The organism is Anabaena sp. AL09, from assembly GCF_001672255.1.
Lineage (GTDB): Bacteria > Cyanobacteriota > Cyanobacteriia > Cyanobacteriales > Nostocaceae > Dolichospermum > Dolichospermum lemmermannii.
Genome location: NZ_LJOQ01000087.1, coordinates 1 through 50,522 on the forward strand (window position 1 = coordinate 1; position 50,522 = coordinate 50,522).

A 50,522-nucleotide genomic window follows, 5' to 3' on the forward strand; every position below is an offset into this window, starting at 1 on the left:
ATCGCTTATTAATTTAGATTAAACCCATGTACACCAATGGTTTTGGATATATTAAAAGGATGTTTGATCATAAGGGGAACGGTAGAACCGGAATAATTGATAATTAGTAATTTTTCTATTACCAATTACCAGATTATTTATTATTTTGCCAAACTATTTCCTTAACCTTGACTTCTTTAGGAATCAATTTGATCTTATAGAAAGCATCAGCAACTTCTTGTTGTTTCCTAATTATTTCATCTGTTAGGGGTAATACACCATACTCACGCCGCTTTTCGGCTATTTCTAAAACAGCCGCATCTATACCTAATATAGGTGATAGTAACTTAGCAACTTCAGGTGGATTATTTTTTGTCCAGTCGCTTACTTTCTTGACTTCATCAATAACCGTTTTCAGAGTATCCAAATTGCTATCAGCAAAAGATTTAGCAGCCAGATAATAACCACGATTAGGTGCTAATCCAGTTGCATCTGTTAAGGTGCGTACACTTATTGCTTTCTCTGCTGCCGCTAAGTAAGGGTCCCAAATAGCCCAAGCATCAACCTTTTTACTTTCAAAAGCAGCGCGAGCATCTGCTGGTTTAAGACCCATAGGTTCGATATCTTTATATTGTAATCCTGCTTTTTCCAATGCTTTTACTACTAAATAGTTAGTATTAGAGCCTTTGGCAAAAGCGACTTTTTTACCTTTGAGATCAGCCACACTTTTAATAGGTGAATCTTGACGAACAATAATCGCTTCTGCTTTGGTACTCAAGGGATCATAAGCAACATAAACAAACGGTGTACCTCCTGATTGAGCAAATACAGGGGGTGCTTCTCCTGTGTAACCAAAGTCAATACTTCCCGCATTTAAAGCTTCTAACATGGGTGAACCTGCGGGAAATTCAGTCCAACTGACAGAAGCACCAGAGGCTTTTAAAACTTTTTCTAATTCTCCTTTGGCTTTTAATGCGTAGAGGACAGTTGCAGCTTTTTGATAGCCAATACGAACGACTATACTGTTAGAGTTTGGACTTGAATTAGTAGTTTCAGTTGTTTGTGCTGTCTGATTTGTCCCAGTATTGTCCCTTGTGTTGGGAGAGCAAGCGGAAATAACAAAAGTTAAACTCAGTCCAACTGCAAATAGTAAGGAAAGAGTGTGGATGTTCTGCTTTTGATATTTTTGTTGCTTTTTCTGGTGAACTGTGAGATTCTTGATTTTAAATCAACACTATCTTTATCAAGATTACGAAAAAAATATTGCTTTCTGTTTAACCCAAAAGTATCAAATCACAATCTAGAAACAGATTGAAAAGAGAAATTAAATTGCGATCGCCTATCTTAAACCTGACTTTTCCCGTTATCTTTCTAATTGAGCGATCGCCCACTATAACCCCCTCCCCAAAGTCCTATTTTCTCGTTGATTATTCTCATTAAACGTCGCTTGTTGAGAATTAGGCTATGGTCTAAAACCCTTGTTAATTGGGAGTTTCACGACTTAACGGGAAAAGTCAGATCTTAAACCCTGTTTAAACAGGGTTTACAATACTATCAAAACAGGGAATACCAGAGTGCGATTCCTAAACGATGACAAAGATCAATCAATCAATTATATAGGTGTTATAGATGACCCAATCTGCTGGTGACTCTCGCAAGCGTGCGGAACGCTGCCTCCCCGCGTTCGCGCAGCGGCGGTTGGACTCGCACTACATCGATCACGTCCAACATCTCTGGGGTGGTGACCACCTGCTACATGGTGCCACCCCCTCCGCCGATGCCCTGTTGCTGATGAGTAATGACTACCTCGACCTTCTGTCCGTGCAGTCGCTGCGGCGTGAACAGGCCCGGTGCTTGAGTGAATGCAGTCAAGAGTTGCTGATGTCCGCTGTCTTTCTGTACGAGGACTCAGCCCATCAGGACTTCGAGCGCCGCTTGGCACAATTCATGTCAGCCGAGGACGGCGTATTGTGCCAGTCCGGGTGGGCTGCAAACGTCGGACTGATTCAGACGCTGGCCGACGCTGAGGTACCTGTCTACTTAGACATGGCTGCCCACGCCTCACTTTGGGAGGGCGCTCAGTCGGCCGGCGCGAAAGCCGTACGTTTCGCGCACAACAACGCCGCACACGCCCGAACCCAAATCAATCGGCACGGACCAGGCATTATCGCGGTGGACGCGGTTTATAGCACTGACGGCAGCACCGCCCCGCTTACCACCTTCGCCCAACTGGCTGAGGAGACTGGGTGCATCTTGATCGTGGACGAGTCGCACTCTCTGGGAACACACGGTCCGGCGGGTGCTGGCATGGTTTGCGAGATGGGCTTGGCGGAGCGGGTTCACTTCCGCACTGCCTCACTGGCCAAGACGTTCGCTGGCAGGGCAGGGTTCGTCTCCTGCTCCACGGAATTCAAGGGGTTCTTCAGGGTCAAGTCGCGGTCCGCTATCTTCAGATCAGGGCTACTAGCCCACGAGATTGCGTGGTTCGATGCAGCTTTGACGTTTATTGCATCCGCAGATAACCGACGTGAGCGGTTACACAAGATAGCCCGCCACGTGCGTGACGAACTAACCACGCTCGGGTACAACGTCTCCGACGGCACCGAGCAGATCATCGCCCTAGAAGCCGGCTCCGAACCGCAGACGATGGTGCTGCGTAACGCCCTGCAGCGGCGCGGCATTTTCGGGGCGGTGTTCTGTCACCCGGCGACCCCCAAGAACCGTTCGCTGGTGCGGCTGACACTCAACGCCAGCCACACTGACAGTGATATCGCCCGCCTTATTGCAGCGTGTGCGGATATGCGGGGAGAAGTAGATTTGGCTTCCTGGTCGTCAATGCGGCGACAGCGTCACAGTCCGAACTAGGGGTATAGCCGGGATACCTGCAATTTGGGACACGTTGTAAAGTTATGTAAAACTAACGTTTGAAACCCTTGATTTTACGTTGTTCAAATGCCGGATCGAGCGTGTCCTCTGCTATGAAAACATCCCCAAAAAGGGTCATTTATGGGAGACTGAATAGCCTGAAGAGTTGATTTTAGTGTTCAAAAAAAGAATATCCCTATACCATTTTTGGGCAAGTTAGTAAATTACTAAATTAGTTTTGCAACATTTCTTTACAATGTGTCCCAAATTGCAGGTATCCCGGCTGTACCTAGTGTGTTAATTCTGTGCCTTCTAAGAGGGTAAAAATTCATGCAAAATCCCTGGTATCTATTTGGGGCAAAAGCCTATTTTACATGGACTCTGCGTTCACATGGACACAAAATTTGCATGAACGAAAAACGGAGAAATTTCATCAAAATTAACACACTAGGCTGTACCCCATAGTGTTGCTAAAAATATCAGTTAAATTAGTGAGGTTGTAAAGTTGAATCTAGATTTACTTTTTAAGCCTTCAGCTAGAAGGCTAATTCAGATGGTGTTCATTTCTATTTTAGGAATTGGTCTTATAAAAATTTACCAATTTTCACACACCCAAGCATCTGATTCTCAACTACAGATGGCAAAGATTAAAAGTCAAAAAAATCAGGCTAGGTCAGTTACAGCACTAGGTCGTGTGGAACCTAAAGGAGAAGTAATTACAATTGGAGGTAGTCTTCAAGAACGCATTGATAAGTTGTTAGTCCAAGAAAATCAGCAGGTCAAAGTAGGTGATGTCTTAGCCTATTTAGATAGTTATCGAGAAAGGTTAGCAGAGAAAAATATTGCGGCTACTCAGTTGGAAGAAGCTCGTAATCGTTTGAAAGCTGAGAGTATATTTGGTAAAGCTCAAATTGAAGAAGCAGAATCTCGAGTTGAGCAGATAAAAATGCCTCAGATGTCAGAAGTTAAAGCTCAAAAAGCAACAATCCGAGGAATAGCGGTAGATCTACAAGTTAAACAAAAAGACTTAGAACGCTTTTCTTATTTGCAAATGCAAGGTGCTATTTCCCAACAATCTTTGGATGAAAAAGTATTAGCAGTTAGTAATAAACAAAATGAACTAAATAATGCTCAAGCTACGCTCGCTAAATTAGAACAAGGACGAAGTAACGCTCTCCTCAATGCATATGCACAAGTTCGGTCAGCAAAAGCTAGTTTACAGCTATCAGAAAGTAAAATTCAAGTAGAATCGGCAAATAGTAATCTGAAGTTAGCGATCGCTCGCTTAGAACGAACAATAATTCGTGCCCCTCAGTCTGGTAAGATTCTAAAAATTCTTGCTCATTCAGGAGAAGCAATTTCTAATCAGGGCATTCTGGAAATTGGTAATACTCAACAAATGTATGTCGTTGCAGAAGTTTATGAAACAGATGTAAGTAGAGTAAAAGTTTCTCAAACAGCCATTATTTATAGCAGTGCTTTCTCTAAAAATATTATTGGTATAGTTGAACAAGTTGGTTTAAAAGTTGGAAAAAAGGATGTTTTAAATACTGATCCAGCAGCCAAGATTGATGCTAGAGTGGTCGAAGTCAAAATCCGTTTAACAGACAGTAAACTTGTTGCCGGAATGACTAATTTAGAAGTTAATGTAGTAATTAAACCTTAATACAGGTTACTCACTATGAAGTTTCCATTTATTATAGCTTGGCTACAACTGACTCATAAAAGAACTCGGTTATTAATTGCGTTAGCAGGTATTGCTTTTGCTGTAATTCTGATGTTTATGCAATTAGGGTTTAGCGATGGTCTATATGATAGTAATATACGTGTACATACCAAGTTGAAGAGTGACATTTTTTTAATTAACTCTACAAGCGTTGCATTGAATACCTTAAAAACTTTTTCCCAAAGACGTTTATACCAAGCACAAAGTTTTGATGGTGTGGAATCAGTAAATTCTTTATATCTAGATTTTGGTTTTTGGACTAATCCGCAGAACTATACTAGTCGTCAAATTTTCATTATAGGAATTAATCCTGATGAAGATGTTTTAGACTTACCAGAAGTACAGGAAAACGCAGACAGAATCAAGATTCCAGACGTTGTTTTATTTGATCGAAATTCTCGACCAGAATTTGGGCTAATAGCTAGTGAATTTGAGAAAAGAACAACAATTTCTACAGAAGTAAATAATCGGCAAATTACTGTAGGAGCTTTATTTGAGCTAGGAACATCTTTTGCAGCAAATGGTACTTTAATTACTAGTGATTTAAATTTCCTACGTATATTTAGCAATAAACGCCAAAAAGGACTTATTGATATCGGAATAATTCGATTAAAACCAGGTGTGAATGCTGAAAATTTAGTCCAAATTATGAAAAAAGAATTACCTCAAGATGTTAGATTTTTATCAAAACAAGAATTTATTCAGCTAGAAAAAGATTATTGGAGAAGTAGTACACCTATTGGATTTATTTTTACGGTAGGTACTATTATGGGATTCATGGTTGGAGCCGTAATTGTTTATCAAATTCTATATTCAAATGTATCAGAACACTTGGCAGAATATGCCACCCTCAAAGCGATGGGATATAAAAGTTCATTCTTGTACGGTATTGTGTTTCAAGAAGCTATCATCCTATCAATTCTAGGGTATATTCCTGGTTTTGCATTGAGCCTGGGATTGTATGATATGACACACAATGCTACTCTGCTGCCAATTTATATGACTTTTAGCCGAGCCTCAACTGTTGGAATTTTAACAATTTTGATGTGTGCTATATCGGGAGCGATCGCAATACGTAAAGTTCAATCGGCAGACCCTGCTGATATCTTTTGAAGAGATTGTGAACTTAGGTTATAGGGGTACAGCCGGAATACCTGCAATTTGGGACACATTGTAAAGAAATGTTGCAAAAACTAATTTAGTTATGATCATGTTGAAACATAGCAAAAGTTTTGATAATGTTGGGTTTCCTTGCGTCAACCCAACCTACAATTAAACAGTTACCAGTTCTTGCGTTTTTGTATCCTGGATAGGTGTAGCTTTCACCCAAACTTGATCCAAACCACCACTAATTAAATGATGTTGTTGATTAGTATCCTGTTCTGGATAATCTAAATGTCTGTGCATACCTCTTGTTTCTCTGCGTTCCAAGGCACTGCTATACATCCATCTAGCTGTTGCTACCATTCCCGCAGATTCCCTTGTGCGGAGAATATTACTATTATCTGCAACTTGGCTATTGCGAATTTCATCCCACAGAGAATGTAATCTTTGCAATGATTCCGTTAAAGTTTGTTCATTACGGAAATAATTGCGATTGTATGGAAAAACTTCCGCTTGAGTGGCTTTGATGATGTCTTCACTGTGAATTTGTTTTTCACTACCAGAAATAAATCCTACAGTACCTACAGATTGAACTGGTCTTTGGTTGGCTTGCACACCTAAATTGTGGGAGTATGTAGCCGCAGACTGTCCTGCCCAATACCCTGAAGATAGCGCCCAAGCGGCATTATGACTACCACCACCAGTAAAACCACCACAAATTAATTCCCTTGTGGCTGCATCACCAGCAGCATAGAGTCCACGTACTGAAGTAGCACAAGTATAATCGGTAATTCTAATGCCACCTGTACCCCTGACAGTCCCCTCTAAGCGCAGAGTTACAGGGAAGCGTTGAGTAAAGGGATTAATACCTGCACGATCAAAGGGTAGGAAGAAATTGGGTTGAGACAAACGCATTGTTACCTGCATTTCTTCCGAGGCTTTGTCTATGATGCAATAAACTGGTTGAGTTATCAAAGTTTCGGCAATCACAGAACGCCCTTTTTGTGAACCAGCGCCGGGGATAGGTGTCCCATCTTCGTAGGTGAAAGTTGCCCAATTATAGAATAAGGTTTTGGTGACAGAAGAAAAAGCAGGTGCGATACCATAGGCGTTGGAAAACTCCATTCCCGACATATCTGCACCCGCTTCGGCTGCCATGAGATATCCATCACCTGTTAGCACATTGCAACCCAAGGCTTTACTCAAGAAAGCACAGCCTCCGGTAGCAATGATCACTGAATGCGCTCGCACAACCCACTTTTCACCAGTCTGACGGTTAACCCCCGTCGCTCCAGCTACAGCACCTTCTGCATCTACCAACAACTGCAAAGCCGGACTGTGATCTAAAATTTTCACCCCTGCCCGTTTTATTTGTTGCCGCATCAAACGCATATATTCTGGCCCTTGCAGACTGCGCCGATATGGTTTACCTTCTTCATCTGTAGGGAAAGGATAACCCCAATCAGCTAGTTGGTTGACGTTCGTATAGGTTTGATCTAGGACTCGTTGCATCCAATCTCGGCTAGATAAAAATCCTCCTAGAGCCTCTCTAGAAGCCATTGCAGCCTCTCGACTGTCTGGTTCTGGTGCAACATACCATACACCGTTACCTGATGCGGCGGCACAGCCACTTGTACCACAATAGCCTTTATCTACTAAAACCACTTTAGCACCAGCATTAGCAGCACTCCACGCTGACCAAGTACCAGCAGGTCCACCACCAATTACTAATACATCAGCTAATAAGGTTTGATCAACATCGCTATCTTGGGAAAATAATTGTTTCTGAGTCATGAAAATTCCTCTTTTTTGTAACATTAATTGACGAAAGGAAACCCAACAAAATTTTGAAAATGTTGGGTTGCGCTGTCGCTTAACCCAACCTACTCAATAACTTAAACTCCTGGTGTACTTCCACCATCAACTTGAATTTCTGCACCAGTTATAGAAGCAGCTAAATCAGAAACTAAAAATAAAGCTAAAGCTGCAATTTCTTCAGGTTTAACGATCTTTCCTAAAGGAATTGATTTCACTGCTTGGGCTTTATATTCATCTACCGTAATACCTAAACTTTGGGCATTTTGTACGGCTAATGTTTTCGCTCTTTCTGTGTCCGTTAAACCAGGAGAAATGGCATTAATTCTAATATTATCTAGGGCTAATTCTTTAGAAATGCCTCTTGTAAAGTTGAGTAGAGCCGCATTGGATGTTCCTCCTGGTAGGAAGTTGGGGCGGGGTGTGCGTCCAGCACCACCAATAATGTTAACAATACGCCCATCACCTTGATTTTTCAAATAGGGTACAACGGCTCTAACTAATCGAATGTAACCCAAAAGTTTTAAATTCCAAGCATCTAAAAATGCTTCATCACTCAATTCTAAAAACGAACCCGCACGGGCTGAACCAGCATTATTAATCAAAATGTCAACTTTACCAAATTGTTCAATTGTTGTAGAGACAAGCTTCTCAACATCTTCTGCTTTGGTTAAGTCAGCACTAACACCAATAACTTTAGCCTCTGCATTAGGTAAAAATTGAATATCAACTACTGCTTTATAAAGTTTTTCTTGATTGCGAGCAGCAATAACTACATTCACACCTTCACTATATAAAGCTTTAGCTGTAGCTAACCCAATTCCTGCACTACCACCTGTAACAATTGCTGTTTTACCTGATAGATTTAGTTCTAAACTCATAAAAAATTGTACCTTTGATAAATTTACAAACAAAATAATCACAGAAAACCTAAATTTGCTTAACTGCAAAATTTTCTACGAGAAATTGCTTGAGATGTGGCTGTTCTAAATTAATGCTCAATTCATTAGCTTTTTGAGCAATTTGTTCATAAGTAAAACCTGATTGAATTGCTTCTGCAATTAAGGCTATTCCTCCGGCTCTTGCACCACCAGCACAGTGAATTAAAATTGGTTTGGGTAAATGATCAATTTCTAGAATTGCTTCTGCTGTTAATTCTTGATTTGGTGCTTGAGAATTTAAAGGAATGTTTGTATATTCCAATCCTACAATTTGTGCTTCTTGCTTTTCATCATGGAAAAAACCATTTTCATCAGGATCACGTAAATTCAAAACTGATTTAAAACCCTCAATTGCTAATTTTCTTAATTCCTCAGCAGAAATTTGTCCAGCGATACTCAAATCATCATTAACCTTTTTAAAATCAGTCATTTTAATTCCTCTTTGGATGAAATGGAATCAATAAATAGATGCCAAAACCTTATCTGCTGCGGCTCGTAATGCAGTTGCAGCACCAGCACTCATATCTCGTGGCGCACAAATCCTATTTCTCACATAAGCCAGTGTAATAGCCCCTGTAGCCGCGATAATGGGATCTATACTTTCTTTACCTCCAGTTCTTCCTCCTGGTAATAGTTTACCATTACCATTAATGAGATAATCAGCTAATAATCTCAAATGAAAATCAACGGCTTCTTTGACTGTGGAAATATCACCATCTGCGGCTAAAGATTGCACTCCAGAATTTTTCAAAATATCACCAATAGCAGTTTCTCGATTATCACTCAATCTTTCTGCCGCTTCTGCCCGATATTCAATAAATTCAGCATCAGCTAAGTCTAAAGGTGAGGGATTACCAATAGGTTCTACGCCAAATCTGCGCCGTAAAAGTAAATTATTAGTAATATTGTCTGATTTAACTCTGTTGTAAGCAGGACGTTTTTTAAGTGCTGCAAACCAAACATTGATGAGAGGAAAACGAAGATTTCCTTTGATGTGATATCCTCTATATACTGGTAAATTAGCCGCCAATCTATCTAAATGGGGACTATACATAATGTCTACCAGACTAAATGTTGATAAAAAATAGGGTTTTGGATATCTACCTAAAGTTTTTTCAATTTCATCTAATTTAGCTTCAAATTCTGCTTCTAAATTTGCTAGTTCTTTGGCATCTTCTGGAGGTTCTCTCAAGAATTTATAGGCAAGATCCCGAAAACCATTAGTTTCTGCATCTTCAACCCATTCTCTAGCGATCGCATTTTCTTCTGGATTTTCAGGTAACAACGTTTCTCCAAAGTGTTCTTCTAATTCTAAAAGAATGTCTTTAGATTCATAAACGAATTTGCCTTCAATATTTGCTGCGGGGACAAGGGTTGTTGGGACTAAATCTGTGTACCATTTCGGTTTATTACTCAGATCAATAAATTCTGTTTCAAAGGGAATTTGTTTTTCTTCTAAGGCAAACCAAACTCGTTCACAAAAAGGACACCAAGAGTTACTATCACGATATAATAATACTGGTGGTTTTTCATCGGTCGAAAGTTTATCTAAACTACTAGGAATAGGAGCAGTAGAAGGTGCTTGTCCTGGTCTTTTAACTCGACGAGCGGGGGTATTTTGTCGAGCAGTTTCTAATAATTGATCCCAATGGGATATGGTAGTGCTTACAATATATTCCTGCACGATTTCTACCCGTTGCTGTAATTTGGGTTCAGTGTTGTAAAGATCGTGCCATTCTAACCAATCTTTTGGCATAAAAGAAGATTCCCGATTGCTAAAAATTCAGATTCTCAACAGTGTCTTTCATCACTATAACATAAAAATACGGTATGTCTATCAAAAAACCGTAGATTAAATATAAACACAGACTACCATATCAATTTGGGGAAAATCAAGTAGTTAGATAATTATTTATCTAGTAATGCAAAAGATGATTAAGTTGTTTCAATTGACTAACTTGCAATAAGTCTACATTTCCACCACTGATAATTACGCCAATTCTCGCACCCGGCGCTTTAACTACACCTTCTAATAATGCTGTTGCGGCTATAACTCCAGTGGGTTCAACAACGATTTTTAAGCGTTCCCAAATAAAAAACATGGTGCGAATTATACCTGCTTCCGATACAGTCACCATATCATCTACGTATTCTAGGACAAGGGGAAAGGTGATTTTACCTAAACTGGGAGTTCTGACACCATCAGCAATGGTCTGGGGATTGTGGACAGTTTGCAGGGTTTTGGTATAAAAGGAACGAGTAGCATCATCGGCTAATTCCGGTTCTACACCGATTATTTGACAATTAGGTAAAACTGCTTTTGTCGTAACTGCACAACCAGAAATTAATCCACCACCACCACAACATACTAATAAGTAGTCTAGTTGTCCAACTTCCTGAATTAGTTCTAATGCAGTTGTACCTTGTCCAGCAATTACATGAGGATGATCATAGGGGGGAATTAAAGTTAATTCGTGTTCTGCTGCGAGACTTTTGGTTAATCTTTCCCGGTTAGTTGTGTCAGGGCTGTACAAAATGACTTCTACACCATAACCGCGAGTAGCAGTTTGTTTGACTGCGGGTGCATTATCAGGCATAACTACAACTGTGGGAATATTGAGTAATTTGCCAGCAAGAGCGATCGCTTGTCCATGATTTCCTGAAGAATAGGTAATCACCCCTTTTATTTTCTGCTTTACTGATAATTGAACTAAGGCATTATAAGCGCCACGAAACTTAAATGCTCCTGTCCGTTGAAAATTTTCGCATTTAAAAAATACTTGGCTTTTAGTCAGTTTATTGAAAGTATTAGAAGTAATTACTGGTGTTTGATGGGCAATACCCAAAAGCCGTTTTTGCGCTGCTTCTACATCAGTAATAGTAACAGAATCAGATAATAACATTTTTTTTCATAAAGTAACTCTCACTATCATTAATAAGTAAGTGGGCGTTAAAAAATATAATACAAACCTAACCCCCCACCCCCCTTCCCTACCAGGGAAGGGGGAGTCAAAGTCTCTCCAGTATCAAGATTTATTCCTTTTCCCTCTCCTTGTAGGAGAGGGTTAGGGAGAGGTTTTATATTTAATTGTGTCAAGCTACTTATTAAGTGAGGTGAGAATCTCGCTTTGTATTTTTTACAAAATCTGGTTAAGGTGCTGGATTAGGATAACGAGTATGAATTGCATCTATTTCTGCGAAAATCTCTTGATCTAAAACCACATTTACACTATCTATATTTTCCTGCAATTGTGCCAAAGTTGTTGCGCCAATAATTGTGCTTTTCACAAACCAACGACTTTTGACAAATGCGATCGCTAATTGAGCAGGTGACAGATTATACTTCTTAGCAATCTCCACATAAGCCTTCACCGCTTCTTGGACATTGGGTTTTAAATACCGTTGTCCAAAACCTGAAAATAGAGTTATTCTCGTATTTTCTAATTGTTGATTTTCGATATACTTACCAGTCAAAAACCCAAAACCCAAGGGACTATAAGCCAATAAACCCACATCTGTATAACGGTAAACCTCAGCTAAACCTGATTCAAAATTACGATTTAATAAATTGTAAGCATTTTGAGTTGTCACAACTTTAGGTAATCCCAAATCATTAGCAATGCGAACAAACTCGCTCACCCCCCAAGGCGTTTCATTACTTAAACCCAAATAGCGAATCTTCCCAGCTTTAATCACATCAGCAAAAGCTTGTAACTGTTCCGCAATAGGCACAGATTCTCTTTCTAATTCGGGATTATAACTTGTCTGTCCAAATGTAGGAACATAACGATCAGGCCAATGAATTTGATACAAATCTACATAATCAGTTTGTAATCTCTGCAAACTATCATTTACTGCCTGTGTAATATTATCACGGTCAACTTTATTATTTCCACCCCTCAACCAAGAAAAAGGACGACCCGGACCAGCAATCTTAGTAGCTACAATTAATTTATCTCGTTGTTGTTTCTTCAACCATTCACCAATATAAGCCTCAGTTTTCCCTTGGGTTTCACCACGAGGAGGGACCGGATACATTTCTGCCGCATCTAGGAAATTTATCCCTTGGGTAACAGCATAGTCAAGCTGCTCATGTGCATCCTCAATAGTATTTTGATGCCCATAGGTCATAGTTCCCAAGCAAATTTCTGAAACATTGAGGTCGCTTGCACCAAGTTGGTTGTATTTCATAATGTTTTAATGATTCTCCTGATTCTATTTTGCTACAAAAACTAAAAATATCACTATTTCATCAAACTACACTAAATCTACTGATTTAACGGAGTTAATACCTGAAAAAGCATACTATCATACAAATTTTAGATATACAACCCTTTGTAACAATTAATTTAAAATTATCAAAAATGTATCCACCAATACTCAAATTCTAGATTTTTTGTGAAATACTGCTATCTATAACAGATTAACTACAGTAACTTGACCAAATTACCGGATTATATAACATAGGGTAATTTAGTTGCTACTATAGGCTTTCGTGTCAGTAAGAATACAAAATCAGTCTCAGTAGACCTATTACCGAAAATTTCTATCTGAGAAGTTCCTTGATCTTTCCTATGGTAAGTCCGAAATTATTGATGATTTCGGACTGCCTTAAATTTTGTGTGTGTGAGGTTATCAAAATGAAAAAAACTGCTTGTAATTTATTGCTGACTTTGCCCATGTCTGTATTCCTATTAGTCTTAGCAGCTAGTACAAAAACTTCTGCTAGTGAAATAAGAGGAGAAAATGAAACAACAAACAAAGAGACTTTATCACCAGTCAACATCAATACTCCTGACTTTAACAAAATTACTCAAATAATTGCCCAAAAAGAACCTTCCTCTTTATCAGATGAATCACAAGTTACATCTGTATCCCAGCTTTCAGATGTCCAACCCTCTGACTGGGCTTATGAGTCCTTAAAATCTCTTATAGAACGTTATGATTGCTTAGTGGGTTCTGATACTAAATATCGTGGTAATCGAGCCTTAACTCGCTATGAATTTGCCGCAGGGTTAAATGCTTGTTTAGATCAAGTCAATAAACTTATTGCCGCATCTACATCTGATTTAGCTCTAAAAGCAGATTTGGAAAGCATACAACGACTAACTGAAGAATTTAATACCGAACTTACTGTATTACGCGGAAGATTACAGACAATAGAAGCACGAACCACAGAATTAGAAGGTAATCAATTTTCAACAACAACTAAGCTACAAGGTGAAGTGCAGTTTGTAGTTGGTGGAGTTTTAGCCGGGAATAACGTCGTTACCAAACAACCCGCACCCAGCACCATTACATTTTCCCAGCGGACTCGCTTAATATTAAGTAGTAGTTTTACTGGTAAAGATCAACTACGATTAACACTTTCCGGTGGAAATATTAACTCATTAGGTGGAGTACCTAATCCTAGAGGAACTGGAACAGGACTTAGCACAAATAATCCCACTGGCGGAATATTTGGTACATTTGACAGTAGAACTGCCGATAATGCCAGTCCTAGTTTTGGCGCAAATCAGATTTCTGTTGGTGGTATCCGTTATCGGTTTCCAGTTGGTAAAAAGACCCAATTTAACATTTTTGCCCAATCTGATGGAGCAAACGAGATTGGTTTAAGTGGTCCAACAAACCCATTTGAAGGGTCAGCTTCTAACGGGATTTCTCGATTTTCCCGGCGGAATATGGTCTATAACTATGGAGATACAGGCCCTGGAATTGCCATACTTCACGACCTAAGTAAACAGTGGCAATTAGGGGCATCATACAGTGCGCCTAATGGTGATAATCCCGCACCTAATAATGGCTTACTTACAGGTAAATATGTAGCATTTGGACAGGTAACATACTTTAGCCCCAAAAAGAATTTCCGACTAGGTTTAAGTTATGCTAACACCTATAGTCCAGCGGGTACTTTAGGTCAAGGTGGAACAAACTTTGGTCCTGCGGCTGGAAGTAACCTAGCAAACAGCACTATTTCAACTAACCCAGCCAACGCAGCTAGGGGCATTGTTGATAAAGGAACAGTAGGAAATCTTTATGGACTTGGGGCATTATATAAACTTAATCCCCGACTAGCAATCAATAGTTTTATTGGTTATTCAGCCCATCGTTATTTGGGACAAGGAGATGGTCAAGTTTGGAACTGGGGAGTAGGACTCACATCTCCCGATTTAGGGAAAAAAGGTAGTTTAGGGGCTATTTTTGTGGGTCAAGCACCAACACTAACTGGACTGAGTAAAAATGTAGATTTGGGAGCGGGTAAGGGTCAAGCCGACAAAGATACCTCTCTGCACGTTGAGGGATGGTATCAATATAAACTCACTGACAATATTGAAGTTACACCTGGATTTATTTGGGTAACAGCACCAAATTCCGATACTACCAATCCTGGTAGTGTAGTTGGTTGGCTACGTACCACCTTCAGATTTTAACGCATAAATCAGGATTTGAAGATTTGCAGGATTTCGTATTTATTAAAAGTCTTTAATCCTGTTAATCCTTTAATCCTGGACATTCTGATTCTGACATTTTCATCCTGTTAATCCTTTAATCCTGGACATCCTGATTCAGACAGTTTCATCCTGTTAATCCTTTAATTCTGGACATCCTGATTCAGACAGTTTAATAATTTTTTTCTGTAAGTTATGACTAACCCAACCGAATTACTTAATCATCGCTATGGTCATAATAACTTCAATCCAGATATTCCCTGGAGTGACACCTTAGCAACTCTGTTATCCCATCGTTCAATTCGTGCTTATTTACCTGATGCTTTACCCCCAGGAACTTTAGAAGTTTTGATCGCTGCTGCTCAATCTGCTTCTACTTCCTCCAATCTCCAAACCTGGAGTGTAGTAGCAGTTGAAGATGTAAATCGCAAAGAAGAATTATCAAAACTAACTAATAATCAAGCACATATTCGCCAATCTCCTTTATTTTTAGTGTGGTTAGCAGATTTAGCTAGACTCACAAACATTGCCGAAAATCGCGGACTACCTCATGAAGGTTTAGATTATTTGGAAATGTTTTTAATGGCAGCTATAGATGCCGCATTAGCAGCACAAAATGCGGTAGTCGCAGCAGAATCTATCGGGTTGGGAACTGTGTATATCGGTGCATTGCGAAATAAACCAGAAGAGGTAGCGCAGATATTGAATTTACCTCCTCATGTAGTTGCTGTTTTTGGTTTGTGTGTGGGCTATGCTGATCCCATTGTCAAGGTGGCAATTAAACCACGTTTATCTCAATCAGTGGTGTTACATCGAGAAACATATCAACTTGCCCAACAAGAGCAAGGCATATCAGAATATAACCAAATCATGGAGAAATTCTACAATTCACAACACATGAATATTCCTGGTGATTGGTCGGAACATTCTAGTAAAAGGGTAGCATCGGCTGAATCTTTATCTGGTCGGCATAGATTAAAGGAAATTCTAAATAATTTGGGTTTTAAATTACAATAATTAAGTTTTTTAACAAGAATATAAATCACAAGAATTTGTTAACTAATAGTCAAAAATAAATTTTTCTTATTGTTTGATGTCAGCAATTAATATATTAATTGCCAAATTTTCTGTGAAATAAATCCTCATAAACAAGTGGGGATTTTTTTTATGGATATTTTTCATAAAATTCTTCTCAAAGATACTTGCATTTTTTATCTAGTTATGCCACACTAAATTAAAGCTACTGTATTCCGACCAATTTACAGTAGATTATACCTGGGAAAAACAGATTGGCAAAACAAGCATATTGGTAGTCATGCCAGATGCTTGTTTACTAAAACCTTCTGTCCAGAAAGATTCAGGTAAATAAAAGCGAATAATTTCTGTCAATCTTAAAATTTCCTCAAGCCGGAAAATAAATATATAAATTTTCTCATGATTTCGGCTCAGAAAAATCCTACACAAGCATTGTCTATTTTTATTTGACAGATTTACTCCAAATAACCAATCAAACATCCACAACTAAGAGGTTTTGATCATGACTAATCAAGTAAAAGGAATGCAATTAAATCTTGAAGGACTAAGAAAGTCCTTTGGAAATAAAACTGTTTTACAAGGAATTGATTTAGAAATTCAACCAGGAGAATTTGTGGCTATTGTTGGTCGCAGTGGCTGCGGTAAAAGTACAATGTTGCGTCTAGTTGCTGGGTTAGATGCTCCCAGTGGCGGTGATGTTTTGTTAAATGGCAAATATTCTGATAAACCCATTAATCCCGCTATCCGCATGATGTTTCAAGATGCTCGTTTGTTACCTTGGCAACGAGTATTGGCAAATGTAGAGTTAGGCTTAATAGGTAGTAATTCCAAAGTTTATGCCAAACAAACAGCTTTACAAGTGCTGCGTGAAGTAGGATTAGAAGACCGCGCTCATGAATGGCCTTCCGTCCTTTCTGGTGGACAAAGACAACGGGTAGCTTTAGCCAGAGCCTTGGCCAGTAAACCTTCTTTATTACTACTAGATGAACCATTGGGAGCGTTGGATGCTTTAACTAGAATTGAAATGCAGCAATTATTAGAACGTTTGTGGCAAGAACAAGGATTTACATCACTATTAATTACCCATGATGTGGAAGAAGCTGTGGTATTAGCAGACAGAGTAATTTTGATTGAAAATGGTCAAATTAGTCTGAATGTGAAAATTGATCTGCCCCGTCCACGGGCTAGAGGAGATGCAAAGTTTGCGAAGCTCGTAGAAAGAATTTTAGATAGAGTTATGGGTAAACAAGAATCATCACAAACAGAATTGATATCTGGATCTTCATTTTCTTATTTATTGAGTTCTGTGTCTGCCTAAATGCCATTACTAGAAACTATTTGGAGCAAAAATTATGACTTTTTCTCATGCCGTGTTGAGGTAGATTATTTTTTCTACCTCACTTTCTTAAATATTTAACAAAACTAGAAAATGTTCACAAAAAATGGGAATTCAATCATGCTGAATTGGGAAACTAAATTGAAATCATGGAAAAACAAACGGATCACTCGTCGTTCTGCTTTATCCGCTTTTAGCTCCAGCTTACTCTTATCTGCCACAGTATTTATTTGGAATACACCTCAAAATAGCGCTCAACAGCAAGCAATTTCATCTACTGGCAGTACAACTAACACAAATAGTAAACTAATTGCCAGTAATGACAAAAAAGTAGTCCGAATTGTTCGTTCTAAACAACTTACAGCCTTAGCAGTTTTAGAGAAAAAAGGCACTTTAGAAAAACGATTAGGAGCTTTAGGATATAAAGTTGAATGGCCTGAATTTGCTGCTGGACCACAACAGTTAGAAGCTTTAAATGCAAATGGACTTGATATTGCGTCTACAGCCGAATCACCTCCAGTTTTCTCTCAAGCAGCCGGAGTTCCTCTCGTATATTTAGCAGCTAACTCCTCTGATGGTAGAGCAGTTTCACTTCTAGTTCCCCCCAATTCACCTGTTAAAAGGTTCAAGGATTTGAAAGGCAAAAAAGTTGCTTTCCAAAAAGCATCTATTGGACATTACCTCACAGTTAGAGCCGCAGAAAAAGAAGGTTTAAAACTCGCTGATGTAACTTCAGTTTTTTTAGCACCTCCAGATGCTAACGCCGCCTTTAGCCAAGGTAAAGTAGATGCTTGGTTTATTTGGGAGCCATTTGTCACCAGAAATGTACAAAATAAAGTGGGTCGCGTTTTATTAGATGGTGGTAATGGTTTAAGAGATACTAATAACTTTTATTCTACCAATCGTAAATTCTATCAAGAAAATCCTCAAGTAATTAAAATCTTTTTTGAAGAATTACAAAAAGCACAAAATTGGTCTAAAAATAACCGTAAAGAAATTGCTCAGTTACTAGCTGCTACAACTCAGCTTGATGCCCCAACTTTGCAGAAAATGCACGACAAATATGATTTTGCATTAGTACCAATTAATGAAAAAGTGATCAAAAAACAACAAGAAGTTGCAGATAAGTGGTATAGCTTGGGGCTTATACCTAAAAAAGTAAATGTTAGAGATGGGTTTTTAACACCCCAACAATATGCTGCATTTACTCCGAAGGAAGTGCTTGCTAAGAAATAGAAATTTATAATAGTTTTATTTCTCTTTATTTTTGGAAGAAAGTAAAAAGAAGTAAAACTTAAGTTGATTTTTGACAAAACTATGAAACTTGAATGAATTTGATTTTTAACCATGCCGACACTTACTTTAACTAATTTCCAAATTACTCCTCTTAATGCACCATTAGGAGCAGTTATTAATGAACTAGATGCTAGTAAAAAAGTTCTACCTGAAGTTATTTTAGAATTAAAACAAGCACTTAGAGATTATCATATTCTCATTTTTAAAAATCAACATCTTAATGATGAGGAATTTTTAAACTTTAGCTTTAATTTTGGTTCATTATTTGTGCCACCAGATAATGTTCCAGTTCTCGCTTCTCAACCAGGAGTAACACCAGTTATAATTCCCGTTTCTAATGTTGATGGTGGTTACACAGGTACAGGTGAATTAGCGTTTCATTCTGATCATAAATGGACACCCTATCCTTCTAGTGGTTCTCTACTTTATGCTTTAGAAGTGCCATCTGAGGGTGGGGATACTGCATGGTTAAATCTCAATTTGGCTTATGAAACTTTGGATGAATCAACCAAACAACGAATTGCAGATTTGCGGTTGATTACTTATAATCCATTTTTAAATAAGCCAGGAGAACCTCGCCAAAAATATCGTGAGAATAAGAATATTCCTCTCATTAGTCCTGTCTTTCCCCACCCGTTGGTGAGAACACATCCGGAGAGTGGTAAGAAGATTTTGTATTTAGATTACACCACAGAAGTTGAAGTTGTCGGTTTAGAACCCCAAGAAGGTAAGGAATTAATTGAACAGTTGAGAAATCATCTGCATCAACCTCAATTTTATTATCAACATCAATGGTCTGTCGGCGATATTGTCTACTGGGATAATCAATCTACTTTACATTATCGCCAAGCTTTTGATCCTAATCAACGTCGAGTTTTAAAACGGATTAGTTTAGCGGGTAGTCGCCCATTTTAGGTTCTGGAATAAAACAATTTGAATTCAAATTAAGTGAGGAGACATAATTATGAACTTTAACTTACCACGACGCACAGTTTTACAGAAAATTATTCAATATTCAGCATTAGCTTTGGTTTTCCTTTCTGTTCCAATTGCTAGTAATATAGTCGAAGCCCAAAATACAACTAATAAAGCAGGAATTAAAACAAAAGTAGTCCGACTTGCTTATCAAACATCTGGTGATATTGTCAAAATCAAAGGAGTGGTAGATAAGCGTCTTGAACCTTTAGGTATCAAGGTAGAATGGTCTCCGTTTCCTGCTGGACCACAACTAATGGAAGCCATGAATGCAAACAAAGTTGATATTGGTTCTGTGGGAGAAACTCCACCGATTTTTGCTCAAGCTGCTGGCGCTCAATTAGCTTATATTGCTGGACGTAAACCTAGTAGTGGTGAAGGTAGTGCTATTGTTGTTCAAAAAGATTCTCCTATTAAGACAGTTAAGGATCTTAAAGGGAAAAAAGTTGTTTTTCAAAAAGGATCAGCATCACATTATTTACTCCTAAGAGCATTAGCTGAAGCTGGTTTGAAATATAGCGATATCCAAGCAGTTAGTTTAACTCCAGCAGAAGCCCGTGATGCTTTTATTCAAAAGAAAATTGATGCTTGGGTTGCTTGGGACCCATTTGTTGCATTTGTCCAAAAAAATGCTAATGCTCGTGTTTTAAGAAATGCTTCCAGAATTGCCACTCAAGGCGGATTTTATATGGCTAGACGGAGTTTTGCTGTGGAAAATCCAGAAGTTGTGCGGATAGTTTTAGAGGAGGTAGATAAATTAGGAGAATGGGCAGAATCTAATCCTGATGAAGTTGTAAAAATTCTTGCACCTGAACTAAAACTTGATCCTGCACTTTTAGCTGTGGTAGTTCGGAGACGTACATTCCGTATCCGCCCAATTAACTCATCTCTTGTTGCTGAACAACAACGCATTGCAGATTTGTTTTATAAAGAAGGTGTTATTCCTAAACAAATTGCCATTAAAGAATCAGTTTTAAGTTCTCAACAATATGCAGCTATTACACCCCAAAGAATTAGTAAAAAATAACCTGTAGTTATTCTGATTTTTACCACGGCGGTTAAATCCCGCCATAATTATTTTCCTCATCACTTAATAAATTATTATGAAAGTTTCCTCTCCTGCTACTGATTTTTCCTCAAAGTATGGAACTAAAAAAAATAAGTTTTCTTTGAAGTTGATAAAAAATCCTTATTTTCAATCATTTATACCTTGGCTTGTGCCAATTACAATAATTCTATTGTGGCAGTTTTTGTCTTCTATTGGTGTTATTCCCACCAGAATATTACCCGCACCTTTAGCAGTTATTACTGCTGCTATTAAATTAACTCAAAGCGGTGAACTTCCCAAAAATATTGGTATTAGCTCTCTAAGAGCAGTATCTGGATTTTTACTTGGAGGAAGTATTGGATTTAGTTTAGGTTTACTTAATGGTATTTCTCCTATTGCAGAAAAGTTACTAGATACATCTATGCAAATGCTGCGGAATATTCCCAACTTAGCATTAATTCCATTGGTGATTTTATGGTTTGGAATTGGTGATGAGGCGAGATTATTCCTAGTATCTTTGGGTGTAATGTTTCCCATTTATTTAAATACTTTTCATGGTATTCGTAGTGTTGATCACGGATTGATTGAAATGGGTAAGATATACGGTTTAAATACTTGGGGTTTATTCTGGCGAATTATTCTCCCAGGGGCAATGTCTTCAATTTTAGTTGGTGTGCGGTTTTCTTTAGGGATTATGTGGTTAACACTGATTGTCGCAGAAACAATTGCTGCTGACTCCGGCATTGGCTATATGGCAACAAATGCTAGAGAATTCATGCAAACTGATGTTGTAGTTTTAAGTATTGTAATCTATGCCTTGTTCGGTAAACTGGCTGATATAATTGCTAAAGCTTTGGAAAACTACTGGTTGCAATGGAATCCCAGTTATTTAAAGGGTTAATCTACTAATACTCGATAGGATTAAAGTTGATTTTGGTAAAAGTATTGTTTTCTTAGTCCATTTATGTAATACTCTTAGTCATTACTCAAATAATACGGTTTACCGATAGACTTATCGTAGTTATTGATTGAAAAATTTTACACTTAAATATCATGCAAGTTCTTTGGTTTATTCCCACACATGGTGATGGACGCTATCTAGGGACTGCTATAGGTGGTCGTTCAGTGAATTTTGATTATTGGCGACAAATTGCCCAAGCGGTTGATCAATTAGGGTTTACAGGGGCTTTATTACCCACTGGTCGTTCCTGTGAGGATGCCTGGATTTTGGCTTCAACTTTGGTAACATACACTAAAAAAATGCGGTTTTTAGTAGCAATCCGTCCGGGGTTGATGTCACCAGGAGTAGCGGCGAGAATGGCAGCAACTTTTGATAGAATTTCTGGCGGAAGATTATTAATTAATGTCGTGACTGGTGGTGATCCTGTTGAATTAGCTGGTGATGGTTTGCATCTTAGTCATGATGAGCGCTATCAATTAACTGATGAATTTTTAACAGTTTGGCGAGAAATTGCTGGCGGTGAAATTTCTAATTTTGAAGGTGACTATCTCAATATTAAAGAAGGAAAAATCCTATTTCCTAATATCCAAAAACCTCATCCACCTTTGTGGTTTGGTGGTTCTTCTCCGATTGCTCAAGTAATTGCTGCCAAGCACGTTGATGTTTATTTAACTTGGGGTGAACCACCTCAACAAGTAGCAGAAAAAATTGCTGCTGTGAGACGTTTAGCTCAAGCACAAGGGAGAAAGTTAAGCTTTGGTATTCGTCTTCATGTCATTGTCAGAGAAACTGAAAGTCAAGCTTGGGATGCTGCTAATGATTTAATTCGTTATGTAGATGATGCAGCTATTCATAAAGCTCAACAAGCCTATTCTCGCATGGATTCAGTTGGATAACAGCGGATGAAGGAATTACATAATGGTAGTCGGGAAGCATTAGAAATTAGCCCTAATTTGTGGGCAGGAATTGGTTTGGTTCGGGGTGGTGCGGGAACTGCATTAGTAGGTGATCCCGATACTGTTGCTAGAAGAATGCAGGAATATGCAGACGTAGGAATTGATACTTTTATTTTCTCTGGTTATCCCCATTTAGAGGAAGCTTATCGGGTAGCAGAATTGCTTTTTCCTCGTTTACCTTTGGATAATTTACCAACAATAGAACCACAATTATTAAGTCCTTTTGGTGAAATTGTTGCTAACCGGGAATTTCCTCAACAGCTTCAAGAACAACTTAGAGAAACAACAGTAGCAACTGTAGATTAGTTAAAAATTAATTAAATCAAGAGGTTTTTGTCAGATGGCTTATATTTTAGCGATCGCTGGTAGTCCTTCTCATCCTTCTAGAACCTATGGAATTTTGGAATATGCAACTCAAATTCTTTCTGAACAAGGCTTAGAAACAAATATTATTTCTGTGCGAGATTTACCTGCTGAAGATTTAGTTTATGGACGTTATAACAGTCCAGCTTTAGAAAAACCAAAAGCATTATTAGAACAAGCAAGTGGTGTAATTATTGCCACCCCAATTTATAAAGCTGCATATACTGGGTTACTCAAATCTTTTTTAGATTTATTACCTCAAAAAGCTTTGAATGGTAAGGTTTTATTACCATTAGCTACTGGTGGTACAATCGCTCATTTATTATCAATAGAATATGCTTTGAAACCAGTTTTAGGTGAATTAGGTGCAAGGCATATTTTAAGTACAGTTTACGCAGTAGATAAGCAAATTCAAATTCAAGCTGATGGTAGTTTGCAATTGGATGAAGAAATTGATCAACGTCTCAAAGAAGTTTTAACCGAATTTATCCAAGCTGTTAATAAATCCCAACCTGATGTCAAGGAATTAGCATATAGTAACTAAAGGTATTTATGAATCAATACTCTAATTTGCTAATTGATAAATATCTTCGTTGGTGGGATTATAAAATGGTTTTAAACCGATGGTAATTGTTTAATTAGCGGTAACTAGTTGGTTGAAAATAGCAATAACAGTTTGCGGTTGATGTGGATTTTTGGCTAGGGTAATACCTAGCCTTTTTTTGTCCATTTGTTTCTCCAAAACCAATACTGTTTTTTTTGATCAAATTCAATATTTTCTACACCGTCTATTTGTGGAAACAACCTGTTGTCATTGCCAATTAGCCAGAGATTCTGGTAAGTTCTATCTAACTGCATAAAATTCTAGCTCACTAATCAAAATTCTCTTAGTTATGGAAATTAGGGATGAAAAAATATAATCCGCTAAATAATGCTGGTAAATTGACTGCTTTACTATGTTTGCTTACCATTTTGCTCACACCTTGTGTGAGTTAATGCTAGTGAACGTGGTGTATTAATGAAATTTGGTCAAATCCAAGAACAAATATTAGGAGAAGGAATTCATTTAATTATTCCTATAGTCAATGATGTTGGTCATAAAACTACACTAATTCTATCGTCTTAGTGTAGTTTAACTTAGAAACCGAGAAAATGTCCAACATTGAGAAATAGTCACGAGTTGTGGAAAATATTAGTAATATGCGCCAACCAGGCTATAAGTTAGACTAGTAAGCACTAATAATGTAATGACGACATAGATAAAATTTCGCTGTAAAAGAAAAGTGCATAAAGAAATGATTACGCGCAAAATGGGGATAGCAATGAGTATTAACAGCCCTAATTGAATGATTCCCCGGCGGCTACCTGCGAAAACAGCATTTACTACACCTATGGGGGAATGAAACTCAGATGGTGTGCCTATAAATATTTGATATTCCGCCGGCTCAGAGCCATGATGAATTAAATATAGTATACCCCCAAATAATACTATAGAACTAGCGATTAAAACTCCATACATTAGCAGGTTACTGAGTAGATATTCTAATTGTTTTTCATTTGCTGATTTTGTAAGTTTTTGATTACTTAAATTTTCATCATCATGATTTTTAAGACGCTGTTCTTCTAACTGTTGAATATCAGAATCTTGCTCCTCTAATTCAAAAGTGAAAGTTCCAACTTTTCTTTCTACCTGTGTTGTGCAAGTCCAGCGAAAACCAGAATTTAATTTATACATAATTACAGCCCTCCTATTAGACTGTTATAGACCATTTTTAACGCCATTACTACCAATACAAAACTGAAGATAATTCTTAAAATTTGGGTTTTAGCACCAATTAAAATTCTCGCTCCTAAAAAAGCACCTGGTAACACTCCCAACATAACGGGCATAGATAAACCTGGATCTATGTATCCCTGGGTTAAATAAACACCTGCTGAGGCTGCGGCTGTGACACCAATCATAAAATTGCTGGTGGTCGTAGAAACTTTAAAAGGGAGACGCATGGCTTGGTCCATGGCCAATACCTTGAATGCTCCCGAACCAATTCCTAATAAACCAGAAAGCACTCCTGCTACCAGCATAATACTAAAACCAGCAGGCAAGGCATGAACTTGATAAGGAATTACACCGTCACTAGTAGGGTAAGTACCATTAAGCTGGAGATATTCTGCTAAGGGGTCTGGTGCAGAAATTTCTGTTTGTTCTGGTCTGGGGCGTTGAGATAAGTATGCTGAATAAATTAGCACAATTGCCAAAATCAATGAAAGTATTTTTACGGTTACATGAGTGGCAATGAGAGCGCCAATCAAAGCGCCAATGGTGGTGGCTACCTCCAGAAACATCCCCAAGCGCAGATTAGCGTAGCCTTTTTTAATATATGTAGAAGCTGAACCTAATGATGTCGCAATCACTGATACTAATGATGCCCCAACCGCATAGCGAATATCAACACCAAAGACGGAAGTTAATAACGGAACTATGACGACTCCACCACCTAACCCAGTTAATGCTCCGACTAAGCCGGCACTAAATGATCCCAACCAAACCAGTAAAGAAAATGCTAATATACTCAATTTGAATTCCCCTTTTGTTTAATCTATATACAAAATGTCAGTGCAGGATAAATCCTGTAACTAGCCTTCATCCCGCAGCTGTTGCACAGGTGTGTCCTCCTGAGTCGGACACGCCTTCAAGGGTTTTCGGCATTCTCTTTATAATTCGGGGTAAATCGTTCAATGACAAGCCTCAAATGGCGCAAAATCGTTCCCGAATAGGTAGTCCGTCCCGTTCTGTGATGAAAAAAGATTCAAAGTGGTTAAAACCGCCCGTGTCGCTTTCCTCTCAGGGAGCCAAGCCACGCTCGTTTCCCACTTACCGGATATCCTTATGAGCTTTTGCTTTACCCCTACCTATGGAATCAAATGATTAAGCCCCAGACAAGAGAAATAATTGGCTGCGGAGTGGTAAAAATCAGAAGATATTCACTAAAAGAACTTTATAGATACTGGTACTAGACATTTTATTATTTATGAGTTTATAATACAGTAAATTGATAGAGATGCCGTAGTTTTGTGAAAAATTGCCAAAATCAGGGTTAGCTTTAAACACTAAGTATAAACAATTACTCTTCAGAGGTAATAAAAGTCTATTTAGCAAGATTTATAAATAGTCATTCTGAACAAACTTAGACGGCAATTTTTTGTATTCATAAAATTAGGTCTATCCAAGCTTATCTTCTTTCTCAAATAACTTACACTAACACTAGTATGGACTACTTATTACTACCGGGTTTCAGCTTTTTTATTGGTATCATTGTGGGCTTAACAGGAATAGGTGGTGCATCTTTGATCACTCCTATGTTGATTTTTGTGTTTCAAGTACCACCTTCTATTGCTATTAGTTCTGATGTGGTTGCGGCCACATTAATGAAAGTGGTCGGTGGAGTTAAACACTGGCAACAAAAAACCCTTGATTTAGAAATAGTTAAATGGTTGTCAATGGGTAGTGTTTCTGGTTCGCTGTTGGGTGTAGGAGTTTTACATCAACTTAGACAAACTGGAGAACACAACCTAGATAACCTCTTGCTGCGGTTACTAGGAGTAATGATTCTGATAGTTACATTTACAGCATTAATCCAAATGTTGTTGATGACATTTTTTCCCAAAATCAACTTACCCGAATTGCCAAAATTAAATTTAAAAACCAATCAAGGACGTTTTCTAACTTTACTCATTGGCGCAATTTTAGGCTTTTCTGTGGGAATGACAAGTGTTTCATCAGGCTCTATGTTTGCCTTAGCTATCATAGCATTTTTTCGATTAGATGCCCAAAAATTGGTGGGTACAGATATTACTCAAGCCGCCATTTTACTAATATTTACGTCCCTGGGACATCTAACTTTAGGAACTGTTGATTGGAGTTTAGTAATCCCTATTTGGATAGGTTCTGTTCCCGGAGTTCTTATTGGTGCTAAACTTTGTGAGATTACCCCTCAACGTCCACTAAGATTTATTATCTATAGCATTTTAATGATGGTAAGTTGGAAATTAGTTTCACAGGCATGATTATCTATACCTCCTTCAGATTTTTAATTTACCTGCCCAAACAATAGGTTAAATGTCCCTCGTTCATACATAATAAATAGTCCCAAACCAATTAACACAAAAGGAACAATAGCCTGACCATAGCGACTTAAAATATAACTAATGTTAGCTTGACGGTTTAATAAATCAGCGATACCGCACCAAACCCCTACCATGACAAAAAATACCACTAAAATTATTCCTAACCCAAGAATATTTTGACCTGCAAATAAAGGTATGTAAATACTAATATTATCACCGCCATTAGCAACTGTCACAGCCGCAACTTTATAAGTATTTGGATGTAGAATGCTTGACAATAAAGAAGATTGAGGGCTATTCTGTTCAGTATTCACTGTCTGAACTTCTCCACCTTCATCTTCACGATTTACCAATTGTTTAATCCCAATAGCAATTGGTAATATTCCTAATAATCCAATCCATTCTCGCTGGATGACTAAGCCACCAAAAAACCCTGGTAAGCTGAGAATAATAATAGCTGTAAATCCAAGATATTGACCAATAAAAATATGTCTACGGCGAAAATTTCTATCTATTTGCGAAAAAAATAGCAGCAGAATCATGATGTCGTCAATATTAGTGGCAGCAAAGGCAATTATACCTTCTGTAAAAGCAGTAGCAAGCTTATTCATGGTAAAATTCAAAAATATACTATTTATCAAGATAGCAATATTTGGAACACTAAATTTAATCTAATACGCTTGGTGTTAAAGAAATGTAGGTTGGGTTAAGCGACAGCGCAACCCAACAAAATACCGGAAATTTTAGAAATACCGGAAATTTTAGCAATACCGGAAATGACGGGTGAAGACAAGCAGGGGAGCAGGGGAGGAAAAAATAGAAGTTTTTTCCTATTATTACCCGTCAAAATGTCTTTGACAGACTACTAGACCTCTTGATAACTAAATGTAATACATGGGATTATTTTGGGCGCGAATCTCTCTTTCCTGACACAAATCTTGGAGTGTATAGCTACGCAAAACCTCAATTGCAGCCGCATTAGCTTTTTCCCAGATTTCCAGAACCAAAGTTTTTTCTATCGTCGGAGTCTCAGAGTTTTCTTTCTCTTTCCGTTCACCTACCACCAAGGTGACAATTTCTAGCAAAGTAATTTGCCAAGGCTCACGTATTAACACAAAACCGCCTTTCGAGCCACGTTGACTCTGGACTAAACCCGCACGCCGCACTTGAGTGAGAATCTGTTCGAGATAGCGTTCTGGTATGGGTTGCTTGGCGGCAATCTCGCTCATAGTCAAAGGAACTTTTTTATCGTGATGGCTGGCTAGTTCTAACAGTGCTAGGAGTGCGTATTCCACTTTTGCAGAAAGATCCAGAAGGGCGTAGTTTTGACTATTCAAATCTGTATTCAAAATACTACTGTACATTGATAGATTTATCGGCTTTTAACCGAAATAATGTTACTTTTAGGTGTCAGATGTGATATAGCCACACCATAAGTAAAATACCATAACTCTATCGGATTTAGGGTGATTGTATGCAAGATTCTCAAAATCGCTGAATATTTTGGGGAAATTGCCTGAACACAATACTTTTTAGATCAAGAATAATGTATACTACGGTTACTACATCGGAAATTAGCAATATATACGCTGATGTCACTATACACAGGTTTAACTCAATTATCTAATGATAGTCCTCAAAAGCATTTCACCAGAAGAACGCTATTGCCCGTTAAAAAAAATGCTGTGTGGCAAATAGCAAGCGGCTTTGTTATAACATACACTTATCTAGAAGACGGTACGACAGTAGCCTTGGGATTATGGGGTCCAGGAGATGTGGTTGGTGAAGTTCTATCGAAAATGAAGCCTTATCGGATGGAGTGTTTAACCAAAGTAGAAGCAACTGTTTTACCTGTGGATGATTGGCATCAACTCACACAAACTTTGCTTTATCACATTCAACAAGCGGAAGAATTAATGGTGATTCGCAGCCATAAAAAAGTAGAGACTATGCTGATTCAACTATTAGGATGGTTATCAAAAAAATTTGGTTCAGAAGTAGAACAAGGACGTTTAATTGATATGCGTCTAACTCATGAAGATTTAGCAGCACTGATCAGTTCTACTCGTGTGACTATCACTCGGTTGCTGGGACAATTGGAACAGGAGGGACTGATTGATAGACTTCCTCTGCATCGAATTATTGTGAGACAAGAGGATATTTGGTATTACGAAATTTAATTTGGAAAGTACCAACAAATGAATTAACCCTCTTCAATGACGCTGGGAAGGAGGTTACAGCTTACTCAAAGGTTCTCATGAACATTAAATATTTGCAACTCACAGACAATTCATCAATAACGATCCTGAAAATCCTCAAATCCTAGAAATCCTGATTCAGACAAAAAAATCCTGACAACTCACAGACAATTCATCAATAACAATCCTGAAAATCCTAGAAATCCTGATTCAGACAAAAAAATCCTGACAACTCACAGACAATTCATCAATAACCATCCTATAAATCCTTAAATCCTGGACATCTCAGGGGAAACGCAGCTAATTTTTTTGACAAAATGTAACTTATCAGGAGAACACATCTGTACTTTAGACAAAAAATAGAGAATGTGGGGGTTGACATTCGGTTTTAAATTTGTTATCATGAAATTGATAAGGAAGAACTATCATAAAATAATTCTGTAGATTGGGGATGATGGGAGGAAAACCAATACCTAATTCCTGATTCCTGATATTAAAGACTTAAATATATAAATAAAATTAACTTATTTTGAACTTGGTTTGAGCATTTACGTTAATCTTGTAGCTGTAATCGTTTATTTAACTTGATTCAGAAGTCACTAGATAATGAATTTTTGCCAAACATGATTTTAATTACAGATTGATTATGTTGAATATAGCTAATTTCCCGTGGCTGACGACGATTATTTTATTTCCCATAGCCGCGTCACTGCTGCTTCCTATCATCCCAGATAAAGACGGAAAAACGGTGCGCTGGTATTCTCTCACTGTGGGGCTGATAGATTTTGTCCTAATTGTCTGCGCTTTTTATACTAGCTACGATTTCGCTAATCCCGATTTGCAACTGGTGGAAAGTTATCCCTGGGTTCCACAGTTGGGTTTAAATTGGTCATTAGGGGTTGATGGCTTGTCCATGCCTTTGGTTCTCTTGACCGGGTTTATTACCACTTTGGCGATTTTAGCAGCTTGGCCAGTAACGCTGAAACCAAAATTATTTTATTTCCTCATTTTGGCAATGTATGGTGGTCAAATTGCGGTTTTCGCTGTCCAGGATATGCTGTTATTTTTCCTGGTGTGGGAACTGGAACTTGTGCCAATATACTTCCTGCTATCAATTTGGGGCGGTAAAAAGCGTCAATATGCAGCAACTAAATTTATTTTATACACTGCTGGTGGTTCGCTGTTTATTTTACTGTCTTCCTTGACAATGGGATTTTATGGCGATACTGTGACTTTTGATATGCGATCGCTCGCATTGAAAGACTACGCCCTGAATTTACAACTTTTACTCTACGCTGGCTTCCTGATTGCCTACGCTGTCAAGTTGCCGATTATTCCCCTCCATACCTGGCTACCAGATGCCCACGGTGAAGCTACAGCGCCCGTGCATATGTTACTAGCAGGTATTTTGTTAAAAATGGGTGGTTATGCCTTAATTCGCATGAATGCCCAAATGCTACCCGATGCCCACGCTTATTTTGCACCCGCATTAGTAGTTTTGGGGGTAGTAAATATCATCTACGCTGCCCTAACGTCCTTTGCCCAGAGGAACTTAAAACGGAAAATTGCCTACTCTTCAATTTCCCACATGGGCTTTGTTCTCATTGGGATTGCCTCTTTTACTGATTTGGGTTTAAGTGGGGCAGTTTTACAAATGGTTTCTCACGGATTAATTGGGGCAAGTTTGTTCTTTTTAGTCGGTGCAACTTATGATCGCACACACACCTTAATGTTAGATGAAATGGGTGGTGTTGGGAAGAAGATGCAGAAGATTTTCGCTATGTTCACAACTTGTTCCATGGCTTCTTTAGCATTACCAGGAATGAGCGGTTTTGTGGCCGAATTAATGGTATTTGTCGGCTTTGCCACTAGCGATGCTTATAACCCAACATTCAAAGTTATTGTCATTTTCTTGATGGCTGTTGGTGTGATTTTAACGCCAATTTATCTACTCTCAATGTTGCGCGAGATTTTCTACGGACAGGAGAATGAAGAGTTGGTTTCTCATCAAAATTTAATAGATGCTGAACCCCGCGAAGTCTTTATTATTGCTTGTTTGTTGATACCTATTATTGGTATTGGTTTTTATCCCAAATTGCTAACGCAAATGTATGACGCTACAACTGTACAATTAACAGCAAGATTGCGTGATTCTGTCCCCACGTTATTAGCAAATAAAGCGGTGGAAAATGTTTCTTTGACTGCGCCGATAATTGGTAATTAATTTATAATTACAACTGGGGTGGGTTTTATACCTGCCCTTTTTTCGCGCAGAGACGCTAAGGAGCAAAGACGCAAAGCTAATCTACTAAATTAATCTTATAGATTGTGTATTAATGAAATGTAACGCACCTTACAGGATTACCCGGTAAGCTTAAAGCGAGAGTGTCTTTAGACCTGAGAGTGTCAACCTATAGACCTATTCAGCATTTAAACTTTTGAGAATTTTCTTGGCTAACAATTCCTTAATCTCTATATGTCGTGGGACAGCCTCAATGACTCCAGTTTCAGGGTTAATCCACAAAGAATGAGAAGCACCTTCTCGTTTAAGGTAGCAACCTGCTTGCCGTAACTTTTTTTCTAATTCTTTACGTTTCATGGAATTGAAATGATCTCTTCGATTGCTTCCTCTGTTAGTCCCCTGCGGATATCTGCCAGACGATCTTCAAGAATCATTTGAATAGCACTTTTCAAGTTTTCTTTTGCTTCCTCAATGGTTTCACCTTGACCATTAGCGCCAGGAATTTCTGGACAAATAGCCCAGTAACCTCCTTCCGTTGCCATTTCAATGATGGCTATTAACTCTGCTTTCATACCAATTTCCCTAGAAGTTTTCTATATTTTAAACGATGATTCTTTACAATATCGGCGATCACTAAACATAAAATGTAGTAGCGCTTAATCAGTATTGAGTATAAGTTTTAAAAGCTTTCATTCAAAAGCGGGTGGCGGGAATCGAACCCGCATGATCAGCTTGGAAGGCTGGAGTTTTACCACTAAACTACACCCGCGTGCTTCTGACTTAACTAAGATAACATAGCTTTTATCAAATTGCAAGTAGCTATGGAGAATTTATGGGTTTAATTTTGAGACGAATATATAAATTGCTCAAATCCGGTTTTGATCCATCTTGATTATAAGCAGCAAGAAAACTCTCTTGTGCAAACATCTGATTAAGTGCTTGTTCATAAATATTTGCTTGGCTGCGGAGTGCGGCTGGTTCAATCGTTATCACTATCGCTTGTTGAAATTGTCCATTTTTATCAATTATTAAACTAGCCAGTATATTTGCTGGTTTCAAATCCTCGTCGCTGGGAAGTATACTAGCCTCTAATTCCTTTTCTGTACTTCCTTTATATTCAGCCAGAACATCTGGTAAAGCATCGGCTATCAGTTGTTTTTGTTGTATTAATTCACTAACTTCTTCCTTCAGTATAGGACTGACGGTAGCTATAGCACCCCCTCTATTAGCCGTTAGGGAAGGTTCTGTTGTGGGAGTTGGGGAATCAGCAGGAATATCTTTGGGAAGGAGAGTTCCCTCTCCTAGTTTAACTTCTTGACGACTATTCCAAGGACGTTCACTTTCGGGAATTATTGATGTTGGTTCTGGTGTTGGGTTTGTTGGATATGATTGTTGTCTAACTGGTAGTTTTTCAACTTCAGTTTTTTCAACTTCAGTTTTTTCAACTTCAGTTTTTTCAACTTCAGTTTTTTCAACTTCAGTTTTTTCAACTTCAGTTTTCAACTTCAGTTTTTTCAACTTCAGTTTTTTCAACTTCGAGTTTTCTAACTTTAGGTTTTTCAGATTTATCTTGTTCTGGTAAATTAACACTAGAATCAGCATCATCTTGATTACTGAGTTTAACAGATGCTGATTTTTGTGAAGTTGGAAAAGAAGATTTTGGTTTAATCTTTGGAGTTGTTGATTGGGTTTTGATTTGAGATTTTGGTTCAGAAGCAATTTCGATTAAGTCAATGGGAATCGAACTTTGGTTAGACTGGGGAAACCACGCTTGAAACTCATTTGATGAACGCATTAACCAAAATACTAATAAATGAAGAGACACAGAACCAATACAAACAAAAGTCCATAACCAAGGAGGATCAGTATGTCGTTTGAAGTTTTTAGATGTAATTGAACTATCATTTAAATGATTATTTGTAACGGTTGGTATCATGTTAATTTAAAATTTGGATCTAACTAAAGAAAGAGTTGCCAAAATTTTTAGTAAAGATGGTAGCGTTATGAATAATACATCAGGTTGACTTATGGCCAAAGTATACTATTAAACAAACATCTCTTTCTAAATTTAGCAATTAGCAATCACAACTAATAATAAGGCGTTGTCCTTTTAGAGGGTGTTTGAAAAGTTATGGTTGATGTATCAAATATTTTTTACCCCACCCTAATCCTCCCCTTGTAAAGGGGAGGGAACTGGATTTTTATTGTTTCCCCCCTTTACAAGGGGGGACTAAGGGGGGTAGCAATGTGATGAAAATTACAGGATTGAGTATTATTCTAGGTTATGATTCTATTATCCATTACTCAGTACCTATCCCATCAGCTTCTTTAGTTCCCAAGTAGGGAAATTTTTTAGCTCGAATCCGCTCAGATATTTCGGTTAGATCGGTTTTACCACCTTGATGATAAGTTACTCTAACTACATATTGATTAACTAATTGTTTTCTTTAAGATACCATTTAGTTATAATTGGCAAAGGTACTAGGAAAATATCCTGTTATAGCTGTTGCCAGGTAGGTGAGAACGGACAGTCATCAAAAAAGTGAGTCCCCAAAACACTTTCAATCTTTCTGTCCCCTGCTATTAATCAAATTAATCCCCAACTAGCTTTGAAATCCTGGTTTTTTAACCCTACCCAACCCCAAGCCAGATCAGAAACCGCTACTCTACCTGTTGGACAACTCCAAATTCGTGTAGCTACACCTGATGATCTCATGAATATTGCTCAAATTGTGGCGCAAAGCTTTCACTCTCAGCAGGGTTTATGGGGTTGGACTTTCGCTTTGTTTCGTGTGGGTATTTATGAAGATCTCAGGCATCGTCTTCAGTCTCCCACAAACCATCATATTTGTTTGGTTGCTGTTGATGCTGCCACTGAAGATCAGAAAATTATGGGAACTATAGAAATGGGTGTCAGGATTACTGATGCTTGGACTAGTATAAATCCAGGTTTCCCTTATCTATCTAATTTAGCTGTTCACCCCAGTTACCGCAGATTGGGTGTAGGTGCTAGTTTACTGATTCGCTGTGAGCAAATCTCCCAAGAATGGGGATTTCAAGACTTGTATCTCCATGTTTTGGAAAACAATCATCAAGCCCGTCAGCTTTATTTTAAGTTGGCATATCGGGTATATAAAGTTGAATCCCCTTGGAATGCACTTTTTCTCAATCGCTCACGTCAGATATTACTACATAAACGAATATAGCAGGAGTCACTGAGTCAGTTTTTGTATTGATCAGTTTGAATTTTTTTCCCCGCAGAAATAGTTGTTAATATTCCAGATGAAGCTTTTGCTATTTTGGTTGGTGTGTTGACACAAACTGCAATAATAGTTCGCCGCATAGGTATTGATCTTGATAATTAATGGAGAATAATTATCCCCTATTCATGTAAAGCAATTTGTATTCGCTCTATTGTGCGCGTGTTTTCTGCTGGTGTGCCGATAGTGATTCGTAAGCCATTGGGTAGAAGTCTAATCAGAGTCCCCTGACTTCTGAGTTTTTGGTTGAGATTTGTTAAAATTGTAACTAGTGAGTGAGCATCATCAGTTTTAACACGCAAGTAAATAAAGTTGGTGGTGCTGGGTGTAATTTCTAGATTCGGGTGTGTTGATAAAGCTGTGATCATTTTGGTTCTTTCACTCAGGGTTTGAGGAATTGACTCTAGTAAAAGTTGCCGATTTTCTAAAGCTATGAGGGCAGCAGCGATGGAAAAGCTGGGAAGATTGTAAGGAAGACGGACTTTTTCTAAAATAGCGATCGCATCTGGATGTGCGATACAATAACCTACACGCATGGCAGCCAGACGAAAGGCTTTGGAAAAAGTCCGTAATATTATCCAATTAGGATGTTGTAATAATTCCGCGGCTAAGGTAGTTTGACTAAATTCAAAGTAAGCTTCATCAATAACTACTAAAATTTCTTCTGGTAAACTTTTTAACCATTCTAGTTCTGCTGTTGTTAAACAGTTAGCTGTGGGGGAATTGGGGTGAACGACAAAAACGACGCGAATAGGGGGATTTTGTGTTTGGGCAATGGCAGATTTAGCTGCTTCTAAATCAGTTTCAAAATTGCTTTGATTTCTCCCGACTGTAACCACAGGAATGCCCAAAGTCTGCGCCAAAATTCCATACATGGAAAAGGTAGGATTGGCAACTAATATAGCACCTTCTCCTCCTAAACAGGTGGCAATTAATAGGGATCTAATTAATTCATCTGAACCATTACCAACGGAAATATTATCAGCGGTGAAAGTTGAATTTGCCAGATTTGCCGATTCGTTGACATATTGGGAAATGGCATTTTTTAAAGTTTCATGGCCACCATCAGGATAACGATTAGTTTCAATAAGTTGTTGATAAGTCCAAGCTAATTTTTCTTTGATTTCTGGTGGTAAATCTAAGGGACTTTCATTAGTATCTAATCGGTCAAATTGAATAGCGACTGGTTCGGCATTATCACTACCAGGATGAGCTTTATAAGCGTTAAGTTGGGATAAATCGGAACGGATAAATTTAAGCATTTGTGATTGGTGATTGGTGATTGGTGATTTGTGATTATATATCTTGTTCCCAGTCTCTGACTGGGAATACTATCACAGAGGCTCTGCCTCTACTGTTATGGAGAATGAAGGCAGAGCCTTTTATAATTCATTCCCATACAGAGTATGGGAACGAGAAAATGAGAAATATAATTCATTCCCATACAGAGTATGGGAACGAGAAAATTTTTTAACATTCAGATTTACTAATATTGCATTAATTACAGAATCAATCACAGTAGCAACACAAGGAATAGCGATGGCATTACCAGTTAATTTTCGCATGGTTTGATAACTTCCTACTATTTTATAAGATTCTGGAAAACCTTGCAATCTTAACATTTCTCTTTCTGTTAATCTTCTTTCTCCATTGACTAATAAATAATTATAAGATGCTCCTGCTCTCAATGCACAGGAATAAGGATATACACTGATATTACCAGATTTATTTTCATGCCATATTGTTGGTTGATCATATTTTTGATTAAGCTTGACTTTTTCTAAACGATTTTGTCTAATTTTGTCCGAAGCGTAATAAAAGTCAGAAACAGATTTTTCTAATATTTCTGATAAAGGCTGCATAGGCATTTTGATTAATGGCCAATTAAAATTATGATGATGAGTTTGATTTTTTAATCCGACTATCAAAATCCTTTCTCGTTTTTGCGGTAAACCAAAATTAAGAGCATTAAGAATTTGATAATCTGTATAATATCCTAAATCTTTTAATGTATTAATAATTATTTGTAATGTTTGCCCTTGTTGATGTCCTTTTAGTTGTTTGACATTTTCTAATATAAAAGCTGAAGGTTGTTTATTTTTAATAATTCTGGCAATATCAAAAAATAATGTTCCTCTAGTATCTTCAAATCCTTTCAGTTCTCCACAAATGCTAAAAGGTTGACAAGGAAAACCACCTAATAATATATCATGGTCAGGAATATCATTTGCATTAATTTTTGTAATATCTCCTATGGGTGTTTCTCCAAAATTTTCTAAATATATTTTTTGGGCATTTATATCAATGTCACTAGAAAAAACACATTGGCATGGAATTTTATAATTATGACAAATCCTTTCAATTGCTAATCTAAATCCACCTGTACCACTAAATAAGTCTATAAACTTGATCATTCACTTTGATGAAATATATGCAAACTAAACCTATCACAATTTTAGGGGTTTAGCACTGCTAAACCCCTACCAAATACAATTATCGCATGGTGACAAATTCCTCTGCTGCTGAGGGATGAATACCTACAGTGGCATCAAAATCAGCTTTAGTTGCCCCCATTTTCACCGCAATAGCGACACCTTGAATAATTTCTGCGGCGCTATCTCCCACCATGTGAGCGCCCAAAATCTTATCAGTGTTAGTATCTACTATCAACTTCATCATGGTTTTTTCTTGCTTACCCGGTAAAGTGTAGTACATGGGGCGGAAGCTAGTTCGATAAATTTTGATATTATCATCACCGAATTTTGACCTAGCTTGGGCTTCTGTCAAACCCACTGTAGCCGCTTCTGGGGTAGTAAATACGGCAGTAGCTACGGTTTTGTGACTAAATTCGCGACGATTGTTGCCAAATTCACTATCAGCAAAAGCACGTCCTTCTCCAATAGCCACGGGTGTTAAATTTAAGCGGTCTGTGACATCACCAACAGCATAAATATGGGGTTGGCAAGTTTGACTATATTCATTGACGGAAATTGCATTTGAGGTGCTGTATCCTGGTTCTTCTTCAGAACTGGGAACACAGTCAAGTTGGGCATTTTCTAAGCCTAACCCCTCTATGTTGGGACTGCGACCGGTGGCTACTAAAAATACATCAGCAATGATTGGTTCTTGGTTTTCTCCAGATAAGGTTAATTTCAGTCCTGCGTCTACTTTTTCTATTGCTGTCACTTCAGTATTTTGGATAATACGAATACCATGATTCGTCATTCCTTCTTGGATACTGGTGCGGATATCTTGGTCAAAACCGTTCAAAATTTGCTCTTTGCGGATAATTTGCGTGACTTCTGAACCTAAACCGCCCATGATACAAGCGAATTCACTACCAATATAACCAGAACCAATGATAGCGATATGTTTGGGTTGGGTTTTCAGGTGAAAGATTTCATTGGAGGTAATACCGTGTTCTATACCTGGAATCTCTGGTTTAATGGGACGACCACCGACAGCAATTAAAATTTTCGCGGCTGTATATTGTTTACCATTCACTTCGACTGTGTGGGGGTCTACAAAACTAGCACGACCGGAAATTAGTTCTACTCCGGCTTTTTCTAAAAAGCTGATGTGAAGTTTGGAAAGTCTGTTAACTTCGTTATCTATGGATGTAATAAAATGTTCCCAGTCAAATTTTACGTCTCCCACTGTCCAACCATAACCTGCGGCTTCTTGGAATTGAGCGGGAAAGTGAGAACCATAAACCATGAGTTTTTTGGGGACACAACCGCGAATTACGCAAGTACCACCAACTAAATCATATTCGGCGATCGCCACTTTTGCACCATAACTAGCCGCCCGTTTAGAAGCAGCCAAACCCCCAGAACCAGCACCAATCACAAACAGGTCGTAATCAAAAGTCATAAATTTCTACTTTTTTAACTAGAAATAGGCTATTCAACTATATATAGTCAAGTTGCCTAGATTTAATCTAACGTAACTAACAACTAACAACTAACAACTGTACGGGCGAAGCATTTGGAGAACTATTTTTTGCAATGACCGATAATTTATCTTCCAAATGCTTCGCCCCTACTGACAACTAACAACTGACAACTGTACGGGCGAAGCATTTGGAGAACTATTTTTTGCAATGACCGATAATTTATCTTCCAAATGCTTCGCCCCTACTAACAACTGACAACTGACAACTGACAACTGACAACTGACTAATAACTAATCCAATCACTCCAACTACCAGCGTAAAGTTTAGCGGTGGGAATTCCAGCTATAGCTAAAGAAAGTAAATTTACACAAGCCGTCACACCAGAACCACAATAAACTAAAATTTCTTTAGTTGTATCTATATTTTGCCAGTGTTGAGATTGTTCTGCCGGAGGAAGTAGGCAACCAAAAGTATCAGTTATTTCTTGCCAAGGATAATTAACAGCACCGGGAATATGTCCAGCAATTTTATCAATTGGTTCTTTTTCTCCACGATAGCGCTCTCCTTCTCTGGAGTCTACTAAAACTACATCTGGACTATCTTTGTGATTTTTTACATAAGTAAAATCTACAACTTTATCCTTTTGGATTTGGGGAATAAATATTCCTCTTGCAGCAGTAGGAATTATATCTGTAACAGTATAACCTGCTTTTTGCCAACGGTCAAAGCCACCATCTAAAACAGCTACTTGTTCATGTCCTAAATACCGCAATAACCACCATAAACGAGATGCAAAAGCCAAGCGAGAATCATCATAAGCTACTACTAAAGTTTTTTGAGAATTTACCCCAATTGCTGATAATTTTTCGGCTAACTCTGTGGTATTTGGTAAAGGATGCCTGCCCCCATGTTCTTGTACAGGAGTAGATAAATCTTGATTTAAGTCTAAATAATAAGAGCCTGGGATATGATTAGCTTGATACTGTTTTTTTCCTAATTCGGCATCAGCTAAAGAAAACCGACAATCAACAATCACAACTTGAGAATTATTGAGATTTTCCAACAGCCATTCTGGAGAAACAATAAATTGATTATTCATGGGTAACTGGTAATTGGTAATTGGTAATTGGTGAAAACTATTCTTCTTTCTTCTTTCTTCTTCCTCCTGAACTCCTGACTCCTGAACTCCTGACTCCTGAACTCCTGAACTCCTGAACTCCTGAACTCCTAAACTCCTAAAATGTTTACACCCCAACAAACGCAAGATGGTTCTTTTACCTTTTTTTCCACAGAGTTTAATGAAGCCTTTCATAGTCACTATGGAGCAAAACAAGAGAGTTTCTTGAAGTTTGCTGTTCCGACTCGATTACCAATATTAGCCGAAACGGGATTTGTGCGGCTGCTAGATGTTTGTTATGGTCTAGGATACAATACAGCGGCAGCTTTACAGACAATTTGGCAAGTAAATCCTCGTTGCCGTGTGGAAGTGATTGGCTTAGAACTAAATCCCATTGTCCCCCAGGCGGCAATTAACCATCAGTTATTCAATGGTTGGGACGAAAAATATATAAAAATTTTAACTCAAATAGCGTTTGCACATCAAATCCACATAGATTATTTGCAAGCTACTTTACTAATTGGTGATGCTAGAAACTTAATTCTCCAAGTACATGAATCGGGCTTTCAAGCAGATGCAATTTTTCTTGATCCCTTTTCACCTCCGCAATGTCCACAATTATGGACAGTGGAATTTATCCAAAAAGTATCAAAGTGTTTACACCCAAATGGGTTGCTGGCAACTTATTCCTGTGCTGCGGCTGTAAGGACTGCATTGTTAGCTGCGGGTTTGGTTGTCAGTTCTACTCCACCGATAGGAAGACGGACTCCAGGGACTATTGCTGGACATCCCAAACATGGTGAGGAATCAACTATATCCTCTTTACCGCCTCTTTCCCAAGCTGAAGCAGAACATTTACGAACTCGTGCTGCTATTCCTTATCGAGATCCTAATTTAAGCGATACCGCTGCAATGATACTCAAGCGACGACAAGAGGAAATTCAAGTCTCTACTTTGGAATCAAGTTCACAATGGCGCAAAAGGTGGTTAAGATCGTCAACACCGCAGGAGATTTTGCCTGAACAGTCAACAGTTAGCGATGATTAACTGATATGATTTGACCTGGAAGGGAGCAAATCAAAACAGCATTTATCGCAAATTTACTGATATATAACTATGGTTGTTGTAGCAATTCTCGCGGCAGGAAAAGGTACAAGAATGAAATCAAATTTACCTAAAGTTTTACATTCTTTAGGTGGTAGATCTTTAGTCGAACGCGTTATTGAAAGTGCTGAACCCCTTTTACCTTCACGCAGATTAGTAATTGTTGGCTATCAGTCCCAAGAAGTAAAAACGGCTATGAATGCAATTCATGGTGTGGAGTTTGTGGAACAGACTGTACAATTAGGCACAGGTCATGCTATCCAACAATTGCTTCCCCATTTAGAAGGTTACACTGGGGATTTATTGATTTTAAATGGTGATGTCCCTTTATTACGGACGGAAACTTTAAACAACCTCTTACAAACTCACCAAGAAAATCAAAATTCTTGTACTATTCTCACCGCACAATTGTCAAATCCTCAAGGTTACGGACGGGTTTTTCGTAACAGTGAATGTATTGTCCAAAAAATAGTTGAGGACAAAGATTGCACTCCTACCCAAAGAGAAAATGACCGCGTGAATGCTGGTATTTACTGTTTCCGTTGGCCAGATTTAGCAAAGTTTTTACCTCAATTAGAAGCAAATAATGCCCAAAAAGAATATTACTTAACTGATGCTGTCACTCAGGTTGGTAAGGTAATGGCTGTAGATGTGAAAGATTACCAAGAAATTTTGGGAATTAATGATAGATTGCAATTAGCAACAGCTAACGATATTTTGCAAAGACGGATTAAGGAAAAATGGTTGTTAGCAGGTGTTACCTTAATTGATCCTGCAAGTATTACTATTGATGAAACTGTAGAATTACAACCAGATGTGATTATTGAACCGCAAACTCATTTGCGCGGAAAAACGATAATTCAAGCTGGTAGTCGCATTGGTCCGGGGAGTTTAATTGAAAATAGTGAATTAGGGGAAAATGTCACTGTTCTCTATTCTGTAGTTACAGATAGTATTATTCAATCTCAAACTCGAATTGGACCCTATGCCCATTTACGTGGTCATGCTAAGGTGGGTGCTAATTGTCGAATTGGTAATTTTGTGGAGTTGAAAAATACCCAATTAGGCGATCGCACTAATGTATCACATCTCTCATATTTAGGCGATACGACAACAGGAACTCAGGTCAATGTAGGTGCGGGAACAATTACTGCTAATTATGACGGTGTGAAGAAGCATAGAACAATTATAGGCGATCGCACCAAAACCGGCTCTAATAGTGTTTTAGTTGCACCTATTACTGTGGGTAATGATGTCTACATAGCCGCAGGTTCAACGGTGACGGAAGATGTCCCTGATGATTCTTTGGTAATTGCAAGAAGTCGTCAAGTTGTGAAGCCAGGTTGGAAGATGAAAACTGATAGTTAATGTTTTGTAGGGTGCGTTTCTTAACGCACCTTTTGATATACTCCGCAAGGGCATAAATTGAGGATAGAAAAGGAAAAAGTGGTATAAAATATTAAAGAAAAAAAGTGAGGGGGAATCAAGCAGGGGAAACGCATCTTATCAATAAGGACTATTTAATCTCAATAATGACCCAAAAATTCGCATTAACGTCTACTTATTGACAATGATTTATGGTGTTTTGTCAATAAAATTTAGATGCGTTTCCCCTGGGGAATCAAGTAATGAAGGCAAGAACGTATAGTGCAGAGGAAAAGGCAATGTTTCATTACGAAAGATTTAATCATCCACATCCAAGAGTACAAATCAGAATGGAAGTAATGTGGCTAAAAAGTAAAGGATTGAAAAATAGCCAAATAGTATCATTAGTAAATCTGAGTGAAAATACAGTAAGAAAATACATTAAAGAATATGAAGAAGGGGGAATAGAAAAACTCAAAGAAATAAATTTTTATCGTCCAGAAAGTGAATTGTTAGAATATAAAGAAACTCTCGAAAAATATTTTTAGAAAAATCCGCCAATGAGTATCAAGAAAAAAAGCTAGAACCACTGCTAGAAGAGGCTAGACAGGGTAAAAGAGCAGTTTTTTTTGTTGATGCGGCACCTGACGGGATGAAAGCATTTTTAGGATATATCTGGTGTGTAACAAGAGTATTTATTAAATCACCATCAGGGCGGAAAAGATTTAAAAGTTCTCTGTTGAATGATACACGCACCTGTTGATATATTATTGAATTACAGAGCATTAATAATGTGAAAATTAAAACATGAACCAAACTTTTAACGTTTACTGTGATGAAAGCTGCCATCTAGAAAATGATCATCAACAAATAATGGTGCTGGGTGCCGTTTGGTGTCCTTTAGAAAAAACGCGAGAAATTTCAGTTCATATCCGGGAAATTAAGAAAAAACATGATCTAAAACCAGAATTTGAAATTAAATGGATAAAGGTTTCACCCGCTAAAATAGCGTTTTATCTCGAATTAATAGATTATTTCTTTGATAATGAAAATTTGCATTTTCGAGGTCTTATTGTAGCAGATAAATCCCAACTACAACATGAGGTTTACAATCAGACTCATGATGATTGGTATTATAAAATGTATTTTACTTTGCTCAAGACAATTCTCAGTCCACAAGCAAATTATAGAATTTACTTGGACATTAAAGATACACAAGGAGCAAAAAAAGTTGCCAAATTACATGATGTACTTTCTAATAACCTCCTTGATTTTTCACGCCAAATAATTGAAAGGCTTCAAACTGTGCATTCTCACGAAGTAGAAATCTTGCAACTTGCAGACCTTTTAATTGGAACTATTTCCTATATAAATCGAGGACTCTCTAGCAATGCAGCTAAAATTGCTTTAGTTGAGCGAATGCGAGATCGTTCCGGTTATAGCCTAACCAAAACTACTCTCTATCTGGAAAATAAGGTAAATCTTCTTTGCTGGCAAGCCTCGGAGGTTTTACAATGAAACAGCCTATATGGCTACCACCTCTAGTTTTATTTAATGATTATGGTGGTAATTGGGAAGCTTACCTAGAGGCAGTTTACACCATCTTCAAAGAAGATTTTATTGATAGCAAGCCTACGTTTCAAGGTATACGATTTAGCCTTAAACGTCATCCCTTATTTCAAGATAAGGAAGCGACTTTCTGGCACGTTACCTCAGAAGGTAGACAAGAAACGGAACGTACTCCTGATTTTCGCCGTTGTGAACGCATTTGCTGGCTACGCCCGATAATTGAAAATGCTGAAGATCCTGCTATCAAAGTTTGGGAAAATGAGAGGAAAGGCGAGAAGCGTATTTGTCTGTGGCTAGAAATTGAAGAATATCTCGTAATTTTGGCTAAACGCGACGGATATGTGCTTTTGTGGACAGCATACTTGGTGACGCAACCACATCAGCAGCGAAAACTACAAAAAGAATATGAAGCCTATAAAATGGCTGATGCCGCTGATTAGGCGGCATCGTTACTCCTTCTACACATGGCAGATGAGCTAAATAATTCTGTTTCTTATCTCCATTATATCCAAAATAGTTCAGATCGTCAAATTCATTTTTTCTTCTGCTTTATTAATTTTGAATTGCTTATGGTGGGTTAGAACCATTTTATTTATCTAACCCACCATAATATTAGGCTGTGACTTCTTCCTTCACTTCCTGCTGTAAAGCTGAAACCAGTCTATTCAGTGCATTTACATAAGCCTGAGCCGATGCCACAATAATGTCAGTATTAGCTGCATGACCTGAAAATACACGGGATTCATGGCGTAAGCGAATTGTTACTTCTCCTAAAGCATCAATTCCCCCGGTGACAGATTGCACAGAAAACTCAATCAACTCATTCTGTACATTCACTACCCGATTGATGGCTTTGTACACCGCATCTACAGGACCTGTACCAATAGCTGCATCAGTTAATTCTTCTCCGTCGGGAGTGCGAAGAGTTACAGTAGCAGTAGGTTGAGCGTTACTACCACAGGAAACCTGTACCAACTCTACCTTAAATAAATCTGGCGCTTGTTGGATTTCATCATTAACAATAGCTTCCAAATCCCAATCAGAGATTTCTTTCTTTTTGTCCGCTACTTCTTTAAATCTCACAAAGGCTTTGTTCAGGTCATTTTCTGATAGTTCAAAGCCCAATTCTTTCAACCGTGTCCGAAAAGCATTTCTCCCAGAATGTTTACCCAATACTATTTGATTATCAGATAAACCAATCAATTGAGCATCCATAATCTCATAAGTGAGTTTATTTTTCAATACCCCATCTTGGTGAATTCCAGATTCATGAGCAAAGGCATTTGCACCGACAATGGCTTTATTTGGTTGCACCAACATTCCCGTTAAATTGGAAACCAAACGGGAAGTTTTATAGATTTGTTTGGTGTCAATATTCGTGAGTGATGCTTCCGAATTTTCAGCGCGTCCCAAGAAGGGATTAAAATATTGTCTGCGGACGTGCAAAGCCATGACTAATTCTTCTAAAGCTGCATTTCCGGCTCTTTCACCAATCCCATTGATGGTACATTCTAGTTGACGTGCGCCGTTTTTCACAGCTTCTAAAAAGTTAGCAACTGCTAAACCCAAATCATTATGGCCGTGAACGGAAATAATGGCTTTGTCAATGTTGGGGACATTTTCGGTAATGCCTTTAATGATGCCCCCAAATTCGCTGGGAGTGGTATAACCTACGGTATCAGGAATATTAACAGTTGTTGCTCCAGCAGCGATCGCTCTTTCCAAAACTTCATACAAAAATTCTGGATCAGATCGTCCCGCATCTTCTGGAGAAAATTCGACATCATCAGTGAAGGTTTTGGCATAAGCGACCATTTCTTCAGCAATGGCAACTACTTCCGGTCTGGTCTTTTTTAACTTATATTGCAGGTGGATATCAGAAGTAGCAATAAAAGTATGAATTCTGCCTTTAGCAGCAGGTTTGATAGCCTCCGCTGCGGCTTTAATATCATCATGTCTAGCTCTGGCCAAACTACAAATTACCGGACCATTTTCTGTTCCCACAGTTTGGGCAATTTTCCTAACTGCTTCAAAATCTCCAGGACTAGCAAAAGCAAAACCAGCCTCAATAATATCTACTCCTAAACGTGCTAGTTGTTTGGCAATAATTAGCTTTTCGTCTATATTGAGAGTTGCTCCTGGACACTGTTCTCCATCACGCAATGTGGTGTCAAAGATGATAATTCTATCGGCTTGTTTGCTCATTAGCTTAACCTCTTTTAATTTTGAGAGTGGACCCAATAAAAGAACATAAGGGAATTAGAATTAATCAAATGTGATTTGATTTGTCAGTCCTAGAGAATTTATTTTCATCACTGACTTCTAATTCCTCAATTCTTTTTTGATAAAATAGCTGAAACTGTGAAATGAGAGTTTTTAACTTTGAGATGTGTAAATAAATACTAAGCTAAGTTAACCGTCAGTTTTTTCTATTCTCTCTCTTATATCGTTCAAGTCTATATATCTATCAGTAGCATTACGTAGTTCCCTGGCAATCATTCCTTCAGTTGATACTACTGTAATATGCGTATTTTTTGAGCGTAATAGTTCGATAGCTCTTTCAAAATCACCATCTCCGCTGAATAATACAACTCGGTCATATTGATCTACCGTATTAAACATATCAACGACAATTTCAATATCTAAATTCGCTTTTTGGGAGTAACGACCAGAAGCATCATCATAATACTCTTTGAGGATTTTCGTGCGAACTGTATATCCTAAACTGATGAGAGCATCTCGGAAACCTCTTTGGTCTTGTGGGTCTTTTAATCCAGTGTACCAGAAGGCATTGATTAATGTAGTTTCTGACTGTTCGTATTTGAAATATTCTAAAACCCGTCGGGGGTCAAAAAACCAACCATTTTTTTGTTGAGCATAGAACATATTGTTTCCGTCTACAAAAATAGACAGACGATTCATTGGAGAACCCATAAAAATTTACACCTAAATAATAGATAAGAATGTTAGAGGGAAGAATAGATTATAGCAATTATCAAGTGGTAATTTCGCTAATATCTTTAAGGTACATAATTATGTATAGCCATTATCTTACCTCTTTTAAAGCCAAAATTTGGACAAAATATCCCAGTTGAGATCCGAATTATTTAACTTGTTTCACCTCCGGGACTTGTAAATATGTTGTCTGATCAAAATCTACCAATAAAATTGACCTAGTAACAGGATTATAAACTAGATGATATTCAATTTTACTCCTAAAGAGGTACGGGATAGGATTCTGGAGAAGGAATGGGCTGATCTTCATCAATAGATTTTTTCATCGACTGTAGGGATGATTTCAGAGGATTATCAATGCTTCAGGAGAGAAGACTATTGAGGATACGCATCTAGGATATCCTAGATGGACACCTAAAATTTGAAGAATACTCTATGAAAGTAGTTTGAATAATTTGATGACTCCGAATATAAATTTTTATGACAACTAACCTGATCTGCGATCACAGGGGTGGGTTCAGTTACGTAAATACTGGGATGTATTTGTACAGGGTTTTTATACGATAAATATACTGATATGGGTTGGATAAAAATTAAAGGATGGGTGAAAAAGGGATAAGATGGTCATTTAAGTCTTAAATTTGCAGTTTTTAGCAGTCGAATAGGGTTCTGAATCAATATAGATATTGTATTTAAACTAGCCAGTACAAAAATATCGCCCCAGAACCTATATCTAGCTTAACCAAAAAATCAGATTCTGTTGGCAAATTAGAAAAGCAGTCTGGTGCGAGTGGTAGATTTGAGTCATTTACACTAATTAACCTTGTCCATCATTTCGTCAAATTCGGAGTTTCTAAATATTGTTTCTCTGGTTGAGGATAAACAGTTACCCAATCTAAATACCGAATTGGCGGAAATAACTCCACTTTAGCGATTGATGCCGGGAGTTTCTTTAAATCCAACGACTTAATTTTACCTATGGCTAAACCAGCGGGAAACTTCTGACTATAAGTAGATGTAGAAACTAAATCGCCTACTTTAACATTAGGCACTTTTTCATAAAACTCTAACACCCCTTCAGCGGAAGCATCACCTTGCAAAACTCCTTTAGCTGATGTACGGCTAACAGTTACACCCACTTGACTTTTTAAATCACTAACCAACAATACACTGCTAGTATTAGTCGTCACACTTTCTACTAAACCTACTAATCCCCCATCGGCTTTAACAATAGAACCTTCTTGAATGCCTGATGCAGTCCCTCGATTCAAAATTACCTGTTGCCACCAATGATCTGCACTCCGTCCAATTACCCTTGCTATAATTGGCTTCTGTGGCAAGGTTTCTTTTTCTACGTAACTCAGTAAACTTTTTAATTTTTCATTTTGGCTTTCTAGATCGACGATGCGAGTCTGTAATTCTAAAAATCTTGCATCTTTAATACTTTGCTCAGGAATCGTCCCTGACTGCACCATCTGTAATGGAATGCTGATTCCTTGATAGATTTCGCGTAATAATGCCCCTTTTGTTTCTCTGATTGTCCAAGCACTACCTATAACTAAGGCCAATAACCCTATTTGTAATCCCTTATATTCCCACCAGCGTTTTAAAGTAAACATAAGTATACCTGTATATATTTTTATAAATTATTCAGGAGTTGCAAAAATATTGCTTAGGAACGCAAATTTAATCACCTGCCATTCTGATTTAACCAGAAATGGTGCGTTACGCTTTGTTTTAGCGTAGCCATGCTCGCAGAGCTTTACACACCCTAATTTTGTACTTTATTTAATCTATACTCCTTAGTAAGACTTTCCGTGATCATTATCCCTCAACTTCCCTATACTTCTGTTGAAAACAATAGACATCTCCGGAAATTAAATATGCGTGACCTAAAACCCTTGTAGAGACGTTCCATGGAACGTCTCTACAATATTTACCGGAGCTGTCTAATGGATTCTATAATTATGAATAAATACAGAACCCATATATTCCTACTACATATTACGGGAATGCCCGCTAAATACTCTCTCCAATTGTTTGAAGTTTTCTAATACACGACCTGTTCCCAACACTACACAGCTTAAAGGGTCCGCCGCAATGTGAGTCACAAGACCTGTCTCATGACTAATTAATGTATCCAGACCTTTGAGTAATGCACCACCTCCTGCCAACATGATCCCGCGATCAATAATGTCTGCTGCCAGTTCTGGAGGTGTCCGTTCTAGTGTCCGTCTCACTGCTTCGATAATTACCGCTAGAGGCTCTACCATGCTTTCCCGAATTTCTGGGCCTTTGATGCTTACAGTTCTGGGTAATCCAGAAAGTAAATGCAAGCCCCGGACTTCCATGACACTATCATTATCATCTGCGGTCGGATAGGCAGAACCAATCTTAATCTTAATATCCTCAGCAGTCCGTTCACCAATTACCAGATTATGAATTTTCTTCATATACTGAGTAATCGCTTCGGTTAGTTCATCTCCAGCAATGCGGACTGACTCGCTAATTACTGTACCCTGAAGACTTAATACCGCTACTTCTGTTGTGCCACCACCTATATCAATAATCATGTTACCAGTAGGTTCTGCAACTGGCAGTCCCGCACCAATTGCCGCTGCAACTGGCTCATCAATTAAATATACTTCCCTCGCTCCGGCTTGATTGGCTGCATCCATTACAGCCCGTCTTTCTACTCCTGTGACACCACTAGGAATGCCAATGATAATGCGGGGACGCATCAGCGATCTTCCCTCATTTACCCGCTGAATAAAGCTTTTTAGCATCAATTCGGCCGTGTCAAAGTCAGCAATCACACCGTCACGCAGGGGACGGAGGGCAATTACATTGCCTGGTGTCCGTCCGAGCATTTTTTTGGCTTCTTCTCCCACTGCCAGTGCCACCTTGAGATTTTGATCAATGGCAACTACAGAAGGTTCTTGCAGGACAATCCCTTTACCAGACACATAAACTAGGGTATTGGCTGTACCAAGGTCGATACCCATATCCCATGATGGACGAAAATTTCTGAAAAGATCCACGCTTCTCTTTGCCCCTTATTTGCGATACTTATAACTACAAAGATAAAAGTTAATAATGATAGATTCCATGATGTTTGCTTGCCTGACTCCAGTAACCTAGACTATTTTTTTATCTAGCTTTTGTCAATCTTGATTTTAGTTTCACGAATTTTATGTTCTATTTTCTCATGGTCAGTCAGTATAACCGTATATTTTTTTTAATGTCAAGTATTTTTTGAATTTTTGTGTGAGTTAACTGTTGGGATTCTAACATATTTTCAATACTTTCACAATTAGTTATTATAGAATCCGGAATAGTACAATACAAAGTTACTAAGAAATAAAAGCCATGAGCATTAATGTTGTCACTCTTATTGGCCGTGTAGGCATCGATCCTGACATGAAGTTTTTTGATTCGGGTAAAGTTAAATGTAGATTAACTCTAGCAGTCAGTCGTCGTACCCGTGAAGGAGAACATACAGACTGGTTTAACTTAGAATTATGGGGAAAAACTGCGGAAGTTGCGGGTAATTATGTTCGGAAAGGCAAACAAATAGGCGTTAAAGGTTCTTTGCGGTTTGATTCCTGGAGTGATCGCCAAAGCGGAGTTAACCGTTCTAGTCCAGTTATCAATGTCGAGCAACTAGAATTACTTGGTTCTAAGCGTGATGGTGAAGGTGGGGGAGCAGATATGTCTCCAGATAATTTCTAATTAGTGAGTTGTCAGTTGTTAGTTGTTAGTAGGGGCGAAGCATTTGGAAGATAAATTATCGGTCATTGTCAAAAATAGTTCTCCAAATGCTTCGCCCGTACAGTTGTTAGT

45 protein-coding genes, 1 tRNA gene and 3 pseudogenes (1 of these 49 running past the window's edge) are annotated in these 50,522 nt (G+C 38.1%); 24 read left to right on the forward strand and 25 right to left on the reverse strand.

What is annotated here, in order from left to right; genetic code table 11:
* Nucleotides 1-133: 133 nt before the first annotated feature.
* Nucleotides 134-1,201, reverse strand: a complete 1,068-nt coding sequence (locus AN490_RS17830; RefSeq protein WP_300006281.1) for a sulfonate ABC transporter substrate-binding protein — start codon at nt 1,199-1,201, stop codon at nt 134-136.
* A gap of 407 nt (nt 1,202-1,608) precedes the next feature.
* Here AN490_RS17830 and cqsA point away from each other — a divergent pair, with 407 nt between their 5' ends.
* The 3 genes from cqsA (at nt 1,609) to devC (ending at nt 5,683) form a co-directional block, all read left to right on the forward strand.
* Entirely contained in the window at nt 1,609-2,844 is a 1,236-nt protein-coding gene (cqsA, locus tag AN490_RS17835; protein WP_300006183.1) for an alpha-hydroxyketone-type quorum-sensing autoinducer synthase, read from the forward strand.
* 553 nt (nt 2,845-3,397) lie between these two features.
* Nucleotides 3,398-4,510: an ABC exporter membrane fusion protein gene (locus AN490_RS17840; protein ID WP_300006185.1), complete on the forward strand. Its 1,113-nt coding sequence runs from the start codon at nt 3,398-3,400 to the stop codon at nt 4,508-4,510.
* A 15-nt stretch (nt 4,511-4,525) separates the two neighbouring features.
* Nucleotides 4,526-5,683: an ABC transporter permease DevC gene (gene devC / locus AN490_RS17845; RefSeq protein WP_300006187.1), complete on the forward strand. Its 1,158-nt coding sequence runs from the start codon at nt 4,526-4,528 to the stop codon at nt 5,681-5,683.
* Nucleotides 5,684-5,842: 159 nt separating this feature from the next.
* On the opposite strand, the gene AN490_RS17850 is transcribed toward devC, so the two are convergent.
* The 6 genes from AN490_RS17850 to AN490_RS17875 form a co-directional block, all read right to left on the reverse strand.
* On the reverse strand, nt 5,843-7,468 hold the full coding sequence (locus AN490_RS17850; RefSeq protein WP_300006189.1) for an FAD-binding protein: 1,626 nt from the start codon (nt 7,466-7,468) through the stop codon (nt 5,843-5,845).
* A 101-nt stretch (nt 7,469-7,569) separates the two neighbouring features.
* Nucleotides 7,570-8,370 (reverse strand): SDR family oxidoreductase, encoded by an 801-nt coding sequence (locus AN490_RS17855; protein WP_300006191.1) that lies wholly within the window; start codon nt 8,368-8,370, stop codon nt 7,570-7,572.
* 49 nt (nt 8,371-8,419) lie between these two features.
* A complete protein-coding gene (locus tag AN490_RS17860; protein WP_300006193.1) occupies nt 8,420-8,860 on the reverse strand; it encodes a sulfur transferase domain-containing protein in 441 nt (146 codons plus the stop codon).
* Nucleotides 8,861-8,887: 27 nt separating this feature from the next.
* The gene (locus AN490_RS17865; RefSeq protein WP_300006195.1) at nt 8,888-10,186 is read right to left on the reverse strand and encodes a glutathione S-transferase family protein; all 1,299 of its coding nucleotides are present in this window, start codon (nt 10,184-10,186) and stop codon (nt 8,888-8,890) included.
* A 160-nt stretch (nt 10,187-10,346) separates the two neighbouring features.
* Nucleotides 10,347-11,333 (reverse strand): threo-3-hydroxy-L-aspartate ammonia-lyase, encoded by a 987-nt coding sequence (locus AN490_RS17870; RefSeq protein WP_300006197.1) that lies wholly within the window; start codon nt 11,331-11,333, stop codon nt 10,347-10,349.
* A gap of 247 nt (nt 11,334-11,580) precedes the next feature.
* The gene (locus AN490_RS17875) at nt 11,581-12,621 is read right to left on the reverse strand and encodes an NADP(H)-dependent aldo-keto reductase (protein WP_300006199.1); all 1,041 of its coding nucleotides are present in this window, start codon (nt 12,619-12,621) and stop codon (nt 11,581-11,583) included.
* A gap of 449 nt (nt 12,622-13,070) precedes the next feature.
* On the opposite strand from AN490_RS17875, the gene AN490_RS17880 reads away from it, so the two are divergent.
* From AN490_RS17880 to AN490_RS17925, 10 genes and pseudogenes are all read left to right on the forward strand, one after another.
* Nucleotides 13,071-14,861 carry an iron uptake porin gene (locus tag AN490_RS17880; protein ID WP_300006201.1) on the forward strand — a complete coding sequence of 597 codons (1,791 nt, stop codon included), beginning with the start codon at nt 13,071-13,073 and terminating at the stop codon, nt 14,859-14,861.
* A gap of 213 nt (nt 14,862-15,074) precedes the next feature.
* Nucleotides 15,075-15,896, forward strand: coding sequence for an NADPH-dependent oxidoreductase (locus AN490_RS17885; RefSeq protein WP_300006203.1), 822 nt, complete (start codon nt 15,075-15,077; stop codon nt 15,894-15,896).
* Between the two features lie 520 nt (nt 15,897-16,416).
* Nucleotides 16,417-17,232, forward strand: a complete 816-nt coding sequence (locus tag AN490_RS17890; protein WP_300006205.1) for an ATP-binding cassette domain-containing protein — start codon at nt 16,417-16,419, stop codon at nt 17,230-17,232.
* 138 nt (nt 17,233-17,370) lie between these two features.
* Nucleotides 17,371-18,486, forward strand: coding sequence for an aliphatic sulfonate ABC transporter substrate-binding protein (locus AN490_RS17895; protein ID WP_300006207.1), 1,116 nt, complete (start codon nt 17,371-17,373; stop codon nt 18,484-18,486).
* Nucleotides 18,487-18,597: 111 nt separating this feature from the next.
* The gene (locus tag AN490_RS17900) at nt 18,598-19,461 is read left to right on the forward strand and encodes a TauD/TfdA family dioxygenase (protein WP_300006209.1); all 864 of its coding nucleotides are present in this window, start codon (nt 18,598-18,600) and stop codon (nt 19,459-19,461) included.
* Nucleotides 19,462-19,510: 49 nt separating this feature from the next.
* Nucleotides 19,511-20,548, forward strand: coding sequence for a sulfonate ABC transporter substrate-binding protein (locus tag AN490_RS17905; protein ID WP_300006211.1), 1,038 nt, complete (start codon nt 19,511-19,513; stop codon nt 20,546-20,548).
* 76 nt (nt 20,549-20,624) lie between these two features.
* Nucleotides 20,625-21,470 (forward strand): aliphatic sulfonate ABC transporter permease SsuC, encoded by an 846-nt coding sequence (gene ssuC, locus AN490_RS17910; RefSeq protein ID WP_300006213.1) that lies wholly within the window; start codon nt 20,625-20,627, stop codon nt 21,468-21,470.
* 152 nt (nt 21,471-21,622) lie between these two features.
* A pseudogene (gene ssuD, locus AN490_RS17915) lies at nt 21,623-22,792 on the forward strand (FMNH2-dependent alkanesulfonate monooxygenase).
* A gap of 34 nt (nt 22,793-22,826) precedes the next feature.
* A complete protein-coding gene (ssuE, locus tag AN490_RS17920; protein ID WP_148762180.1) occupies nt 22,827-23,393 on the forward strand; it encodes an NADPH-dependent FMN reductase in 567 nt (188 codons plus the stop codon).
* A 362-nt stretch (nt 23,394-23,755) separates the two neighbouring features.
* Nucleotides 23,756-23,936, forward strand: a pseudogene (locus AN490_RS17925) (prohibitin family protein); the annotation flags it as partial.
* A gap of 105 nt (nt 23,937-24,041) precedes the next feature.
* On the opposite strand, the gene AN490_RS17930 reads toward AN490_RS17925, so the two are convergent.
* Together AN490_RS17930 and AN490_RS17935 are read right to left on the reverse strand one after the other, a co-directional pair.
* On the reverse strand, nt 24,042-24,584 hold the full coding sequence (locus tag AN490_RS17930) for a DUF1634 domain-containing protein (protein ID WP_300006216.1): 543 nt from the start codon (nt 24,582-24,584) through the stop codon (nt 24,042-24,044).
* 2 nt (nt 24,585-24,586) lie between these two features.
* Nucleotides 24,587-25,423 carry a sulfite exporter TauE/SafE family protein gene (locus AN490_RS17935; protein WP_148765997.1) on the reverse strand — a complete coding sequence of 279 codons (837 nt, stop codon included), beginning with the start codon at nt 25,421-25,423 and terminating at the stop codon, nt 24,587-24,589.
* Nucleotides 25,424-26,116: 693 nt separating this feature from the next.
* Between AN490_RS17935 and AN490_RS17940 the strand changes: the two genes are divergently transcribed.
* Nucleotides 26,117-26,914, forward strand: a complete 798-nt coding sequence (locus tag AN490_RS17940) for a sulfite exporter TauE/SafE family protein (RefSeq protein WP_300006219.1) — start codon at nt 26,117-26,119, stop codon at nt 26,912-26,914.
* 23 nt (nt 26,915-26,937) lie between these two features.
* Here the strand turns inward: AN490_RS17940 and AN490_RS17945 are convergent, their stop codons facing one another.
* Both AN490_RS17945 and AN490_RS17950 read right to left on the reverse strand, forming a co-directional pair.
* On the reverse strand, nt 26,938-27,585 hold the full coding sequence (locus tag AN490_RS17945; RefSeq protein WP_300006221.1) for a cadmium resistance transporter: 648 nt from the start codon (nt 27,583-27,585) through the stop codon (nt 26,938-26,940).
* A gap of 270 nt (nt 27,586-27,855) precedes the next feature.
* Nucleotides 27,856-28,338, reverse strand: coding sequence for an Rrf2 family transcriptional regulator (locus tag AN490_RS17950; protein ID WP_168694654.1), 483 nt, complete (start codon nt 28,336-28,338; stop codon nt 27,856-27,858).
* Between the two features lie 228 nt (nt 28,339-28,566).
* Here AN490_RS17950 and AN490_RS17955 point away from each other — a divergent pair, with 228 nt between their 5' ends.
* Both AN490_RS17955 and ndhD1 read left to right on the forward strand, forming a co-directional pair.
* Nucleotides 28,567-29,154, forward strand: coding sequence for a Crp/Fnr family transcriptional regulator (locus AN490_RS17955; RefSeq protein WP_300006224.1), 588 nt, complete (start codon nt 28,567-28,569; stop codon nt 29,152-29,154).
* Between the two features lie 673 nt (nt 29,155-29,827).
* On the forward strand, nt 29,828-31,396 hold the full coding sequence (gene ndhD1, locus AN490_RS17960; protein WP_300006283.1) for a photosynthetic/respiratory NAD(P)H-quinone oxidoreductase subunit D1: 1,569 nt from the start codon (nt 29,828-29,830) through the stop codon (nt 31,394-31,396).
* A gap of 195 nt (nt 31,397-31,591) precedes the next feature.
* Here the strand turns inward: ndhD1 and AN490_RS17965 are convergent, their stop codons facing one another.
* The 5 genes from AN490_RS17965 to AN490_RS17985 form a co-directional block, all read right to left on the reverse strand.
* Nucleotides 31,592-31,771: a type II toxin-antitoxin system HicA family toxin gene (locus AN490_RS17965; RefSeq protein ID WP_213718107.1), complete on the reverse strand. Its 180-nt coding sequence runs from the start codon at nt 31,769-31,771 to the stop codon at nt 31,592-31,594.
* Complete coding sequence (locus tag AN490_RS17970) at nt 31,768-31,986, reverse strand: type II toxin-antitoxin system HicB family antitoxin (RefSeq protein ID WP_213718108.1); 219 nt, start codon at nt 31,984-31,986, stop codon at nt 31,768-31,770. Before AN490_RS17970 ends, AN490_RS17965 begins: the two co-directional genes overlap by 4 nt.
* A 126-nt stretch (nt 31,987-32,112) precedes the next feature.
* Nucleotides 32,113-32,183: transfer RNA gene (locus AN490_RS17975), tRNA-Gly, on the reverse strand.
* A 50-nt stretch (nt 32,184-32,233) separates the two neighbouring features.
* The gene (locus tag AN490_RS17980) at nt 32,234-32,917 is read right to left on the reverse strand and encodes a hypothetical protein (protein ID WP_300006228.1); all 684 of its coding nucleotides are present in this window, start codon (nt 32,915-32,917) and stop codon (nt 32,234-32,236) included.
* Nucleotides 32,907-33,350 carry a hypothetical protein gene (locus AN490_RS17985; RefSeq protein WP_300006230.1) on the reverse strand — a complete coding sequence of 148 codons (444 nt, stop codon included), beginning with the start codon at nt 33,348-33,350 and terminating at the stop codon, nt 32,907-32,909. Before AN490_RS17985 ends, AN490_RS17980 begins: the two co-directional genes overlap by 11 nt.
* 673 nt (nt 33,351-34,023) lie before the next feature.
* Here AN490_RS17985 and AN490_RS17990 point away from each other — a divergent pair.
* Complete coding sequence (locus AN490_RS17990; RefSeq protein WP_300006232.1) at nt 34,024-34,620, forward strand: GNAT family N-acetyltransferase; 597 nt, start codon at nt 34,024-34,026, stop codon at nt 34,618-34,620.
* 176 nt (nt 34,621-34,796) lie between these two features.
* On the opposite strand, the gene AN490_RS17995 is transcribed toward AN490_RS17990, so the two are convergent.
* From AN490_RS17995 to AN490_RS18015, 5 genes are all read right to left on the reverse strand, one after another.
* Nucleotides 34,797-35,936 carry a histidinol-phosphate transaminase gene (locus AN490_RS17995; protein WP_300006234.1) on the reverse strand — a complete coding sequence of 380 codons (1,140 nt, stop codon included), beginning with the start codon at nt 35,934-35,936 and terminating at the stop codon, nt 34,797-34,799.
* 120 nt (nt 35,937-36,056) lie between these two features.
* The gene (gene dcm / locus AN490_RS18000; RefSeq protein ID WP_300006236.1) at nt 36,057-37,088 is read right to left on the reverse strand and encodes a DNA (cytosine-5-)-methyltransferase; all 1,032 of its coding nucleotides are present in this window, start codon (nt 37,086-37,088) and stop codon (nt 36,057-36,059) included.
* A gap of 79 nt (nt 37,089-37,167) precedes the next feature.
* Nucleotides 37,168-38,547: a glutathione-disulfide reductase gene (gene gor, locus AN490_RS18005; protein ID WP_300006238.1), complete on the reverse strand. Its 1,380-nt coding sequence runs from the start codon at nt 38,545-38,547 to the stop codon at nt 37,168-37,170.
* Between the two features lie 168 nt (nt 38,548-38,715).
* Entirely contained in the window at nt 38,716-38,841 is a 126-nt protein-coding gene (locus tag AN490_RS18010) for a hypothetical protein (protein ID WP_300006240.1), read from the reverse strand.
* Nucleotides 38,842-38,852: 11 nt separating this feature from the next.
* Nucleotides 38,853-39,668 carry a sulfurtransferase gene (locus tag AN490_RS18015; protein ID WP_300006285.1) on the reverse strand — a complete coding sequence of 272 codons (816 nt, stop codon included), beginning with the start codon at nt 39,666-39,668 and terminating at the stop codon, nt 38,853-38,855.
* A 141-nt stretch (nt 39,669-39,809) separates the two neighbouring features.
* Here AN490_RS18015 and AN490_RS18020 point away from each other — a divergent pair, with 141 nt between their 5' ends.
* The 5 genes and pseudogenes from AN490_RS18020 (at nt 39,810) to AN490_RS18040 (ending at nt 44,164) form a co-directional block, all read left to right on the forward strand.
* A complete protein-coding gene (locus AN490_RS18020; protein ID WP_300006242.1) occupies nt 39,810-40,733 on the forward strand; it encodes an MnmC family methyltransferase in 924 nt (307 codons plus the stop codon).
* Between the two features lie 69 nt (nt 40,734-40,802).
* Nucleotides 40,803-42,158, forward strand: a complete 1,356-nt coding sequence (gene glmU / locus AN490_RS18025; protein ID WP_300006244.1) for a bifunctional UDP-N-acetylglucosamine diphosphorylase/glucosamine-1-phosphate N-acetyltransferase GlmU — start codon at nt 40,803-40,805, stop codon at nt 42,156-42,158.
* Nucleotides 42,159-42,418: 260 nt separating this feature from the next.
* Nucleotides 42,419-42,882 (forward strand): annotated as a pseudogene (locus AN490_RS18030) (helix-turn-helix domain-containing protein); the annotation flags it as partial.
* 80 nt (nt 42,883-42,962) lie between these two features.
* Nucleotides 42,963-43,673 carry a DUF3800 domain-containing protein gene (locus AN490_RS18035; protein ID WP_300006246.1) on the forward strand — a complete coding sequence of 237 codons (711 nt, stop codon included), beginning with the start codon at nt 42,963-42,965 and terminating at the stop codon, nt 43,671-43,673.
* A complete protein-coding gene (locus tag AN490_RS18040; protein ID WP_300006248.1) occupies nt 43,670-44,164 on the forward strand; it encodes a hypothetical protein in 495 nt (164 codons plus the stop codon). The genes AN490_RS18035 and AN490_RS18040 overlap by 4 nt, the downstream gene beginning before the upstream one ends.
* Before the next feature lie 172 nt (nt 44,165-44,336).
* Here AN490_RS18040 and AN490_RS18045 read toward each other — a convergent pair whose 3' ends face one another.
* The 4 genes from AN490_RS18045 to AN490_RS18060 all read right to left on the reverse strand — a co-directional run bounded on the left by AN490_RS18045 (nt 44,337) and on the right by AN490_RS18060 (nt 49,684).
* The gene (locus AN490_RS18045; protein ID WP_300006250.1) at nt 44,337-45,929 is read right to left on the reverse strand and encodes a 2-isopropylmalate synthase; all 1,593 of its coding nucleotides are present in this window, start codon (nt 45,927-45,929) and stop codon (nt 44,337-44,339) included.
* A 207-nt stretch (nt 45,930-46,136) separates the two neighbouring features.
* The gene (locus tag AN490_RS18050) at nt 46,137-46,658 is read right to left on the reverse strand and encodes an NYN domain-containing protein (protein WP_015079695.1); all 522 of its coding nucleotides are present in this window, start codon (nt 46,656-46,658) and stop codon (nt 46,137-46,139) included.
* 851 nt (nt 46,659-47,509) lie between these two features.
* Nucleotides 47,510-48,298: a rod shape-determining protein MreC gene (gene mreC / locus AN490_RS18055; RefSeq protein WP_300006253.1), complete on the reverse strand. Its 789-nt coding sequence runs from the start codon at nt 48,296-48,298 to the stop codon at nt 47,510-47,512.
* Between the two features lie 378 nt (nt 48,299-48,676).
* Nucleotides 48,677-49,684, reverse strand: a complete 1,008-nt coding sequence (locus AN490_RS18060; protein WP_041457858.1) for a rod shape-determining protein — start codon at nt 49,682-49,684, stop codon at nt 48,677-48,679.
* 364 nt (nt 49,685-50,048) lie between these two features.
* Between AN490_RS18060 and AN490_RS18065 the strand changes: the two genes are divergently transcribed.
* Nucleotides 50,049-50,411, forward strand: coding sequence for a single-stranded DNA-binding protein (locus AN490_RS18065; protein ID WP_148762788.1), 363 nt, complete (start codon nt 50,049-50,051; stop codon nt 50,409-50,411).
* Between the two features lie 22 nt (nt 50,412-50,433).
* Nucleotides 50,434-50,522, forward strand: partial view of a hypothetical protein gene (locus tag AN490_RS18070; protein WP_300006255.1) — the start only. 127 nt of this gene lie beyond the right edge of the window; only the first 89 of its 216 coding nucleotides appear in the window; it begins with the start codon at nt 50,434-50,436; the stop codon falls past the right edge of the window.

Coding starts and splice junctions, on each gene's coding strand:
- AN490_RS17840 (WP_300006185.1), top strand. CDS start 3,398: ATGGTGTTCATTTCTATTTTAGGAATTGGTCTTATAAAAATTTACCAA.
- AN490_RS17850 (WP_300006189.1), bottom strand. CDS start 7,468: ATGACTCAGAAACAATTATTTTCCCAAGATAGCGATGTTGATCAAACC.
- gor (WP_300006238.1), bottom strand. CDS start 38,547: ATGACTTTTGATTACGACCTGTTTGTGATTGGTGCTGGTTCTGGGGGT.
- AN490_RS17900 (WP_300006209.1), top strand. CDS start 18,598: ATGCCGACACTTACTTTAACTAATTTCCAAATTACTCCTCTTAATGCA.
- ssuC (WP_300006213.1), top strand. CDS start 20,625: ATGAAAGTTTCCTCTCCTGCTACTGATTTTTCCTCAAAGTATGGAACT.
- AN490_RS17895 (WP_300006207.1), top strand. CDS start 17,371: ATGCTGAATTGGGAAACTAAATTGAAATCATGGAAAAACAAACGGATC.
- AN490_RS17905 (WP_300006211.1), top strand. CDS start 19,511: ATGAACTTTAACTTACCACGACGCACAGTTTTACAGAAAATTATTCAA.
- AN490_RS17890 (WP_300006205.1), top strand. CDS start 16,417: ATGACTAATCAAGTAAAAGGAATGCAATTAAATCTTGAAGGACTAAGA.
- glmU (WP_300006244.1), top strand. CDS start 40,803: ATGGTTGTTGTAGCAATTCTCGCGGCAGGAAAAGGTACAAGAATGAAA.
- AN490_RS17985 (WP_300006230.1), bottom strand. CDS start 33,350: ATGATACCAACCGTTACAAATAATCATTTAAATGATAGTTCAATTACA.
- AN490_RS18065 (WP_148762788.1), top strand. CDS start 50,049: ATGAGCATTAATGTTGTCACTCTTATTGGCCGTGTAGGCATCGATCCT.
- AN490_RS18035 (WP_300006246.1), top strand. CDS start 42,963: ATGAACCAAACTTTTAACGTTTACTGTGATGAAAGCTGCCATCTAGAA.
- AN490_RS17955 (WP_300006224.1), top strand. CDS start 28,567: ATGTCACTATACACAGGTTTAACTCAATTATCTAATGATAGTCCTCAA.
- AN490_RS17880 (WP_300006201.1), top strand. CDS start 13,071: ATGAAAAAAACTGCTTGTAATTTATTGCTGACTTTGCCCATGTCTGTA.
- AN490_RS17870 (WP_300006197.1), bottom strand. CDS start 11,333: ATGTTATTATCTGATTCTGTTACTATTACTGATGTAGAAGCAGCGCAA.
- AN490_RS17945 (WP_300006221.1), bottom strand. CDS start 27,585: ATGAATAAGCTTGCTACTGCTTTTACAGAAGGTATAATTGCCTTTGCT.
- AN490_RS17950 (WP_168694654.1), bottom strand. CDS start 28,338: ATGTACAGTAGTATTTTGAATACAGATTTGAATAGTCAAAACTACGCC.
- AN490_RS18040 (WP_300006248.1), top strand. CDS start 43,670: ATGAAACAGCCTATATGGCTACCACCTCTAGTTTTATTTAATGATTAT.
- AN490_RS17970 (WP_213718108.1), bottom strand. CDS start 31,986: ATGAAAGCAGAGTTAATAGCCATCATTGAAATGGCAACGGAAGGAGGT.
- AN490_RS17865 (WP_300006195.1), bottom strand. CDS start 10,186: ATGCCAAAAGATTGGTTAGAATGGCACGATCTTTACAACACTGAACCC.
- mreC (WP_300006253.1), bottom strand. CDS start 48,298: ATGTTTACTTTAAAACGCTGGTGGGAATATAAGGGATTACAAATAGGG.
- AN490_RS18020 (WP_300006242.1), top strand. CDS start 39,810: ATGTTTACACCCCAACAAACGCAAGATGGTTCTTTTACCTTTTTTTCC.
- ssuE (WP_148762180.1), top strand. CDS start 22,827: ATGGCTTATATTTTAGCGATCGCTGGTAGTCCTTCTCATCCTTCTAGA.
- dcm (WP_300006236.1), bottom strand. CDS start 37,088: ATGATCAAGTTTATAGACTTATTTAGTGGTACAGGTGGATTTAGATTA.
- AN490_RS17940 (WP_300006219.1), top strand. CDS start 26,117: ATGGACTACTTATTACTACCGGGTTTCAGCTTTTTTATTGGTATCATT.
- AN490_RS17965 (WP_213718107.1), bottom strand. CDS start 31,771: ATGAAACGTAAAGAATTAGAAAAAAAGTTACGGCAAGCAGGTTGCTAC.
- AN490_RS18015 (WP_300006285.1), bottom strand. CDS start 39,668: ATGAATAATCAATTTATTGTTTCTCCAGAATGGCTGTTGGAAAATCTC.
- devC (WP_300006187.1), top strand. CDS start 4,526: ATGAAGTTTCCATTTATTATAGCTTGGCTACAACTGACTCATAAAAGA.
- AN490_RS17995 (WP_300006234.1), bottom strand. CDS start 35,936: ATGCTTAAATTTATCCGTTCCGATTTATCCCAACTTAACGCTTATAAA.
- AN490_RS17885 (WP_300006203.1), top strand. CDS start 15,075: ATGACTAACCCAACCGAATTACTTAATCATCGCTATGGTCATAATAAC.
- AN490_RS17930 (WP_300006216.1), bottom strand. CDS start 24,584: ATGTATAAATTAAATTCTGGTTTTCGCTGGACTTGCACAACACAGGTA.
- AN490_RS17855 (WP_300006191.1), bottom strand. CDS start 8,370: ATGAGTTTAGAACTAAATCTATCAGGTAAAACAGCAATTGTTACAGGT.
- AN490_RS17860 (WP_300006193.1), bottom strand. CDS start 8,860: ATGACTGATTTTAAAAAGGTTAATGATGATTTGAGTATCGCTGGACAA.
- AN490_RS18060 (WP_041457858.1), bottom strand. CDS start 49,684: ATGGGTATCGACCTTGGTACAGCCAATACCCTAGTTTATGTGTCTGGT.
- AN490_RS18045 (WP_300006250.1), bottom strand. CDS start 45,929: ATGAGCAAACAAGCCGATAGAATTATCATCTTTGACACCACATTGCGT.
- AN490_RS17875 (WP_300006199.1), bottom strand. CDS start 12,621: ATGAAATACAACCAACTTGGTGCAAGCGACCTCAATGTTTCAGAAATT.
- AN490_RS18050 (WP_015079695.1), bottom strand. CDS start 46,658: ATGGGTTCTCCAATGAATCGTCTGTCTATTTTTGTAGACGGAAACAAT.
- cqsA (WP_300006183.1), top strand. CDS start 1,609: ATGACCCAATCTGCTGGTGACTCTCGCAAGCGTGCGGAACGCTGCCTC.